The sequence below is a fragment of the Streptomyces violens genome, assembly GCF_000717745.1.
Classification (GTDB): Bacteria; Actinomycetota; Actinomycetes; order Streptomycetales; family Streptomycetaceae; genus Streptomyces; species Streptomyces violens.
Genome location: NZ_JOBH01000011.1, coordinates 1 through 57,671 on the forward strand (window position 1 = coordinate 1; position 57,671 = coordinate 57,671).

43 protein-coding genes, 1 tRNA gene, 1 rRNA gene and 1 pseudogene (1 of these 46 running past the window's edge) are annotated in these 57,671 nt (G+C 72.1%); 31 read left to right on the forward strand and 15 right to left on the reverse strand.

Annotated elements, in window-relative coordinates:
- The 3 genes from rrf to IF04_RS0122105 form a co-directional block, all read left to right on the forward strand.
- Positions 1–73: ribosomal RNA gene (gene rrf, locus IF04_RS40410) — 5S ribosomal RNA — on the forward strand; the annotation flags it as partial.
- A gap of 116 nt (positions 74–189) precedes the next feature.
- A complete protein-coding gene (locus IF04_RS0122100; protein ID WP_030260583.1) occupies positions 190–867 on the forward strand; it encodes a DegT/DnrJ/EryC1/StrS family aminotransferase in 678 nt (225 codons plus the stop codon).
- Between the two features lie 138 nt (positions 868–1,005).
- Positions 1,006–1,078: transfer RNA gene (locus IF04_RS0122105), tRNA-Thr, on the forward strand.
- A gap of 91 nt (positions 1,079–1,169) precedes the next feature.
- Here the strand turns inward: IF04_RS0122105 and IF04_RS0122110 are convergent.
- On the reverse strand, positions 1,170–3,845 hold the full coding sequence (locus IF04_RS0122110; protein WP_030260587.1) for a SpoIIE family protein phosphatase: 2,676 nt from the start codon (positions 3,843–3,845) through the stop codon (positions 1,170–1,172).
- A 253-nt stretch (positions 3,846–4,098) separates the two neighbouring features.
- Between IF04_RS0122110 and IF04_RS0122115 the strand changes: the two genes are divergently transcribed.
- From IF04_RS0122115 to IF04_RS35960, 10 genes are all read left to right on the forward strand, one after another.
- Positions 4,099–9,597, forward strand: a complete 5,499-nt coding sequence (locus IF04_RS0122115; protein WP_078600624.1) for a HAMP domain-containing protein — start codon at positions 4,099–4,101, stop codon at positions 9,595–9,597.
- Positions 9,598–9,850: 253 nt separating this feature from the next.
- Positions 9,851–10,534: a response regulator gene (locus tag IF04_RS0122120; RefSeq protein WP_030260593.1), complete on the forward strand. Its 684-nt coding sequence runs from the start codon at positions 9,851–9,853 to the stop codon at positions 10,532–10,534.
- Positions 10,535–10,725: 191 nt separating this feature from the next.
- Complete coding sequence (locus tag IF04_RS0122125; protein WP_037960356.1) at positions 10,726–13,491, forward strand: FtsK/SpoIIIE family DNA translocase; 2,766 nt, start codon at positions 10,726–10,728, stop codon at positions 13,489–13,491.
- 214 nt (positions 13,492–13,705) lie between these two features.
- Positions 13,706–14,509: a helix-turn-helix domain-containing protein gene (locus IF04_RS0122130; protein ID WP_030260601.1), complete on the forward strand. Its 804-nt coding sequence runs from the start codon at positions 13,706–13,708 to the stop codon at positions 14,507–14,509.
- Positions 14,510–14,659: 150 nt separating this feature from the next.
- Positions 14,660–16,156 carry a 30S ribosomal protein S12 methylthiotransferase RimO gene (gene rimO, locus IF04_RS0122135; RefSeq protein ID WP_030260604.1) on the forward strand — a complete coding sequence of 499 codons (1,497 nt, stop codon included), beginning with the start codon at positions 14,660–14,662 and terminating at the stop codon, positions 16,154–16,156.
- On the forward strand, positions 16,153–16,845 hold the full coding sequence (pgsA, locus tag IF04_RS0122140; protein WP_030260608.1) for a CDP-diacylglycerol--glycerol-3-phosphate 3-phosphatidyltransferase: 693 nt from the start codon (positions 16,153–16,155) through the stop codon (positions 16,843–16,845). The genes rimO and pgsA overlap by 4 nt, the downstream gene beginning before the upstream one ends.
- A 119-nt stretch (positions 16,846–16,964) precedes the next feature.
- The gene (locus IF04_RS0122145; RefSeq protein WP_030260612.1) at positions 16,965–17,453 is read left to right on the forward strand and encodes a CinA family protein; all 489 of its coding nucleotides are present in this window, start codon (positions 16,965–16,967) and stop codon (positions 17,451–17,453) included.
- A gap of 109 nt (positions 17,454–17,562) precedes the next feature.
- Positions 17,563–17,946: a helix-turn-helix domain-containing protein gene (locus tag IF04_RS0122150; RefSeq protein ID WP_030260616.1), complete on the forward strand. Its 384-nt coding sequence runs from the start codon at positions 17,563–17,565 to the stop codon at positions 17,944–17,946.
- Positions 17,947–18,135: 189 nt separating this feature from the next.
- Complete coding sequence (locus IF04_RS0122155; RefSeq protein WP_030260621.1) at positions 18,136–18,606, forward strand: Dps family protein; 471 nt, start codon at positions 18,136–18,138, stop codon at positions 18,604–18,606.
- A 238-nt stretch (positions 18,607–18,844) separates the two neighbouring features.
- Complete coding sequence (locus IF04_RS35960; protein ID WP_425428436.1) at positions 18,845–19,279, forward strand: hypothetical protein; 435 nt, start codon at positions 18,845–18,847, stop codon at positions 19,277–19,279.
- Positions 19,280–19,307: 28 nt separating this feature from the next.
- On the opposite strand, the gene IF04_RS0122165 is transcribed toward IF04_RS35960, so the two are convergent.
- Together IF04_RS0122165 and IF04_RS0122170 are read right to left on the reverse strand one after the other, a co-directional pair.
- Positions 19,308–20,114, reverse strand: coding sequence for a DNA-formamidopyrimidine glycosylase family protein (locus tag IF04_RS0122165; RefSeq protein WP_030260627.1), 807 nt, complete (start codon positions 20,112–20,114; stop codon positions 19,308–19,310).
- Positions 20,115–20,289: 175 nt separating this feature from the next.
- A complete protein-coding gene (locus IF04_RS0122170) occupies positions 20,290–24,993 on the reverse strand; it encodes an ATP-dependent helicase (RefSeq protein ID WP_030260630.1) in 4,704 nt (1,567 codons plus the stop codon).
- A gap of 101 nt (positions 24,994–25,094) precedes the next feature.
- Here IF04_RS0122170 and IF04_RS37680 point away from each other — a divergent pair.
- The 3 genes and pseudogenes from IF04_RS37680 to IF04_RS0122185 all read left to right on the forward strand — a co-directional run.
- Positions 25,095–25,994 (forward strand): annotated as a pseudogene (locus tag IF04_RS37680) (AraC family transcriptional regulator); the annotation flags it as partial.
- Between the two features lie 104 nt (positions 25,995–26,098).
- Entirely contained in the window at positions 26,099–26,839 is a 741-nt protein-coding gene (locus IF04_RS39330; RefSeq protein WP_051831481.1) for an AzlC family ABC transporter permease, read from the forward strand.
- A complete protein-coding gene (locus IF04_RS0122185) occupies positions 26,836–27,144 on the forward strand; it encodes an AzlD domain-containing protein (protein ID WP_030260635.1) in 309 nt (102 codons plus the stop codon). The genes IF04_RS39330 and IF04_RS0122185 overlap by 4 nt, the downstream gene beginning before the upstream one ends.
- Positions 27,145–27,191: 47 nt before the next feature.
- On the opposite strand, the gene IF04_RS0122190 is transcribed toward IF04_RS0122185, so the two are convergent.
- A complete protein-coding gene (locus IF04_RS0122190) occupies positions 27,192–28,529 on the reverse strand; it encodes an MFS transporter (RefSeq protein WP_157847694.1) in 1,338 nt (445 codons plus the stop codon).
- Positions 28,526–29,971, reverse strand: coding sequence for an alkyl sulfatase dimerization domain-containing protein (locus IF04_RS0122195; protein WP_051831458.1), 1,446 nt, complete (start codon positions 29,969–29,971; stop codon positions 28,526–28,528). Before IF04_RS0122195 ends, IF04_RS0122190 begins: the two co-directional genes overlap by 4 nt.
- Positions 29,972–30,171: 200 nt before the next feature.
- On the opposite strand from IF04_RS0122195, the gene IF04_RS0122200 reads away from it, so the two are divergent.
- Positions 30,172–31,422: a PucR family transcriptional regulator gene (locus IF04_RS0122200; RefSeq protein WP_063829509.1), complete on the forward strand. Its 1,251-nt coding sequence runs from the start codon at positions 30,172–30,174 to the stop codon at positions 31,420–31,422.
- Here the strand turns inward: IF04_RS0122200 and IF04_RS0122205 are convergent.
- Positions 31,401–32,324 (reverse strand): hypothetical protein, encoded by a 924-nt coding sequence (locus IF04_RS0122205; RefSeq protein ID WP_030260649.1) that lies wholly within the window; start codon positions 32,322–32,324, stop codon positions 31,401–31,403. The two genes, IF04_RS0122200 and IF04_RS0122205, sit on opposite strands and share 22 nt — an antisense overlap.
- 79 nt (positions 32,325–32,403) lie before the next feature.
- Between IF04_RS0122205 and IF04_RS0122210 the strand changes: the two genes are divergently transcribed.
- The 4 genes from IF04_RS0122210 (at position 32,404) to recX (ending at position 35,977) form a co-directional block, all read left to right on the forward strand.
- Positions 32,404–32,598: a DUF3046 domain-containing protein gene (locus IF04_RS0122210; RefSeq protein WP_030260651.1), complete on the forward strand. Its 195-nt coding sequence runs from the start codon at positions 32,404–32,406 to the stop codon at positions 32,596–32,598.
- 92 nt (positions 32,599–32,690) lie between these two features.
- Positions 32,691–34,001: an AI-2E family transporter gene (locus IF04_RS0122215; protein ID WP_078600630.1), complete on the forward strand. Its 1,311-nt coding sequence runs from the start codon at positions 32,691–32,693 to the stop codon at positions 33,999–34,001.
- 212 nt (positions 34,002–34,213) lie between these two features.
- Positions 34,214–35,335: a recombinase RecA gene (recA, locus tag IF04_RS0122220; RefSeq protein WP_030260658.1), complete on the forward strand. Its 1,122-nt coding sequence runs from the start codon at positions 34,214–34,216 to the stop codon at positions 35,333–35,335.
- A gap of 9 nt (positions 35,336–35,344) precedes the next feature.
- The gene (recX, locus tag IF04_RS0122225; RefSeq protein WP_030260660.1) at positions 35,345–35,977 is read left to right on the forward strand and encodes a recombination regulator RecX; all 633 of its coding nucleotides are present in this window, start codon (positions 35,345–35,347) and stop codon (positions 35,975–35,977) included.
- A 197-nt stretch (positions 35,978–36,174) separates the two neighbouring features.
- Here recX and IF04_RS0122230 read toward each other — a convergent pair whose 3' ends face one another.
- The 7 genes from IF04_RS0122230 to IF04_RS0122260 form a co-directional block, all read right to left on the reverse strand.
- Positions 36,175–36,558, reverse strand: a complete 384-nt coding sequence (locus IF04_RS0122230) for a rhodanese-like domain-containing protein (protein ID WP_030260661.1) — start codon at positions 36,556–36,558, stop codon at positions 36,175–36,177.
- The gene (locus IF04_RS0122235; RefSeq protein WP_037960316.1) at positions 36,555–37,136 is read right to left on the reverse strand and encodes a cupin domain-containing protein; all 582 of its coding nucleotides are present in this window, start codon (positions 37,134–37,136) and stop codon (positions 36,555–36,557) included. The genes IF04_RS0122230 and IF04_RS0122235 overlap by 4 nt, the downstream gene beginning before the upstream one ends.
- A 379-nt stretch (positions 37,137–37,515) precedes the next feature.
- Positions 37,516–39,480, reverse strand: coding sequence for an FAD-dependent monooxygenase (locus IF04_RS37685; RefSeq protein WP_037960319.1), 1,965 nt, complete (start codon positions 39,478–39,480; stop codon positions 37,516–37,518).
- 213 nt (positions 39,481–39,693) lie between these two features.
- On the reverse strand, positions 39,694–40,632 hold the full coding sequence (locus IF04_RS0122245) for an amino acid ABC transporter permease (protein ID WP_030260667.1): 939 nt from the start codon (positions 40,630–40,632) through the stop codon (positions 39,694–39,696).
- Positions 40,629–41,276: an amino acid ABC transporter permease gene (locus IF04_RS0122250; RefSeq protein ID WP_030260670.1), complete on the reverse strand. Its 648-nt coding sequence runs from the start codon at positions 41,274–41,276 to the stop codon at positions 40,629–40,631. The genes IF04_RS0122245 and IF04_RS0122250 overlap by 4 nt, the downstream gene beginning before the upstream one ends.
- 126 nt (positions 41,277–41,402) lie before the next feature.
- The gene (locus tag IF04_RS0122255; RefSeq protein ID WP_030260675.1) at positions 41,403–42,311 is read right to left on the reverse strand and encodes a glutamate ABC transporter substrate-binding protein; all 909 of its coding nucleotides are present in this window, start codon (positions 42,309–42,311) and stop codon (positions 41,403–41,405) included.
- Between the two features lie 55 nt (positions 42,312–42,366).
- Positions 42,367–43,152, reverse strand: coding sequence for an amino acid ABC transporter ATP-binding protein (locus IF04_RS0122260; RefSeq protein WP_030260678.1), 786 nt, complete (start codon positions 43,150–43,152; stop codon positions 42,367–42,369).
- 308 nt (positions 43,153–43,460) lie between these two features.
- Here IF04_RS0122260 and IF04_RS0122265 point away from each other — a divergent pair, with 308 nt between their 5' ends.
- The gene (locus IF04_RS0122265; protein WP_030260681.1) at positions 43,461–44,180 is read left to right on the forward strand and encodes a response regulator transcription factor; all 720 of its coding nucleotides are present in this window, start codon (positions 43,461–43,463) and stop codon (positions 44,178–44,180) included.
- Positions 44,181–44,195: 15 nt separating this feature from the next.
- The gene (locus IF04_RS0122270) at positions 44,196–45,626 is read left to right on the forward strand and encodes a HAMP domain-containing sensor histidine kinase (protein WP_030260682.1); all 1,431 of its coding nucleotides are present in this window, start codon (positions 44,196–44,198) and stop codon (positions 45,624–45,626) included.
- 28 nt (positions 45,627–45,654) lie between these two features.
- Here IF04_RS0122270 and IF04_RS0122275 read toward each other — a convergent pair whose 3' ends face one another.
- On the reverse strand, positions 45,655–46,650 hold the full coding sequence (locus IF04_RS0122275) for a TAXI family TRAP transporter solute-binding subunit (RefSeq protein WP_030260685.1): 996 nt from the start codon (positions 46,648–46,650) through the stop codon (positions 45,655–45,657).
- Between the two features lie 114 nt (positions 46,651–46,764).
- Here IF04_RS0122275 and IF04_RS0122280 point away from each other — a divergent pair, with 114 nt between their 5' ends.
- The 4 genes from IF04_RS0122280 to IF04_RS0122295 all read left to right on the forward strand — a co-directional run bounded on the left by IF04_RS0122280 (position 46,765) and on the right by IF04_RS0122295 (position 52,458).
- Positions 46,765–47,223 carry a MarR family winged helix-turn-helix transcriptional regulator gene (locus tag IF04_RS0122280; protein WP_030260688.1) on the forward strand — a complete coding sequence of 153 codons (459 nt, stop codon included), beginning with the start codon at positions 46,765–46,767 and terminating at the stop codon, positions 47,221–47,223.
- Entirely contained in the window at positions 47,220–50,063 is a 2,844-nt protein-coding gene (locus IF04_RS0122285) for an FUSC family protein (protein ID WP_030260692.1), read from the forward strand. The genes IF04_RS0122280 and IF04_RS0122285 overlap by 4 nt, the downstream gene beginning before the upstream one ends.
- A 93-nt stretch (positions 50,064–50,156) precedes the next feature.
- The gene (gene miaB, locus IF04_RS0122290) at positions 50,157–51,644 is read left to right on the forward strand and encodes a tRNA (N6-isopentenyl adenosine(37)-C2)-methylthiotransferase MiaB (protein ID WP_030260695.1); all 1,488 of its coding nucleotides are present in this window, start codon (positions 50,157–50,159) and stop codon (positions 51,642–51,644) included.
- A 94-nt stretch (positions 51,645–51,738) separates the two neighbouring features.
- Complete coding sequence (locus IF04_RS0122295) at positions 51,739–52,458, forward strand: class III extradiol dioxygenase subunit B-like domain-containing protein (protein WP_030260699.1); 720 nt, start codon at positions 51,739–51,741, stop codon at positions 52,456–52,458.
- A gap of 97 nt (positions 52,459–52,555) precedes the next feature.
- Here IF04_RS0122295 and IF04_RS0122300 read toward each other — a convergent pair whose 3' ends face one another.
- Positions 52,556–52,843, reverse strand: coding sequence for an antitoxin (locus tag IF04_RS0122300; protein WP_030260702.1), 288 nt, complete (start codon positions 52,841–52,843; stop codon positions 52,556–52,558).
- 172 nt (positions 52,844–53,015) lie between these two features.
- On the opposite strand from IF04_RS0122300, the gene miaA reads away from it, so the two are divergent.
- The 4 genes from miaA to IF04_RS0122320 form a co-directional block, all read left to right on the forward strand.
- A complete protein-coding gene (gene miaA, locus IF04_RS0122305; protein WP_030260704.1) occupies positions 53,016–53,966 on the forward strand; it encodes a tRNA (adenosine(37)-N6)-dimethylallyltransferase MiaA in 951 nt (316 codons plus the stop codon).
- 179 nt (positions 53,967–54,145) lie between these two features.
- Positions 54,146–54,811, forward strand: a complete 666-nt coding sequence (locus tag IF04_RS0122310; protein ID WP_245654468.1) for a hypothetical protein — start codon at positions 54,146–54,148, stop codon at positions 54,809–54,811.
- Between the two features lie 94 nt (positions 54,812–54,905).
- Complete coding sequence (gene dapF, locus IF04_RS0122315; RefSeq protein WP_030260708.1) at positions 54,906–55,796, forward strand: diaminopimelate epimerase; 891 nt, start codon at positions 54,906–54,908, stop codon at positions 55,794–55,796.
- 205 nt (positions 55,797–56,001) lie between these two features.
- A protein-coding gene (locus tag IF04_RS0122320) for a RelA/SpoT family protein (RefSeq protein WP_030260710.1) crosses the window boundary here: on the forward strand, positions 56,002–57,671 show its 5' portion. 655 nt of this gene lie beyond the right edge of the window; the window shows 1,670 of its 2,325 coding nt (coding positions 1–1,670); the start codon lies at positions 56,002–56,004; its stop codon lies beyond the right edge, outside the window.

Here is a 57,671-nt window from a genome sequence, read left to right on the forward strand (position 1 = left end):
CCCGGAAGCTAAGCCTTTCAGCGCCGATGGTACTGCAGGGGGGACCCTGTGGGAGAGTAGGACGCCGCCGAACAATTCTTCAGCTCCGGTCCCTGAACCTTCTGGTTCAGGGACCGGAGCTTTTTTGTTCGGCGATTGCAGTGCGGCGCGTCACCTGCCGTTCACGTTCGGCCGCCAGCATCCGGAGGCATGGGGACAAGTGGAACGCTTGAGTCGGCCGGCATCGGCATCGGCGACGAGGTCGTGGTGCCGGCGTTCGGCAACGCCGAGGTCACCGAGGCCGTCGTGCGCGCCGGAGCCGCACCGGTCTTCGCCGACATCGACCCGGACACCTACTGCATCGACCCGGCCGCCGTGGCCGACGTACTGACCTCCAGGACCGCCGCCGTCATCGCCGTGCACCGCTTCGGACAGCAGGCCGACATGGCCAGGCTGCAGGAGCTGGGAGCGCGCCACGGGCTGCTGGTGCATGGCGCCGAGGAGCCCGGCGCGGCGCCCGGCGGCGCCGAGCAGCGACGGGCGTACGCCACGTACTTCGACGGGCGTCTGCGGGGCGTCGTGACGCCCACGGAGCGGGCGCCGCACACGTACGAGCAGTACGTGGTCCGCGTCCCGGGCAACGGCCGGCCGGATCGCGACGCCTTCGCGCGCACGCTGCGGGCCAAGGGCGTGGCCTGCCGGGTGCCTGCGCCGATCCCGGTGTACCGGATGCCTGCTCACCGGCGGGACCTGCTGCTGCCGCAGACCGAGCGGGCGTGCGACGAGACGCTGGTGCTGCCCGTCGTGGGGCCGCTGACCCGCCGTGAATTGCAGCGGGTCGTGGGCGCGTGCAATGCACTCGGTGGGCTTCTTCAGCCGGCGTTCTGACCGGCGCCGGAGTAACCGGAGTAATGCGGGCGGGGATGCTGTCGGGTAATTCCGATTTACCGGGAGTGCGTGGCTGACCTGGCCGGCAGGTGGTTCGAACCACGGCTCGGAGTCAGGTATAGTTATTCCCGTCGACGCGCCCCAATAGCTCAGTCGGCAGAGCGTCTCCATGGTAAGGAGAAGGTCTACGGTTCGATTCCGTATTGGGGCTCTGAAGAAAAGGCCCCCGCCAACAGGCGGGGGCCTTTTGCATTGGGGCGAATAGTTGGGGCCCGGGGCGATTGCCCCGGGCCCGCGGCGTCTTATGGCGTCACGCTCTCGTGCACCGCCTCCGGCACCCGCATCGCCAGGATGGCCATGTCGTCCGAGGCGGGCTCCGCGGCGAAGCGCTCCACGGCGCGCAGGATGCGCGCGGCGACCGCGCCGGCCGTGAGGCCCGTACACGTCGTCAGGACGTCGGCGAGGCCGTCGTCTCCGAGCATCCGGGTCCCCTCGCGGCGCTCCGTGACGCCGTCGGTGACGCACAGGAGAACGTCGCCGGGGTCGAGGGTCACGGTCTGGGCGTACAGCTCCAGGTCCTCCATGACGCCCAGCAGCGGCTGCGGTTCGGCGGCCGGCTCGACCGTGCCGTCCTGGCGCAGCCGCAGGGGCAGCGGATGGCCCGCGCAGACGACCTTCAGTACGGCGCTGCCGTCGCGCTGGGGCCACAGTTCGCCGTAGAGGAGCGTGAGGAAGCGGCTGCGCGCTCCCTCGTCGAGGATCGCTGCGTTGAGGCGCTCCAGGACCGCGGGGCCGCCGAAGCCCTCGCGGGCGAGCAGCCGCAGCGCGTGCCGCGCGAGGCCCGTGACGGCCGCGGCCTCCGGGCCCGTACCGCAGACGTCGCCGATGGCGAAGCCGTACGCGCCGTCGCGGATGGGGAAGAGGTCGTAGAAGTCGCCGCCGACCTCGTTGCCCTCGCCCGCCGCGCGGTAGATGACCTCGACCTCGACGCCGGGGACGTCGGGCAGTTCGGGCGGCAACAGGCTGCGCTGGAGGGACTGGCTGATGGCCGTGCGCTCCGAGTACAGGCGCGCGTTGTCCAGGGCGAGCGCGGCCCTGCGGGAGAGGTCCTCGGCGAGTTCGAGGATCTCCTGGCGGAAGTGCTCCTCGGTGGGCTTGCCGAGGGTGAGCATGCCGATGACGCGGTTACGGGCGACGAGCGGCAGCACGACGGTCTCGCCGCCGACGGCCGAGGCGGTGGCCAGCGTGGCGCCGGGGCCGCTGGACGGGCGTGCGGAGGCGCCGAGTCCGAGGCTGCGCAACGAGGTCCGCAGGGCGGCGTCGTGGGCCGCGTCTCCCGGGGCGCTCCATACGCGGGCCCCGGGGGTGGGCACCGGCTCCGGCGGCGGGACCTTCTGCAGCAGGGTCTTGAGGCCGTCGATGCGGTCCTCGTCCTCGTGCAGTACGAAGGAGAGTTCGGGCTCGGACGCCTGGTCGGCGACGGTGTACACGGCGCACCAGGTGGCGAGCGTGGGGACCGTCATCTGGGCCATGAGGGCCAGCGTCTGATTGCGGTCCAGGGTGCCGGCGAGCAGGTCGGACGCCTCGACCAGGAAGGAGAGCGAGCCGCGGCGGAGCTTTTCCAGCTCGGTGAGGCGGGCGCGTTCGACGGCGAGTGCGATGCGGTCGGCGGCGAACTGGAGGCGCAGCGCTTCTTCGTTCGTATAGCGGCTGGGGGTCTCGGCGGCGACGCCGAGCGAGCCGGTGAGGCGGCCCTCGACCTTGAGCGGGACCGTGACGACCGAGCGCATGCCCGTACCGGAGAGCAGCGGGACGGCGCCCTGTACGGCCGTCAGGTCCTCGTGGACGGCCGGCATGCGGGCCGAGCCGTAGCGGCCGCTGCCGGCCTCCACAGGGACGCGTGCGAAGCGCTGGCGGGCGGAGGGCAGCCCCGTGGAGGCGCGGACCTCCAGCTCGGTCTCGTCGTCGGTGGCCAGGAGGAGGTACGCGGCGTCGCCGTCGAGCATGTCGCGGGCGCGTTCGACCGTGCGCTGCAGGAGTCCGTCGAGGTCGTCGGGGGCGGGGGAGCCGATGAAGACTTCGAAGGGGTCGGCGGGGCCGTGGCCCTCGGACTGCTGGGCGGAGGAGTCCGACGGGGTGCGGGGCGGGCTCGCGAGGACGGCGCGCTCGTGGTCGCGGACGAGGAGGCAGACCGTGGAGGGCTCGCCGTCGGCGTCGCGCACCCGTAGGTGCGAGGCGTACACGGGGACGACGCGGCCGTCGGCGCCCCTTATGCCGTAGCTGCCCTCCCAGCGGGAGAGCTGGAGGGCCTCGGCGATGCCGGTGCCCGTACCGGGGGTGTGCGGCCAGGCCGCGAAGTCGGTGAGGGGTTTGCCGATCACCTGTTCGGGCGCATAGGCGAAGAGTTCCTGCGCGTCCTCGTTCCATGAGCTGATGCAGCCGCCGCGGTCGATCTGGACGACGGCGACGCGGACCCGGTGCTCGGCGACGGGGAGGGAGTCCACCGGGAGCGCGGGGCCGGCGGACCGGGTGCCGGCGGGGCGCTCGGGCAGATCGAGCTGGAACCAGACGTGCTTCTGGGAGGGGGTGTACTCCACGCCCCAGCGGGTGGCCAGGGCGCCGCACAGCAGCAGTCCCCGGCCGCCCTCGCGGTCGGGGTGGGCGAGCGCCTGTCCGGAGCTCTGTACGGGCACCTCGCGCTCCGGGTAGCGGTCGGCGACCTCGATGCGGACGCCGGTGTCGGTGCGGAGGCAGAGCACGTCGGCGGCGGTGCCGGCGTGCACGACGGCGTTGGTGACCAGCTCACTGGTGAGGACGACGGCGTCGTCGATGATGTCGCCGTGGCCCCAGCCCTGGAGGGTGTCGCGCACGAAAGCCCGGGCCGTGGCGACCGAGCGCCCTACCGGCTCGAAGGTGGCAGCGGCCCGCGCGGTGATCACTGGTCTCCTCATGCGTGTGTCGGTGATCTGCTCCCCCATATTCGCGGCGCCCCTCCGAATGCCCGTCGTGCTCGCGCCACCGCACCGGCCGTGCGGGTGGACAGCCGGAGCCCAGGGTACTTACCTTCGACGCCCGCATGGATGCCGGTCACGTGTGTTTCCCGCCCCGGGCTCGCCACGGACGGTATGCGATGCTGCCGAACTGTTATGGCCTGGTTGGGCCATGGTGAAACACTGGGAAGGCTTCAAGAGAAGGCCCGGGTAGAACGGTCGACCCTGCGGGAGGGACACGGTGGAGTCTGGCGGAGCGGCGCGGGGTGCAAGCACGCGCGCGAAAGGCGGACGCTCCCGCAACAACGGGACGACAGAGGTGGACACGGCGGCACTGAACCGCCTGCTGTCCGCTCTCGTGTCGATGAGGGACGGGAACTTCCGCAAGCGGTTGACCGTCTCCGGCGACGGGATCATGGCGGAGGTGGCGGCCGTCTTCAACGAGGTCGCCGACCGCAATCTGCACCTCACGGGCGAGCTGGCCCGGGTGCGGAGGGTCGTGGGACGTGAGGGAAAGCTCACAGAGCGGCTCGAAGTGGGGGCCTGCGAGGGCTCCTGGGCGGCCGCGATCGACGCGTCCAACGCGCTCGTGGACGACCTCGTACGGCCGGTCTCCGAGGTGGGCCGGGTGCTCTCCGCGGTGTCCGAGGGCGACCTCGAGCAGCGCATGGACCTGCGGACGCGGTCCAGTGACGGGACGACGGCGCACCCGCTGCGGGGCGAGTTCCTGAAGGTCGGCCGCACGGTGAACGGGCTGGTGGACCAACTGTCGGCGTTCACCGACGAGGTGACCAGGGTCGCCAGTGAGGTCGGTACGGAGGGCAAGCTCGGCGGCCAGGCCCGGGTTCGCGGAATGTCCGGTTCGTGGAAGGACCTCACGGATTCGGTCAACACGATGGCCTCCCGGCTCACCGCGCAGGTGCGTGACATTGCTCTCGTCACGACCGCGGTGGCCAAGGGCGATCTCTCCAGAAAGGTCACCGTCCACGTCGCGGGCGAGATGCTGGAGCTGAAGAACACCGTCAACACGATGGTGGACCAGCTCTCGTCCTTCGCCTCCGAGGTCACGAGGGTGGCCAGGGAGGTCGGTACCGAGGGCGAGCTCGGCGGCCAGGCGCAGGTGCCGGGCGTCGCGGGCGTCTGGAAGGACCTGACCGATTCGGTCAACCTGATGGCCGGTAACCTCACGGCGCAGGTGCGCGGGATCGCGCAGGTGACGACGGCGGTCGCCAATGGCGACCTGTCCCAGAAGGTCACGGTGAGCGCGCGCGGCGAGGTCGCGCAGCTGGCCGACACGATCAACACGATGACCGAGACGCTGCGCACGTTCGCGGACGAAGTGACGCGGGTGGCGAACGAGGTCGGCGCCGAGGGCCAGCTCGGCGGTCAGGCACAGGTGCCGGGCGCGGCCGGTACGTGGAAGGACCTCACCGACTCGGTGAACAACGCGTTCCGCAACCTCACCGGTCAGGTGCGGGACATTGCGCAGGTCACGACGGCGGTGGCCAACGGTGATCTGTCGCAGAAGGTCACGGTCGACGTCTCCGGCGAGATGCTGGAGCTGAAGAACACCGTGAACACGATGGTGGACCAGCTGTCCGCATTTGGTGCCGAGGTCACGAGGGTGGCCCGGGAGATCGGTGTCGAGGGTGAGCTGGGCGGCCAGGCACAGGTGCCGGGCGCGGCCGGTACGTGGAAGGACCTCACCGACTCGGTGAACACGGCCTTCCGCAACCTCACCGGCCAGGTCCGCAACATCGCGCAGGTCACGACGGCGGTGGCCAACGGTGATCTGTCGCAGAAGGTCACCGTCGACGTCTCCGGCGAAATGCTCCAGCTGAAGAACACCGTGAACACCATGGTGGACCAGCTGTCCTCGTTCGCCGACCAGGTCACGCGGATGGCCAGGGACGTGGGTACGGAGGGCCGGCTGGGCGGCCAGGCCCAGGTGCCGGGCGTCAGCGGTACGTGGAAGGAACTGACCGACTCCGTCAACTTCATGGCGGGGAACCTCACGTCCCAGGTGCGGCAGATCGCGCAGGTGACGACGGCGGTCGCCCGTGGTGACCTCTCCCAGAAGATCGACGTCGACGCGCGCGGCGAGATCCTGGAGCTGAAGAACACCATCAACACGATGGTCGACCAGCTCTCGGCGTTCGCGGAGCAGGTGACGCGCGTCGCCCGTGAGGTGGGCACGGACGGCCGGCTGGGCGGCCAGGCGCAGGTGCCCGGCGTGGCCGGTGTGTGGCGCGACCTGACCGATTCGGTGAACGGTATGGCGGGCAACCTGACCGCTCAGGTCCGGAACATCGCACAGGTCGCGACCGCGGTGGCCCGCGGTGACCTCTCCCAGAAGATCGACGTGGATGCCCGCGGCGAGATCCTGGAGCTCAAGAACACCCTGAACACGATGGTGGACCAGCTGTCCTCCTTCGCCGAGCAGGTGACCCGGGTGGCCCGCGAGGTGGGCACGGAGGGCATCCTGGGCGGCCAGGCCGAGGTCCAGGGGGTGAGCGGCACCTGGAAGGACCTCACCCAGTCCGTGAACGGCATGGCGAACAACCTGACCTCTCAGGTGCGCAACATCGCCGAGGTGACGACCGCGGTGGCCCGCGGCGACCTGTCCAAGAAGATCACCGTCGACGCCAAGGGCGAGATCCTCGAACTGGTGACGACCGTGAACACCATGGTCGACCAGCTCTCCGACTTCGCCGAGCAGGTGACGCGGGTCGCCCGTGAGGTGGGTACGGAGGGCCAGCTGGGCGGCCAGGCCCGGGTGCGGGACGTCACCGGCATCTGGAAGGACCTCAGCGACAACGTCAACCTGATGGCCAACAACCTGACCAGCCAGGTGCGGAACATCTCCCAGGTCGCGACGGCGGTCGCCAACGGCGATCTGACCAAGAAGGTCACGGTCGAGGCGCGCGGCGAGGTCGCGACGCTGGCCGACACGGTGAACACGATGGTGACGACCCTGTCGTCGTTCGCCGACGAGGTGACGCGCGTCGCCCGTGAGGTGGGCACCGACGGCATCCTGGGCGGTCAGGCGCGGGTGCCGGGCGTCGCCGGTACGTGGAAGGACCTCACGGAGTCGGTGAACTCCATGGCGTCCAACCTGACCGGGCAGGTGCGGAACATCGCGATGGTCACGACGGCCATCGCGAAGGGTGATCTGACCAAGAAGATCGACATCGACGCCCGGGGCGAGATCCTGGAGCTGAAGACGACGATCAACACGATGGTCGACCAGCTGTCGTCCTTCGCCGAGCAGGTCACCCGGGTGGCCCGCGAGGTGGGTACGGAAGGCCAGTTGGGCGGTCAGGCGCAGGTGCGTGGCGTGGCCGGTACCTGGAAGGACCTGACCGAATCGGTGAACGAGATGGCGGGGAACCTCACCCGTCAGGTGCGCGCGATCGCCGCCGTCGCCGCGGCGGTGACCCTCGGCGACCACAACGTCCGCATCGACGTGGACGCGGCCGGCGAGATCCTGGAGCTCCAGGACAACGTCAACACGATGATCGCCACGCTCCGCGAGACCACGCTCGCCAACGAGGAGCAGGACTGGCTGAAGGGCAACCTCGCCCGGATCTCCGGTCTGATGCAGGGCCGCCGCGACCTCAAGGACGTCGCGAAGCTCATCATGAGCGAGCTGTCGCCCGCGGTCTCCGCGCAGCACGGCGCGTTCTTCCTCGCGACGTCGGCCGACGACAACCAGGAGATCGGCGCGGACGGCGGCGAGGCGGGCGAGTACGAACTCCGTCTGACGGGCTCGTACGGCTATTCGATGGGAGCAATGCCCTCCACCTTCCGGCCCGGTGAGACGCTCATCGGCACCGCGGCGGAGGAGAAACGCACCATCCTGGTGGAGAACGTGCCGGCGGGATACCTGAAGATCTCCTCCGGACTGGGCGAGGCGCCCCCGGCGAACGTGATCGTGCTCCCCGTGCTCTTCGAGGACAAGGTGCTGGGCGTCATCGAACTGGCGTCGTTCCAGCCGTTCACGCAGATCCAGAAGGACTTCCTCAGCCAGATCGCGGAAATGATCGCGACCAGCGTCAACACGATCTCGGTCAACACCAAGACCGAGATCCTGCTGAGCCAGTCCCAGGAGCTGACCGAGCAGCTCAAGGAGCGCTCGGCGGAGCTGGAGAGCCGGCAGCGCGCGCTGGAGCTGTCCAACTCCGAGCTGGAGGAGAAGGCGGAGCAGCTGCGCAAGCAGAACCGCGACATCGAGGTGAAGAACACCGAGATCGAGGAGGCGCGGCAGGTCCTGGAGGAGCGCGCCGAGCAGCTCGCGGTCTCGATGCGGTACAAGAGCGAGTTCCTCGCGAACATGTCGCACGAGCTGCGTACGCCGCTCAACTCCCTGCTGATTCTCGCCAAGTTGCTGGCCGACAACGCCGAGGGGAATCTCTCGCCGAAGCAGGTGGAGTTCGCCGAGACGATCCACGGCGCGGGCTCGGACCTGCTCCAGCTCATCAACGACATCCTGGACCTGTCGAAGGTCGAGGCGGGCAAGATGGACGTCAGCCCGACCCGGATCGCGCTGGTGCAACTGGTGGACTACGTCGAGGCCACGTTCCGGCCGCTGACCGCGGAGAAGGGCCTGGACTTCTCGGTACGGGTCTCCCCGGAGCTGCCCGCGACGCTGCACACCGATGAACAGCGCCTCCTTCAGGTGCTGCGCAACCTGCTCTCCAATGCGGTGAAGTTCACCGACTCCGGAGCGGTGGAGCTGGTCATCAGGCCGGCCGGCGCGGACGTCCCCATGGCCATCCGCGAGCAGCTCCTGGAGCACGGCGCGCTGCGCGACGCGGACGCCGACATGATCGCCTTCTCGGTGACGGACACCGGTATCGGCATCGCGTCCAGCAAGATGCGGGTGATCTTCGAGGCGTTCAAGCAGGCGGACGGCACGACGAGCCGGAAGTACGGCGGTACGGGCCTGGGCCTGTCCATCAGCCGTGAGATCGCGCGCCTTCTGGGCGGCGAGATCCACGCGGCCAGTGAGCCGGGCCGCGGCTCGACCTTCACGCTGTACCTCCCGTACAACCCGGGCGGGCTGCCGCCGCAGGGCTACCCGCAGCTCGTCGCGGGCGGCTTCGCGATGGACGCGGAGGCGCACGACGCGGAGATCGCCGAGCAGGAGGCGGCGGCGCACCGCGCTGCGGAGGAGGAGGCGACCACTCCGGACGCCGCGGTCTCGGGCCTCAACCGCCGTCGTCGGCGCGGCATTTCGGGTGCGGCGCCGCGGCCGGCGCTGCCCGGCGGGCCGACCGTCGCGCAGCCGCCGCAGTCCGCGGACGAACCGTGGCTGGGCAGCGGACAGGACCTGGTGGCGCCGTCCTCCGAGGGCGGTGGTTTCCACGGCGAGAAGGTGCTGATCGTCGACGACGACATCCGCAACGTCTTCGCGCTCACCAGCGTCCTGGAGCAGCACGGCCTGTCGGTGCTGTACGCGGAGAACGGCCGTGAGGGCATCGAGGTGCTGGAACAGCACGATGATGTGACAGTGGTGCTGATGGACATCATGATGCCGGAGATGGACGGTTACGCCACGACCGCGGCGATCCGCCGGATGCCGCAGTTCGCCGGCCTGCCGATCATCGCCCTGACCGCCAAGGCCATGAAGGGGGACCGGGAGAAGAGCATCGAGTCCGGGGCTTCGGACTATGTGACGAAGCCGGTGGACACCGACCATCTGCTCTCGGTGATGCAGCACTGGATGCGCGCGGAGTGACGGGGCGTGCACGGAGAGGCCGGATCTCCGCCCATATGCTGACTCCCTGTGGTCGTGCACGTGTGGGAGCACGGTATTCGGGGAACCTTCTGGTCTCCCGCTGCGTTTCTGCTACGTGCACGGTGACATAGCGGTGACAGGGTGTGGCGACAGGCGGGGTGCGGCTACCATGACCGGCACAAGTACGGGCGGCATGACAGAGCCGTCCCCTGGGGCGGCGTCCGGTGGAGTGCCGGGGCGAGGAGGACGGGCCATGGTGCAGAAGGCCAAGATCCTCCTGGTCGATGACCGGCCGGAGAATCTGCTGGCGCTGGAGGCGATCCTCTCCGCGCTCGATCAGACGCTGGTGCGGGCATCGTCCGGGGAGGAAGCGCTCAAGGCGCTGCTCACCGACGATTTCGCGGTGATTCTGCTCGATGTGCAGATGCCGGGGATGGACGGGTTCGAGACGGCGGCGCACATCAAGCGCCGCGAGCGGACGCGCGACATCCCGATCATCTTCCTCACGGCGATCAACCACGGCCCGCACCACACCTTCCGCGGATACGCGGCGGGCGCGGTCGACTACATCTCCAAGCCGTTCGACCCGTGGGTGCTGCGCGCCAAGGTCTCGGTCTTCGTCGAGCTGTACATGAAGAACGTCAAGCTGCGGGAGCAGGCGTCGCTGCTGCGGCTGCAGCTGGAGGGCGGTCAGCCGACCGGCGACGAGGAGGCCAAGGAGGCGGCGGGGCTGCTCGCCGAGCTCTCCGCGCGGCTGGCGGCCGTCGAGGAGCAGGCCGAGGCGCTGTCGAAACAGCTGGACGAGTCGGCGGACGCCGCCGCCGTGGCGACCGCCGCACACCTGGAGCGGAAGCTGACCGGACTGCGCCGCGCGCTGGACGCCCTGGAGCCGGGCGCGGGCAACAGCGACACGCCGTCCGTGCCGTCGCAGAACTGACGGCGCGGCGCCGGGTGTACGGCGCCGGCGCCGCCCCGCAGCGGAGCTGACCCGGCAGCAGCTTCCGGCGCTGTCCCGGGTGTTGGGTCCGTTGCGGGCCAACCGCCCATATGGCGCGTTGGTTACGACACGAACGGGTGAAGGCCCGAGCGCCCGTGTCACCCCGGGTCGTCGCCTGTAACCTCGTCACCATGGCCTCACGTACGTCCGGCAAGGGTTCCCAGAGCACGGCGGGCCCCTCGAAGCAGCGCGCCGGGCGCCCCGGGGGCGCCGCCAAGAAGACCGCGGCGAAGCCGCCCGCCGCCAAGAAGGCACCGGCGAAGAAGGCGCCGCCCAAGAAGGCAGCGGCCGCGAAGAAGGCCCCCGCGAAGAAGGCGGTGGCGAAGAAGCCCGCGCCGTCGCCGACCGGGGGTATCTACCGTGCGGTGCGCGCCCTCTGGCTGGGCCTCGCGCACACCGTCGGCTGGCTCTTCCGCGGCATGGGGCGCAGCGCGAAGAACCTCGACCCGGCCCACCGCAAGGACGGCCTCGCGCTGGCCCTGCTCGGCCTCGGCCTGGTGATCGCGGCGGGCACCTGGGCCAATCTGAACGGCCCGGTCGGTGACGTCGTCGAGCTGCTGGTGACCGGCGCGTTCGGCCGGCTGGACCTGCTCGTACCGATACTGGTCGGCGGCATCGCCGCCCGGGTCTTCTTCCGCCCCGAACAGCCGGAGGCGAACGGGCGGATCGTCATCGGACTGTCGGCGCTGGTGGTCGGCGTGCTCGGCCAGGTCGCGATCGCCTGCGGCTCGCCGGACCAGGACGATGTGGCGGGGGTGCGGGACGCCGGCGGCTATCTCGGCTGGGTCGTGTCCAAGCCGCTGCTCTTCATGGTCGGGCAGACCCTGTCCGTTGCGCTGCTGGCACTGGTGACCGTCTTCGGCCTGCTGGTGGTCACCGCGACCCCGGTCACCGCCATTCCGCGGCGGTTCCGCGCGCTCGGCATCCGGCTGGGCCTCCTGGAGACGTACGAACCGGACGCCGACGCCTTCGCCGACGAGCCGCGTGAGCAGTCCGCCCGCAGGGGCCGCCGGAGCCGCTCCGAGGACCTGGAGACGTCCCCGGAGGCCGCAGAGGAGGCCGCGCTCGCCAAGCGCCGCAAGTCGCGCCGTACGGCCGCTGAGCCGGCCGCCGAGTGGGAGCCCGCGCGGTCCAAGGACGCGGTGGACGTCGCCGCCGGATACGCCGCCAACCTGGACGGCGCGGTGCTGCACGGCATCCAGCCCTCGGCCCTGGTGGCCGACATCAGCAGCGGCATCAAGGGCGACCGTGGCGACCACGAGGACAGCGGCGCGGGCTTCCAGGGCTCGTCCGTACCGCCCGCGCGCGGCGCCGAGCCGCCCACCGCCCCCGAGCATTCCTCGTCGGTCCCCGACTTCACCAAGCGCGCGCCGGAGCCAGTCTCCGACCTGCCGCCGCGCGCCGAGCAGCTCCAGCTGGCCGGCGACATCACGTATGCGCTGCCCTCGCTGGACCTGATGGAGCGCGGCGGGCCCGGCAAGACCCGCAGCGCGGCCAACGACGCGGTGGTGGAGTCGCTGACCAAGGTCTTCCAGGAGTTCAAGGTCGACGCCGCGGTCACCGGCTTCACCCGCGGTCCGACGGTCACCCGGTACGAGATCGAGCTCGGCCCGGGCGTGAAGGTCGAGAAGATCACCGCGCTGGCGAAGAACATCGCGTACGCGGTGGCCAGCCCGGACGTGCGGATCATCAACCCGATCCCGGGCAAGTCCGCGGTCGGCATCGAGATCCCCAACAGCGACCGCGAGATGGTCAACCTCGGGGACGTGCTGCGCTCGGCGGCCGCGGTGGGCGACGACCACCCGATGGTGGTCGGGCTCGGCAAGGACGTCGAGGGCGGCTACGTCTCGGCGAACCTGGCGAAGATGCCACACGTCCTGGTCGCGGGCGCCACCGGCTCCGGCAAGTCCTCCTGCATCAACTGCCTGATCACCTCGATCATGGCCAGGGCCACGCCCGAGGACGTACGGATGGTGCTGATCGACCCCAAGCGGGTCGAGCTGACCGCGTACGAAGGCATCCCGCACCTGATCACGCCGATCATCACCAACCCCAAGCGGGCCGCCGAGGCGCTGCAGTGGGTGGTGCGCGAGATGGACCTCCGGTACGACGACCTCGCGGCCTACGGGTACCGGCACATCGACGACTTCAATGAGGCGGTGCGCAGCGGCAAGGCGCAGGCCCCCGAGGGCAGCGAGCGCGAGCTGTCGCCGTATCCGTATCTGCTGGTGATCGTGGACGAGCTGGCGGACCTGATGATGGTCGCGCCGCGGGACGTGGAGGACTCCATCGTCCGGATCACCCAGCTGGCGCGCGCGGCCGGCATCCACCTGGTGCTGGCGACGCAGCGCCCGTCGGTCGACGTGGTCACGGGCCTGATCAAGGCGAACGTGCCCTCGCGGCTCGCCTTCGCGACCTCCTCGCTGGCCGACAGCCGGGTCATCCTGGATCAGCCGGGCGCGGAGAAGCTCATCGGAAAGGGTGACAGCCTGTTCCTGCCCATGGGGGCGAGCAAGCCGACCCGTATGCAGGGCGCCTTCGTGCAGGAGGCGGAGGTCGCGGCGGTGGTCAAGCACTGCAAGGAGCAGATGGCCCCGGTCTTCCGCGACGACGTCACGGTCGGGCAGAGCAAGAAGAAGGAGATCGACGAGGACATCGGCGACGACCTGGACCTGCTGTGCCAGGCCGCCGAACTGGTCGTCTCCACGCAGTTCGGGTCCACGTCGATGCTGCAGCGCAAGCTGCGGGTGGGGTTCGCGAAGGCCGGGCGGCTGATGGACCTGATGGAGTCGCGGGACATCGTGGGGCCCAGTGAGGGTTCCAAGGCGCGCGATGTTCTGGTGAAGCCGGAGGATCTGGAAGGAGTGCTTGCCGTGATTCGGGGGGAGGCTCACTGACAAGTCACTCGAAAGAGATCGCAAGCAACCGTTTCTTCTGCCGATACGTCAAGTTGAAGGAAGAGACGGAACGACGCGCGACCGTCGGTCTCTCGGTGCGCACCGGGGGGCCTTCCGATGGCGTACAAAGTCCGCCCTCCCGCTTGCCCGACCCTTTCGGTACACCCCTAGACTGAACATCCAGCAGGTGGCTACACGCTCGAAAGGCGCCCCCGTGTCCATCGGCAACTCCCCTGAAGACGACCGGCCTTCCGTCGGTCGTGTCCTCCAGAAGGCCCGCGTCGACGCCGGACTGACCGTCGACGAGATCAGTACGACCACGCGGGTGCGCATCCCCATCGTGCACGCGATCGAGCAGGAAGATTTCTCGCGCTGCGGCGGGGACGTGTACGCCCGTGGTCACATTCGAACACTCGCACGTGCCGTGGGGCTGGATCCGGCCCCGTTGATCGCCCAGTTCGATGCCGAGCACGGCGGCCGGCCCGAGCCGACCCCGGCGGCACCGCTCTTCGAAGCGGAGCGGATGCGTCCCGAGCGACGGCGTCCGAACTGGACGGCCGCGATGGTCGCCGCGATCGTCGCGGTGATCGGTTTCGTCGGCTTCACGCTGTTCAGCGACGGCGGCAAGGGTCAGGAGGCATCCGTCGCCGACGGTCACGTCGGCGAGAGCCCGACCGTCAAGCCGTCCCCGACCAAGACCAAGCCCGCCGACCCCAAGCCCGACCCCTCCGACAGCGCCATCGCCGGCCTGCCGAAGGACAAGGTGACCATCAAGATCACCGCGCGTGACGGGCAGAGCTGGATCTCCGCCAAGGACGCCAACGGCAAGCTCCTGGAGGACGGCCTGCTCCAGAAGGGCCAGTCCAAGACCTTCACCGACAAGAAGCGGATCGATCTCGTCCTCGGTAACGCCGGAGCCGTACAGCTGTACGTCAACGGCAAGGAGGTCAAGGAGATCGGCGACAAGGGCTCCGTGGAGCGCCTGAGCTACACCCCCGGCGACCCGCAGGCCGGCTGAGCGCACGCCCGCCGGCTTCCGGGGAAACGCCGGGAAAAACGCCCGCCGCCCCTCCAGGAGAGGCGGCGGGCGGTCGCACGCCGGGGCGCCGGGCGGTGCGGGGAACCCTCCCAGACATGGGGACGTCCGGGACGAAGTAGGCTGGGCGCCATGCCCGAACGCCGTACCGTCGCCCTTGTCACTCTTGGCTGCGCCCGTAACGAGGTGGACTCGGAGGAGCTCGCAGGCCGCCTGGCAGCGGACGGCTGGGAGCTCGTCGAGGAAGCCGCCGAAGCCGATGTCGCCGTCGTCAACACCTGTGGTTTCGTCGAGGCCGCCAAGAAGGACTCCGTCGACGCCCTCCTGGAAGCCAACGATCTGAAGGACCACGGCCGCACCCAGGCCGTGGTGGCCGTGGGCTGCATGGCCGAGCGGTACGGCAAGGAGCTGGCCGAGGCGCTGCCCGAGGCCGACGGCGTGCTCGGGTTCGACGACTACACCGACATCTCCGGCCGCCTCCAGACCATCCTGAGCGGCGGCAACGTCGAGGCGCACGCCCCGCGCGACCGGCGCAAGCTGCTGCCGATCAGCCCCGCCGAGCGCCAGGGCGCCGGGGTCGCACTCCCCGGCCACGGTGACGCGCTCGCCTCTGCCCCCACGGATCTGCCCGAGGGCGTCGCGCCCGCCTCCGGGCCGCGCGCCCCGCTCCGCCGCCGCCTGGGGAACAACCCCGTGGCCTCGGTGAAGCTCGCCTCCGGCTGCGACCGCCGCTGCTCCTTCTGTGCCATCCCGTCCTTCCGCGGCTCCTTCATCTCGCGCCGCCCCTCGGACGTGCTGGGGGAGACCCGCTGGCTGGCCGAGCAGGGAGTGAAGGAGATCATGCTGGTCTCCGAGAACAACACCTCCTACGGCAAGGACCTCGGCGACATCCGTCTCCTGGAGACGCTGCTGCCGGAGCTGGCGGCCGTCGACGGCATCGAGCGCGTCCGGGTCAGCTACCTCCAGCCCGCCGAGATGCGGCCCGGGCTGATCGACGTCCTGACCGGCACCGACAAGGTTGCCCCGTACTTCGACCTGTCCTTCCAGCACTCCGCCCCCGGTGTGCTGCGCGCCATGCGCCGCTTCGGGGACACCGACCGCTTCCTGGACCTGCTGGCGACGATCCGTACGAAGGCGCCGCAGGCCGGTGCCCGCTCCAACTTCATCGTCGGCTTCCCCGGGGAGACCGAGGAGGACTTCGCCGAGCTGGAACGCTTCATCAGCGAGGCGAGACTCGACGCCATCGGCGTCTTCGGGTACTCCGACGAGGACGGCACCGAGGCGGCCGGCTACGAGAACAAGCTCGACCCCGACGTGGTGGCCGAGCGCCTGGCACACCTGTCCCGGCTGGCCGAGGAGCTGACCGCGCAGCGCGCCGAGGAGCGCCTGGGCGAGACCGTCTCCGTGCTGGTCGACCGGGTCGACGACGAGGACGGCGTGGTGGGCCGCGCGGCGCACCAGGCTCCGGAGACCGACGGCGTCACCCTCCTCACGACCGGCCAGGACCTGGCTCCAGGTCGTATGGTCGAAGCAAAGGTGGTGGCGACCGAGGGCGTGGACCTCGTGGCGGAGCCGCTGCCGCTCGGCGCCGAGCACGGTGCCGGGTGTCCCGAGGAGGCGGACAGATGACCGGAGTCCCGGCTTCCGCCGCAGGTGCTTCCGCCGCCGGCGGGGCCGCACGGCCGAAGACCGTCCGGCGGCAGGCCGGGCTGTGGAACATCGCCAACATCCTCACGATGCTGCGGCTGGTCCTGGTACCGGTCTTCGTGCTGCTCCTGATGCACGGCGACGGGTACGACCCGGCCTGGCGCGCGTTCGCCTGGGCGGCGTTCGCCATCGCCATGATCACCGATCTCTTCGACGGTCACCTGGCGCGCGCTTACGACCTGGTCACCGACTTCGGGAAGATCGCCGATCCGATAGCGGACAAGGCGATCATGGGCGCAGCGCTGATCTGCCTGTCGATCCTGGGCGACCTGCCCTGGTGGGTCACCGGAGTGATCCTCTTCCGGGAGCTCGGCATCACGCTGATGCGCTTCTGGGTGATCCGGCATGCGGTCATCCCGGCCAGCCGCGGCGGCAAGATGAAGACGCTCGCCCAGGGGACGGCGGTCGGGATGTACGTCCTCGTGCTCACCGGTCCCCTGGCCACGCTGCGCTGGTGGGTGATGGCGGTGGCCGTGGTGCTGACCGTCGTCACGGGCCTGGACTACGTGAAGCAGGCCGTCGTACTGCGCCGGGCCGGGCTGGCCAAGTCGCGGGAGGCCCTCCGGGCGCGGTCCGGTGGGGAGCCTTCCGGTCAGGGGTCGACGCGGTGAGTGGCGGTACGGAGGCTGCGCAAGGGGCCGGGGAAAGCTCTGAGGCGCGCGCTGACGCCCTCGCGGCGCCGGTCGCGCCTTCTGCTGCCTCCGGCGCCGAGGAGGGCGCTGGGCGGGCGCTGGCGACGTTGACGGAGCGCGGGCAGACGCTGGCCGTGGCCGAATCGCTGACCGGCGGCCTGGTCGCGGGCGTGCTCACCGCGATTCCCGGTGCCTCCCGGTGCTTCCGGGGCTCGGTCACGGCGTACGCGACCGAACTGAAGAGCCTCGTACTGGGTGTGGACGGCGCGCTTCTGGCCACCCGTGGTGCGGTGGACGCCGACGTCGCCCGGCAAATGGCACGGGGTGTACGACGCGTGCTCGGCGCCGACTGGGGTATTGCCACAACAGGAGTCGCCGGCCCCGACCCGCAGGACGGGCAGCCGGTCGGCACGGTCTACGTCGCGGTCAGCGGGCCCGGCGGTGAGGGAAAAGTGCGCCGGCTGACGTTGCACGGGGATCGCGACCGGATCCGCAGGGACAGCGTCACCGCAGTAGTGGATCTGCTGTTGAGCGAACTGACGGAAAATGCGCGGGCAAAGGATACGGAACATCACGGGGGTATCTGATGTTTACAGCCCTGAGTGAACACGAACTCGCTCCCGGCACGGCTGAGGCCCGAGGCGGTACGGTGGGGCGAGAAGGATCCGGATCCGAGGTCCGAGGAGGGAGCCAGCGATGATTCTGCTCCGTCGCCTGCTGGGTGACGTGCTGCGCCGACAGCGTCAGCGTCAAGGCCGCACCCTGCGCGAGGTCTCCTCCTCCGCCCGGGTGTCGCTCGGCTATTTGTCCGAGGTCGAGAGGGGGCAGAAGGAGGCTTCCTCCGAGCTGCTCTCGGCGATCTGCGATGCGCTGGACGTACGGATGTCCGAGCTCATGCGGGAGGTCAGCGACGAGCTGGCGCTCGCGGAGCTGGCCCGGTCCGCCGCCGCGAGCGAGCCGGTACCGACGCCGGTGCGCCCCACGTTCAACGCCGTGTCCGTCACTTCCCTGACGGGCGTTCCCGAAGAGCGCGTGACGATCAAGGCTCCCGCGGAGGCCGTGGACGTCGTAGCGGCCTGACCGCACGGTTTCGGGTAGAGACCGCTTGCAGGCATGAAGAAAACCCTGGTGGGCACTCGCCCGCCGGGGTTTTCGTGTTGCCGGAGGGCATCACGCAGACTCTCGTCCGAACTGCGACATTTCTTGTGGTGAGGCATCGTTTGTACGATGGCCAAAACGGACCATTCGCTTTGAAGCGGGAGGAAATGCATGCCTGTCGTCAACAGCACGCTGTCCGAGAGCGACCGCAAGACGGTCGGTGACGCGCTCCAGGGCGCGCTGGTGGACCTCGTCGACCTGTCGCTCCTCGCCAAGCAGGTCCACTGGAACGTCGTCGGCCCGCGCTTCCGGTCCGTCCATCTCCAGCTCGACGATGTCGTCGCCAGCGCACGCGGCCACGCCGACACGGTGGCCGAACGGGCCTCCGCGATCGGCGTGAACCCCGACGGCCGCGCGGAGACGGTCGCGAAGACGAGCGGAATCGGCGCCGTCGACGCCGGCTGGATCAAGGACAACGACGCGGTGGCCACCCTCGTACGGGCACTCGGCGCCGTCATCGAGCGGATGCGGGAACGCATCACCGCCACCGACGAGCCCGACCCCGTCACCCAGGACCTCCTGATCGGGCTCACCGCCGACCTGGAGAAGCACCACTGGATGTTCCAGGCCGAGGCGGCCTGATGGCGGCCTGACGGCGGCCTGGTAGGGCACTCCCCGGTGTCCCGATCGCTTCCGACCCGTACTGCCGGTGGCTGACTGCGGTCCGACAGCCGGTGACAGACTCCGGAGCCGGGTCGGACCGGTCGGGAACGATTCCGTCCGAGCGCGTGTCGTGCGTTGCGGAACGCGCCGTTCGTGCCCCGGTGCGCCCTCCCGCCGGAGGGCCATGGCCGACTACCGTCGACCGGAGGAGGCAGTCATGGCATGGCGCGGCTTCTTCTCCCGGCACCCGGTCCGGGGCGCCGGGCCGCCCGGGACACCGGGCCGCGGCAGGGTGGGGGCGCCGGGCCGCGGCACGGCGGGCGGGGCGGTGGTACTGCTCCGCCGGGTGCCGGGCCGCTGGACCGCCGCGGTGCTCCTCGGGGCGCTGTGGTGGTGGGCGGTGCTGCGACTGTTCTTCTGGCCCGAGGGAGCGGGGGTCGTGGAAGGTGCGATGGCCGCGGGCGGCTGGGGTCTGAGCCTGCTGCCGGTGCACTGCGTACCGCGTCGGACGCGCCGAGGTGGGGGGCGCGTCGGCGCGGCGGGCTGGCACACGCGCGGCGGCTGCGTGGGCGCCCCTAGCGACTCCGCTCTCACGGCGCGGTTCACGAAGGCTTGGCGGCACGGGCGGTGGGGTGGGTCGGGGCGGTCCTGAGGGGCGCCCGGGGCGGGTCCTGTCTGCGTCAGGGAGTCGCGGTCGCAGGGGGATCGGGCTGGCAGCGTGGGCACCAGTACGTGACGCGGGCCTGTGGCCCGGGGTCCTGGTCCGCGACGCGGATCGGCGTCTCGCAGCGCAGACAGGGGCGGCCGGTGCGGCCGTACACCCACAGACGGCGGTCCGGGCGCGCGCTGGGCGTGGTCGTACGGGCGAGCCGCCGCTTGTTCGCCTCCAGCAGCCGCTTCGCCAGCGAGACCGCCCGGTCGGGGCGCGGCAGCGCACCCACCGGCAGCCAGGGCGAAGCGCGCAGCAGGAAGCACAGCTCGCACTTGAAGACGTTCCCGATCCCGGCCAGGTTGCGCTGGTCCAGCAGCGCCTCGCCGAGCGCCCGGTCCGGGTCGGCCAGCAGCCGCCGCAGTGCCTCGTCCGGGTCCCAGTCCGGGCCGAGCAGGTCCGGGCCGAGGTGGCCGACGACGCTGTCCTCGTCGGCGGTGCGCAGCAGCTCCAGTACGGGGAGGCGGTAGCCCACGGCGGTGCGCTCCGCCGTGGCCAGCACGGCGCGGATCTGGTGGTCGGGGCCGCCGCGCCAGCGCTCGTCCGCGCCGTACACCCGCCAGGCACCGTCCATCCGCAGGTGCGAGTGGAGCGTGAAGCCGCCCTCGATGCGGGTCAGCAGGTGCTTGCCGCGCGGCAGTACCTCCAGGACGGAGCGCCCGGCCAGGTCGGTCGTGGCCAGCTTCGGTACGCGCAGGTCGGTACGGGTCAGCAGCCGCCCGGCCAGCGCCTCGTGCAGCTCCGCGGCGGCCCGCCAGACGGTGTCGCCTTCGGGCATGGCTCCATCATGCCGTGCGCGGCGCACCGGGGGCTGCGGGGCGCATTCTGTGGTGCGCGGCTTCACGTGCCCCGGTGTGGCCAGGCCCCCTTCGCCCGGTGCGGCCGTGGCCTCCGTGCGGCTCCTGCGCGGCGCCGCCCCGTGCGGCCGCCGCCTGTGCCGCCCGGTGGCGCGCTCATGTCCGCAGCCGCAGCCCCCTCGGGGTCGCGTGGAAGCCCGCGCCCTCCAGCTCTGCGGCCAGCGGCGAGGTGAGCGCCGACGAGCCGTTGATCCGCTCGACGGTGAGCGCGCCCACGAAGCCGTTCCGCACCGCGGCCGCGAGTGCCTCCAGGGCGAGCCGCACCCGTGTCCCGCCGCCGTCCTCCCCGGCCTGCCAGGCGAGCAGCGTCTTGCCGCCGCGCTCCATGTAGACCGCCAGCTCGCCGTCGACCACGACGACCAGCGAGCCCGCCTTGCGGCCCGGCTTGTGGGACGAGCCCTCCGGCGGCTCCGGCCAGGGCAGCGCGGCGCCGTACGCGTTGGCCGGATCCGCCGCAGCCAGTACGACGGCGCGCGGGGTGCCGCCGCGGGCCGGTCCGGCCGGCTGCCAGGAGCCGCCGGGCGCGGTCTCCTCGGCCGTACGGTCCCGGCTCGTACTGACCGCGCGCAGCCGGTCCACCGCGCCGTCCATCGCGAACTGCGCCGCACCCAGCCCTTCGACGACGTATCCGCGGCGGGCCTGGCCGGTCTCCTCGAAGGCGGACAGCACCCGGTACGCCGCGGAGAAGCCGCCCTCGACACCCTCGGCCGCCACCGCGCCCCGGGTGACGATGCCGTGCCGGTCCAGGAGCGTGTGGGCCAGCGCGTGCGCCCGGTGGGTGGGGTCCGGCTCCAGTACGGGCAGCAGTGACCAGCGTCCGGCCACTGTGGGCGGCCCGGAGCGGGACGCGGTGGGACGGCCGGTCCGGCCGGTGGCGGCGGTGAGGCTGCCGTACCGGCCGCGCGGGGTGGCCCGGCGGGCGCGGTGCGCGGTGGCCCCGGCCGTCCGGCCGGAGCCGAGCAGCGAGCGGAGCGGCGCGAGGGTGTCGTTGGTCAGCCGTCCGGACCAGGCCAGGTCCCAGACGGCGTCGGCCAGTTGGGGATCGGTGGCCTCCGGGTGTGTCGTGGCGCGCACCTGGTCGGCGAGCTGACGGAAGAACAGGCCGTACCCGGGCGCCAGGGCGTCCAGTACGGACTGGTGGAGCGGCGTCACCTCGAAGGGGTGCGGCTGCGGCAACAGGAGCGGCGCGGTGTCGGCCGGATACAGGGCGATCCAGCCGTCCTTCCCGGGCAGCGCGCCGGCGCCGGCCCACAGGACCTCGCCCGTGGAGGTCAGTTCGTCCAGCAGGGCGGGGGAGTAGCCCGACACCCGGGAGGGCAGAACGAGCCGCTCCAGGGCCGAGGCGGGCACCGGCGCGCCCTGCAACTGCTCGACGGCGCGCATCAGTCCGTCGATGCCGCGCAGCCCCTGGCCGCCGACGCTCTGCCACTGCGGCAGGAAGGCGGCCAGCGCGGGCGGCGGCACCGGCTCCAGCTCGTGCCGCAGCGCGGCCAGCGACCGCCGTCGCAGCCGCCGCAGCACCTGCGCGTCGCACCACTCCTGGTGCACACCGGAGGGCGCGAACTCGCCCTGGACGACCCGGCCGGCGCCCGCGAGGCGGTGCAGCGCCCCGTCGGTGACGGCTGTGCCCAGGCCGAAGCGGGCGGCGGCCTGCTCGGAGGTGAACGGGCCGTGCGTGCGCGCATACCGGGAGAGCAGGTCGCCGAGCGGGTCCTTGACCGGCTCCATGAAGGACTCCGGGACGCCCACGGGCAGCGCCGTACCGAGGGCGTCCCGCAGCCGTCCGGCGTCCTCGACCGCGGCCCAGTGCTCGGCGCCCGCCACCCGCACCCGGATGGCCCGCCGGGCCGCGCCCAGCTCCGCCGCCCACGCGGGATCGGCACCGCGCTCGGCCAGCTCGGCGTCGGTCAGCGGGCCGAGCAGCCGCAGCAGGTCGGCGACGCCCTCGGCGTCCTTGACCTTGCGGTCGTCCGTCAGCCACTGCAGCTCGCGCTCCAGGTCGGTGAGGACCTCCGGGTCCAGCAGCTCGCGCAGATCGGCCTGGCCCAGCAGCTCGGCGAGCAGCCGGGAGTCGAGCGAGAGGGCCGCGGCGCGGCGCTCGGCCAGGGGGGAGTCGCCCTCGTACAGGAACTGCGCCACGTACCCGAAGAGCAGCGACCGGGCGAACGGCGAGGGCTCCTGGGTGGTCACCTCCACGAGCCGGACGCGGCGCGACTCGATGTCCCCCATCAGCTCGGCCAGACCGGGAACGTCGAACACGTCCTGCAGGCACTCGCGGATGGCTTCGAGGACGATCGGGAAGGACCCGAACTCGCTCGCCACCTGGAGCAGTTGAGCGGCGCGCTGGCGCTGCTGCCACAGGGGCGTGCGCTTGCCCGGATTGCGCCGGGGCAGCAGCAGCGCGCGCGCTGCGCACTCCCGGAAGCGCGCGGCGAACAGCGCCGAGCCGCCCACCTGGTCGGTCACGACCTGGTCGACCTCGCCCTTGTCGAACACGACATCGGCGGCGCCCACCGGCGACTGGTCGGGGTCGAACTCCGCGCCCGCCGCGTCCGGGTCGGTGTCCAGCAGGTCCAGGCCCATCAGGTCGGCGTCCGGCAGCCGCAGGACGATGCCGTCGTCCGCGTGCATCACCTGCGCGTCCATGCCGTACCGCTCGGTCAGCCGGGCGCCCAGCGCCAGCGCCCAGGGGGCGTGCACCTGCGCGCCGAACGGCGAGTGCACCACCACCCGCCAGTCGCCCAGCTCGTCGCGGAAGCGCTCGACGACGATCGTGCGGTCGTCGGGGACGTGGCCGCACGCCTCGCGCTGCTCGGCGAGGTAACTCAGGACGTTGCCCGCGGCCCAGTCGTCCAGTCCGGCGGCGGACAGCCGGGCCCGGGCCGCCTCCGGCTCCAGCGCGCCGATCTCCCGGAGGTACGCGCCCAGCGCCCGGCCCAGCTCCAGGGGACGGCCGAGCTGGTCGCCCTTCCAGAAGGGCAGCCGGCCGGGCACCCCGGGGGCGGGCGAGACCAGCACCCGGTCCCGGGTGATGTCCTCGATGCGCCAGGAGGTCGTGCCGAGCGTGAAGACGTCGCCGACCCGCGACTCGTACACCATCTCCTCGTCCAGCTCCCCGACGCGGCCGCCGCCCTTCTTGGGGTCGGCGCCCGCCAGGAAGACCCCGAACAGGCCGCGGTCGGGGATCGTGCCGCCCGAGGTGACGGCGAGCCGCTGGGCACCGGGCCGGCCCGTGATGGTGTTCGCGACCCGGTCCCACACGATGCGCGGCCGCAGCTCCGCGAACGCGTCGGAGGGGTACCGGCCCGCCAGCATGTCCAGCACGCCGCTGTACGCAGACTCCGGGAGCGCGGCGAACGGTGCGGCCCGCCGCACCACCGCCAGCAGCTCCTCGACGTCCCAGGCGTCCATCGAGACCATCGCGACCAGCTGCTGGGCCAGTACGTCCAGCGGATTGGCCGGGACGCGCAGCGCCTCGATGGCGCCCTCGCGCATCCGCTCCGTGACCACCGCCGCCTGCACCAGGTCGCCGCGGTACTTCGGGAAGACCACGCCCGTGGACACCGCGCCCACCTGGTGGCCGGCGCGGCCCACCCGCTGCAGCCCGGACGCGACCGACGGCGGCGACTCCACCTGGACCACCAGGTCCACCGCGCCCATGTCGATGCCCAGCTCCAGGCTGGAGGTGGCCACCACGGCAGGCAGCCGGCCCGCCTTCAGGTCCTCCTCGACCTGGGCGCGCTGCTCCTTGGACACCGAGCCGTGGTGCGCCCTGGCCAGCACCGGAGGTGCGCCCTTGGCGCCGCCGGACTGGGCCATCAGTTCGGCGGGGGAGTGGTCCTCGGGCATCGGCTCGCCCGTGGCGCGCTCGTACGCGATCTCGTTCAGGCGGTTGCACAGACGCTCCGCCAGGCGCCGGGAGTTCGCGAAGACGATCGTTGAACGATGCGTCTGTACGAGGTCGGCGATGCGCTCCTCGACGTGCGGCCAGATGGACGGCTTGTCGCCGCCCGAGTCGCCGCCGTCCGGCCCGGTCTCCCGTACGGGCGAGCCGCCCAGCTCGCCGAGGTCCTCGACGGGCACCACCACCGAGAGGTCGAACTCCTTCCCCGAGGGCGGCTGCACGATCTCCACCCGGCGGCGCGGCGACAGATAGCGCGCGACCTCCTCCACGGGGCGGACCGTCGCCGAGAGGCCGATGCGGCGGGCCGGGCGGGGCAGCAGCTCGTCCAGGCGCTCCAGGGACAGCGCCAGGTGCGCGCCGCGCTTCGTCCCCGCGACGGCGTGCACCTCGTCCAGGATCACCGTCTCCACGCCCGCCAGGGCGTCCCGCGCCTGGGAGGTCAGCATCAGGAACAGCGACTCGGGGGTGGTGATCAGGATGTCCGGCGGCCGGTTCGCGATCGACCGGCGCTCGGCGGCGGGGGTGTCACCGGAGCGGATGCCCACCCGAATGTCGGGCTCCGGCAGGCTGAGCCGCACGGACTCCTGGCGGATGCCGGTCAGCGGGGAGCGCAGATTGCGCTCGACGTCGACCGCGAGGGCCTTGAGCGGGGAGACGTACAGCACCCGGCAGCGCTTCTTGGGCTCGGCGGGCGGCGGCGTGCTCGCGAGGGAGTCCAGAGAGGCGAGGAAGGCCGCGAGGGTCTTGCCGGAGCCGGTCGGCGCGACGACCAGCACGTCGGAGCCCTCGCCGATGGCCCGCCAGGCGCCGTCCTGGGCGGCCGTGGGCGCGTGGAAGGCCCCCGTGAACCAGCTTCTGGTCGCGGGGGAGAACGAATCGAGCGCGGTCCTCGCCATGACCCCATCGTGCCTCGGACCACTGACAACGGTCGGCGGGCGGCCCGTCCGGACCGTGGACGCGCAGGTCAGCGGCGCCGCGCCGGGCGCAGAATGGGTGCATGGGAAGCAGCGGGGGCGGCCCGGCGGAGGGCCGGGGGAGCGGGCGCGGACGCGGACGCGCGGCCGGCGAGTGGGCGCGGCACTGGCGGTACGCGGAGCTGCCCGGCCTGGATCTGCTCCGCGCCCGGTACGTGCGCCACGCCTTCCCGCGGCACAGCCACGAGGGTTTCGTACTGGGCGCGGTGTCGGGCGGGATCGAAGAGGTCGGGCTGCCGGACGGGACCGTACGGGCCGGCCACGGGAGCGTCGTCATGATCAACCCGGAGGTGCCGCACACCGCGCGGGCGGGAACCGACGACGGCTGGACGTACTCCACGCTCTACCCGTCCGCGGGCCTCATCGCCGAGATCGCCGCGGAGACCAGCACGCTCCGGGGAACGCCCGGCTTCACCGAGTCGGCCGTCGAGGATCCGTACACCTCGCGGCTCATCCAGGAGGTGCACCGGGCGGCGGAGGCAGGCAACGCGCTGGCCGCCGACAGCATGCTGCGGATCGCCGTTTCCCGGCTGCTGCGCCGATACGGAGGGCCGCTGCCGGCCCGTGCACCCCGTGCGGCGGGCGCGGCCGGGGCGGCCCGGGTACGGGAGATCCTGGAGGAACGGCTGACGGACCCGCCGTCCTTGGACCAGCTCGCCGCGCAGCTGGGCACCAGCCCCTTCGCGCTGCTGCGCGCCTTCAAGAGGGCCTACGGCATGCCGCCGCACGCCTGGCTCACCGATGCGCGGGTGCGCCGTGCCCGGCGCCTCCTGGAGGGCGGCACCACGCCCGCCGAGGCGGCGGTGGCCGTCGGCTTCACGGATCAGCCCCATCTGAACCGGCACTTCACGAGGATCGTCGGCGTACCGCCGGGCGCGTACCGGCGCGAGCGCGAGGGCCCGTGGCGGCCGCCCCGGGGCGGAGCGCGGACGACTCGTGGCGCGCAAGAACGTACAAGACCGCGGGGCAGCGTCTGCCTAGCGTGGAGCGCGTGGCAGAACAGATCGAACAGACCGTACCGCCCGGGATACCGGGCGCCGCGGCGGGTACGCCCCTGGACGGCCCGCCGCGCAAGCCCGACACCGCCGTCATCAGGGACGCGCTCGGCGTCGGCGTCGCCGTCGGCCTCTCCGGCTTCGCCTTCGGAGTCACCTCGGCGGGCGCGGGCCTCAGCGTCCTGCAGAGCTGCCTGCTCAGCCTCCTCGTGTTCACCGGCGCCTCGCAGTTCGCGCTGGTCGGCGCGCTGGGCGCGGGCGGCAACCCGTTGGCCGCCGCGGCCGGTGCCTTCTTCCTGGGCGCCCGCAACGCCTTCTACGGGCTGCGGCTCTCCGGGCTGCTCGGCTACCGGGCCCTGATGAAGCCGCTCGCCGCCCACTGGATCATCGACGAGACGTCCGCCGTCACGCTCGCCCAGCCCGACCGGCGCAGCGCCCGCCTCGGCTTCACCGTCACCGGACTGTCGCTCTACGTCCTGTGGAACCTCACCACGCTGGCCGGCGCGCTGGGCGCCGAAGCGCTCGGCGACACGGCTGCCTGGGGCCTGGACGCGGCCGGGCCCGCCGTCTTTCTGGCGCTGCTCGCCCCCATGTTGAAGACCACCGCGGAGCGTGCCGTGGCGGGCCTGGCCGTCGTCCTGATGCTGGTCACCCTGCCGGTGCTGCCCGCCGGCGTGCCGGTCCTGGTCTCCGCGCTGGCAGCCCCCGCCGTACTGCTGGTCCAGGGCGCCCGCTCCCGTAGGACAGCACGCGCACAGGAGGAGAGCCGGTGAACACCTGGATCGCGATCGGCGTCACTGCCGTCGGCTGCTACCTGCTCAAGTACGCGGGCCTGCTGGTGCCCGCCGGCGTTCTGGAGCGCCCCCTTGTGAAGCGGCTCGCCGCGCTGCTTCCGGTGGCCCTGCTGGCCGCCCTCACCGCGCAGCAGACCCTCAGTGAAGGCCCCCACCTCCTTCTGGACGCGAGGGTGGCCGGTGTCGGTGCGGCAGCGCTCGCCCTCGTACTGCGCGCGCCGTTCCTCTTGGTGGTCGCGGCCGCCGTGGTGGTCACGGCAGGCGTACGGGCGCTCGGCGGCTGAACGGGCGAGGGCGGGCGCACCCCGGTACGCCCGCCCTCGCCGGGGCGCTACTCCGTGCTCAGCCGGCGCGCGTCCCGTTCCGGGCGCAGGAAGAGCGTGACCACCACCCCGGCCGCCGTGACCAGCCCGGCCATCAGTACGTACGCCCCGAAGTACCCGGAGGCGACGGTCGTGCCCGCGTCCACGATGCGCCCCATGACGAGCGGTGCCAGCACGCCCGCCAGGGCGAACACACACGTCAGCGCGCCCAGGGTGACGCCGCGCCGGTCGGCGGGAGAGATCCGGGAGACGGCGGTCGCCGCGACCGTGAGGATGATGTCCGTGACGGCCATCGGCCCGAGCAGCAGGACGATCTTCAGCCACAGCACGTCCGTCGCGGCGAACCCCACCATGGCCACGCCCGCCAGGATCATCACCAGGCCGGTCTGCACGCCGGAGGACCAGGCGAGGCGCGGCGGCAGCCCGGCCTTCGCCCGCTTGACCGACCGCTGGACGAGCGCCCCGTGGGCCAGCATCGCTCCCCCCTTGGACAGCGCGGACAGCATGATCAACAGGCTCGCGCCGCGCAACGAGAGCCCGCCCACCTCCTGGAAGTAGTCCGCCGACCAGGTCAGCCCGGCCGACAGCGTCCAGTACGCGGCGAACGAACCCAGCGCCGCCGCCAGCCAGGTCCCCGACAGCAGCAGCTTCCGGTACGGGGTCCCGGGCGCAGCCCCTGCTGCCGCGGAAACGGGCCCCGGTGTGCGCCGCCTGCCCACCGGAGGCGCCAGCGGTCCCTCCTTCCCGTACCGCAGCCACACCGCCGCCCAGAGGAGCCCGACGAGACCGACGACCCCGAAGGCCCACCGCCAGCCCCAGTGGTCGATGACCACGCCCAGGGTGGGCGCCGCGATGGCCACCCCGGCCGCCGCACCGGCCAGCAGCACCGCGGTCGGCAGCGTGCGGTCCTTCTGCTCGAACCAGCCGTACAGGTGGTGCAGCGCCACCGGGGACGCCGGTCCCTCCGCCGCGCCCAACAGGACGCGCGTGACCACCAGCACTCCGAAGCCGGCAGCGCCGATCAGCATCGGCAGCTGGGCCGCCGACCACAGGAGCGCCATGCCCAGCAGCAGTACGGACGTGCGCACGGTGCGGGTGAGGAACGACCCGGCCAGCGCCGCCAGGCTGAAGAGCGCGAAGAACGCCGAGGACGCCGTGCCGAACTGCTCCCGGGTGAGGCCGAGATCGTGCATCACCGGGTTCGCGGCCAGGCCCATGACCGTCTTGTCGGCGAAGTTCACCAGCATGAAGGCCAGCAGCAGCCACGTGGTGCGCCAGGCCGGGCCCCGTGAGGCGGCGGCCGCGCCCGGTAGGACCGCCGGCGCGGATTCGGCGGCCGACGTCACCGAACGGCCTCCGGCGCCGTCCCGCTGTCCGCCGCTGAGCCGCACGCGCAGCCGTCCTCGTCCGCCACGACGCCGACCGAGATGGCGCCGGCCGCCCGCCGACGGCCCCCCTCGCTGCGCGTCAGCTCCGTGGTGAGGTCGGACCCCTCGACGACGGCCGCCGACTCCGCAGCGGCCCACCGGAAGACGCCCTGGGCCATCGTGGAGGACTCGGCGGCCGCCCGCTTCGCGTACACCTCCGCGCGGACCCGGGCCACCTCGCGGTCCTGCGGCGCCGCCAGCGCCGCGGTCTCGGCCAGATGGGCGGCCAGCCGCAGCTCCCCGCGGCCCAGCAGGTCTGCCGCCCGGCGCGCCAGTACGACGGCGCCACCCGCCGCCTCCGCCAGTTCGGCGGCCAGCTCCGCTTCGGGCGCGGGCTTGAGGTGCGCCGGGTTCTGGTCGTACCAGCCGCCCCACAGCCGCCACAGGTTGCGGACCACGAACTCCGGCTCGTCGTACGCGGGATGGAGGTACGGCTTCGCCAGCAGCTCGGCCGGGACCTTGACGCCGTGCAGCACCTCGTCCAGACGCAGCCCGGCGTTCATCAGCTCGCGCGTCTGGGTGCAGAGCGACTCCAGCAGCTCGGCGCTGTCCCCGAGGGCCTGCGCGATCCGGGGCGCGCCGACGATCGGTACGCCGTGCCCCGGGAGCAGCACCTCGGCACCCAGCTCCGCCATCGCGCGCAGCGCACGCGCCCAGTCCTCCGGGTAGCGCTGCACCTTCTGGGGATTGCCGGCGTTCGGCGAGTTCCAGATGAACAGGTCACCCGTGCACAGCGTCTTCAGCTCCGGAATCCACACGTAGGTGGCGTCGTCCGTCTCGCCGCGCGCATGGAAGAGCTCGAACGTCAGGTCCCCGTAGCGCAGCGTGAGCCGGTCCCGGTAGGTGGTGTCCGGGTAGCGGTAACGGGTCGGCCAGTTGAGCGCCGGCACCCCGAACTGCCGCCGGTTGATCCAGGAGTTGTAGCCGGCCGTCTCCGTGTAGCGGTCGAAGCGCGCGGCCACCGCCTCATGGGCGACCACCTCGGGAGCGGCCACGCCCCGCGCCCGCGCGTCCTCGTCGAACGGGCCGACCCCGAAGACGTGGTCCACGTGCCCGTGCGTGTAGACGATGCTGCGCACTTCTTTGCGCGGCGCGCTGTCCGTCGCCGCGCCGAACGCCGTCACCGCCGTGTGCAGCTGCCCGGCCGTGCGGATGTCCCCGGAATCCACCAGCACCAGCCCGTCCGACCCGGTGTCGAAGACCGCCACGTTGGCGAACGCGGGCAGGAACCCGGTCCGCTCGCCGATGCGCGCCAGAGTGTCCCCCGTGTACGCCCCGGAGAGGTGGGCGAGCAGGGTGTCCTGCCCCTGCCAGACACGGTCCACATAGGCGAGATAGTCGTCGAGGCTGTGCTGCGTCATAGAAAACGGCTCCTTACGAGGGTCGGATGCCGGCCGGTACGCCGCGGCCATTCGCGGCCGGGTCACCGAGTCTCGGCCGCGTACAGGCCGGACGACATCCGGCGCCGTCACATCGCCCCAACGCCAGTACTGTGACGCGTCACAACCCCGCCGCCCCTCCGGGTGCGGCGCGGTGCCGCACCCGGAGGAAGGAGGCGCGCGTGCCGCTGTCCGACGCCGCCCGTGACCTGGCCCTGCGCTGCGAGACGCGGGTCAACGAACTGGCCCGCGAGATGTCCGGCGACGTGTTCGACCACATCCCCGGGTACGCCGAACTGCCCGACGACATGAAGGACGTCGAGATCGCCGCCACCGTGCGGCACGGACTGCGCCTCTTCATGCGGCGGGCACGCGGCGGGGACGGCCGCCACGGCGACCACGCGCTCTTCAGACAGCGCGCAGCGCAGCGCGCGGAGGAGGGCCTGCCGCTGCACCTGTTGCTGCGCACCCACACGCTGGGCACCTACGCCCTCTGGAGGACGCTGCGCGACGAGGCCCGCCCCGGTGAGGAGGCCGCCCTCGCCGAACTGGCCGACTTCCTCCTCCGCAACCAGGACAGCGTCATCGGGGCGGTCGCCGAGACCTACCTCGACGAACGCGCCGCGCTGGACGCCGAACGGCGCGAGGAACGGCGCACACTCGCGCGTGCCCTGATCGACGGCGCGCCCGCCGCCGACCGGGACGCGCTGGCGGAACTGGGCCTGGACGGCCCCGTCACGGTCCTCGCGCTGCGCCTCCCGCCGGCCGACGGCCCCGCCCCCGCACCGATCGCGGTCCGCCGCGGTCTGCGGCGCCTGCAAACCGCCCTGGAACGCGAATTCGGCACCGACGTACTCCTCAGCCTGGACGCCGCGGGCGGCCATGCGCTCGTACCGGGCGCACCGGAACCCGCCGACGGCCTCGCCCGGCGCCTGGCCCGCGCGTACGGCGGCCCGGTGCGCTGTGCCGCTGCGCGGTCCGAGAGCCCCGGAGGCGTCCCGTACGCCGCCCGTACCGCCTCCGAGGTGATCCGCATCGCGCACGCCTCCGGACGGCCCCCGGAGCTCCACCGGCTCGCCGACGTCCTGCTCGAGTACCACCTCTCGCGCCGCGACGAGAGCAGCCCGATGATCGCCGCCCTCCTCGACCCGCTCGACGGCCGCCCCGAACTGACCGACACCCTGCGCGCCCACCTGGAGACGCGCCAGGACCGCCGCGCGACCGCGCGGGCACTCGGGCTGCACCCGAACACCGTCGACAACCGCCTCGCCCGGATCGCCGAACTCACCGGCATCGACCTGGCCTCCCCACGGGGCACCACCCTGGCCCTGTGCGCGCTGCTCCTCAGAGACAGCACGCCGGAACCGCCTTCAGAGACGGCGCGCCCCGGCCGCTCGCCCTCGGGGCCGGGTCATCCGATGTCGCGCCCGTAGGCGCGCAGCGTCAGCAGCGCCTTGAGGGTCACCATCGGGCGGCACTCCAAGGTGGTGCCCGGCGCCCACGCCCGCCAGTTGATGGGCCAGCCGCCGTCCTCCTCCTGAAGGGCAGCGAGGTGGTCAAGAGCCCGGTCCATCTCCGCGTCCGTGAACCAGCCGCGCGCCGGGGACGCCGGCGTGGGCGCGTAGTCGTACGCGAAGTGGTGCTCACCGGGCGCGTACCCCTCCGCCACCGGGATCTCGTGCGCCCGCTCCGGCTCCACGACGACCAGCCCCTGCTCGCGTACGAGCCGGCCCAGACGCGCGGCGGCGGCAGCGGCGCGTGCCCGGTCCGGCACGCCCTCCAGGAACCCCAGCGCGGCCTCCGCGCCGTACGGGTGCGTCTTCTCCATGGACTCCACCGCCTGCCAGCAGTAGTCCGTCGCCCGGAACAGCCAGGCGTGCCACACCTCGTTCCGGTGCAGCAGCCCGACCACCGGACCGGTCGCCAGCAGATCGCTCGGCGGATCGTCCACCACCGGGATCCAGGGCGCCGCGGGATAGCCGCGCAACGAAGGGTGCAGGGCGGGCAGGGCACCTTCGGGGGTGGAGATGTCCGTCAGATAGCGGCACACCTGTTCCACCCGGCGGCCCTCGCAGCGCCCGATGGCGTCCAGTACCCCGAGTGCGTGCGCGGTGTGCAGCGGCTGGCTCACGGGGCCGCGCAGGTCCGGCTCCAGGGCGTGCCCGTACCCGTTGTCGTCGTTGCGGTACGCGTCGAGCGCGGTCTCGACGGCGTCCGCGCTGCCGCCCAGGAAGTGATGTTCGAAGCGGCGCTGTTCCAGGACCCGCGCGGTGAGCCAGATGAAGCGCTCGGCGCGCGCCAGAGGGGTCGTCGGTGGGTTTGCGGTTCCGTCCATGGCCCGACGGTAGGGCGGAACCCGCGGCCGGTCAGCGGCTCGCGCACGGCTGCACTCTCAGGGGCGGGATACTGGGGCCATGCGGTTGACGGACTTCTGGCAGCGGATGGCGGATCATTTCGGCGCGGCGTACGCCGACTCCTTCGCGCGCGACTACGTGATGTCCGAGCTGGGCGGCCGGACCGTCCACGAGGCGCTCGACGCGGGCTGGAGTGCCAAGGAGGTCTGGCGCGTGGTCTGCGCCGTCATGGACGTGCCGTACGAGAAGCGCTGACCGCACCGCACCACCCGGATCCGCGTCCGCGACGATCCGACGTGAGGTGGGTCAGGGCCCGCGTTGTCCGACCCGTACGCGAGACTTGAGCCGTGTCCGCGACTCCGAAGCCCACCGGCCCCGACGACCAACGACCGAACGCTCCGCGCCCCGCTGCGCAGATGCCGCGCTGGCTGCCGCGCGCCATGGTGCTGGCACTCGCCCTGCTGGCCTGTTTCCAGCTGGCGAGCTGGGCGTTCCACCAGCTCATCTCGCTGCTGCTGAACATCCTCATCGCGTTCTTCCTGGCGCTGGCCGTCGAGCCGGCGGTCGACTGGATGGCGGCGCGCGGCATGCGGCGCGGCGCCGCCACCGGGCTGGTCTTCCTCGCCATCCTGGTCGTCGGAGTGGGCTTCGTGACGCTGCTCGGCTCCATGCTGGCGGGACAGATCGCCACCATGGTCGGCGAGTTCCCGCAGTACCTCGACTCCGTGATCAGCTGGACGAACGAGACCTTCCACACCCACCTCTCGCGTGTGGAGGTGCAGAACAACCTGCTGAAGTCCGACTGGCTGCAGCGGTACGTCCAGGACAGCGCCAACAACGTCCTCGCCGTCTCCGCGACCGTCCTGGGCTCGCTGTTCAACCTCCTCACCGTGGCGCTGTTCTCGTTCTACTTCGCGGCCGACGGACCCCGGCTGCGCCGCGCGCTGTGCTCCGTACTGCCGCCCACCCGGCAGGCCGAGGTGCTGCGCGCCTGGGAGCTCGCGGTCGCCAAGACCGGCGGTTATCTGTACTCCCGCGGCCTGATGGCGCTGATCTCCGGCATCGCGCACTACGTCCTGCTGGAGATCCTCGGCGTGCCGTACGCGCCCGCGCTGGCCATGTGGGTCGGCCTGGTCTCGCAGTTCATCCCGACGATCGGCACGTACCTCGCGGGTGCGCTGCCGATGCTGATCGCCTTCACGGTGAACCCCTGGTACGCGGTCTGGGTGCTCGGTTTCGTGGTCGTCTACCAGCAGCTGGAGAACTACCTCCTGCAGCCGCGGATCACCGCGCGGACCGTGGACATCCACCCGGCGGTCGCCTTCGGGTCGGTCATCGCGGGCACGGCGCTGCTGGGCGCGGTCGGCGCGCTGATCTCCATTCCCGCGACGGCGACGCTGCAGGGCTTCCTCGGCGCGTACGTCAAGCGGTACGAGGTCACGGACGACCCGCGGGTGCTGGGCCGCGGCCGCCGTAGACGGGGCGCCTCCCTCCTGGCAAAGGTGCGGCACATCCTCCACGCGGAGCAGACGAAGGCGCCGCTGGACGAACGCCGGCGGTCCGAGGAAGACGACCGGCCGGGAGAGCAGGGCCGGGGAGCGGACGGGGAGCCCGGCACCGACCGGCGCCGGAAGGACGACGGGCCCGCCGACGACTGAGCGGTTCCGGGGCCCGGCCCGGGGCTCGGGCGCGGCGTGGTGCGCTTGACACCAAAATCGAACATCCATTCTTATGAGGGCTACGGCCCCTATTTTCTGGGGGTTCCCTGGAAGTTATCCACAGGTCGAGGCCGGGTCCGGGCGCATTGTCAGTGGCAGGCGTTAGCGTCATGGACGTGAAGCGATCGACTCAAGCGAACCGGGTGGAACCCATGGCAGGCACTGACCGCGAGAAGGCGCTGGACGCCGCACTCGCACAGATTGAACGGCAATTCGGCAAGGGCGCAGTAATGCGCATGGGGGACCGGCCGAACGAGCCCATCGAGGTCATCCCGACGGGGTCGACCGCGCTCGACGTGGCCCTCGGCGTCGGCGGCATCCCGCGCGGCCGCGTGGTCGAGGTCTACGGCCCGGAGTCCTCCGGTAAGACGACCCTGACCCTGCACGCCGTGGCGAACGCGCAGAAGGCCGGCGGCCAGGTGGCCTTCGTGGACGCCGAGCACGCCCTCGACCCCGAGTACGCCAAGAAGCTCGGCGTAGACACCGACGCCCTGATCCTCTCCCAGCCCGACAACGGCGAGCAGGCCCTGGAGATCGTCGACATGCTGGTGCGCTCCGGCGCGCTGGACCTCATCGTGATCGACTCCGTCGCCGCTCTGGTGCCGCGGGCCGAGATCGAGGGTGAGATGGGCGACTCGCACGTCGGCCTCCAGGCCCGCCTGATGAGCCAGGCGCTCCGGAAGATCACCAGCGCGCTCAACCAGTCGAAGACCACCGCGATCTTCATCAACCAGCTCCGCGAGAAGATCGGCGTGATGTTCGGCTCGCCGGAGACCACGACCGGTGGCCGCGCCCTGAAGTTCTACGCCTCGGTGCGCATCGACATCCGCCGTATCGAGACCCTCAAGGACGGCACGGACGCGGTCGGCAACCGCACCCGCTGCAAGGTCGTGAAGAACAAGGTCGCCCCGCCCTTCAAGCAGGCGGAGTTCGACATCCTCTACGGCCAGGGCATCAGCCGCGAGGGCGGCCTGATCGACATGGGCGTGGAGCACGGCTTCATCCGCAAGTCCGGCGCCTGGTACACGTACGAGGGCGACCAGCTCGGCCAGGGCAAGGAGAACGCCCGCAACTTCCTCAAGGACAACCCCGACCTGGCCAACGAGGTCGAGAAGAAGATCAAGGAGAAGCTGGGCATCGGTGTGAAGCCCGAGGACCTGCCGGCGGAGCCAGGCGGGGACGCGGCCGGCACGCCGGCGGAGCCCGCCAAGGCCGTCCCGGCCCCCGCGGCCAAGGGCGCCAAGGCAGCCAAGACCGCAGCGGCCAAGAGCTAGTACTCCGCCGTGACCCGCCGAACGCACTGGCCCGACAGCGGCGAGCACGACGCCGCGCCCGTCGCCGATGGCGGCAGCCCGGACAGCGGTGGCCCGGCCTCGTCGAGGGCCGGGGACGGGCCTCCGCGCACACCCGAGGAGCAGGCGCGGGCGATATGCCTGCGTCTGCTCACCGGAAACCCACGCACGAAGAAGCAGCTCGCGGATGCCCTGCAGAAGCGGGGCATCCCCGATGAGGCGGCAGAAGAGGTGCTCTCCCGCTTCGAGGAGGTCGGGCTGATCAACGACGCGGCGTTCGCCGGGGCGTGGGTGGAGTCCCGGCACCACAGCCGCGGCCTCGCCCGTCGCGCGCTCGCCCGGGAGCTGCGCACGAAGGGCGTGGAGTCGTCGCTGATCGACGAGGCCGTCGGGCAGCTCGCCCCGGAACAGGAGGAGCAGACCGCCCGCGAACTGGTCGACCGAAAGCTCCGGTCCACGCGGGGGCTGGACCGCGACAAGCGCCTGCGCCGCCTCGCGGGCATGCTCGCCCGCAAGGGCTACCCGGAGGGCCTCGCCCTCCGTGTCGTCCGCACGGCCCTCGAGGCGGAAGCGGCAGAGGACGAGGACGCGGACGCGGGGGCTGCGGATTTCCTCGATGAGTAGGTGTCGGGGGGCTGAGCGCTGAGCTTGGGGGTTGGGGGTTGGGGCTGAGCTTGGAGGTTGAGCCTGGAGCTTGAGGTTGAGCCTGGAGCCTTGAGGCTGAGCGAGTACGGGGGATGGGGAGGGGTGTGGGCGGGGGGGGGGGAGGGCCCCCGGGGAGAGGGGCTGAGGAAAGGCCCCCAACCCGAGGAGGCCCCCGGTCAAGTAGGTGGACTCACCGGCAGGCCGGCGGCCCGCCAGGCCTGGAAACCGCCGGTGAGGTCCGTCGCGCGGTGCAGGCCGAGTCGGCGGAGGGAGACGGCGGCGAGGCTGGAGGCGTATCCCTCGTTGCAGATCACGACGGTACGGAGGTCGTGGCTCGTGGCCTCGGGCGCGCGGTGGTCTCCCGTCGGGTCGAGCCGCCACTCCAGCTCGTTGCGTTCCACGATCAGCGCGCCCGGGATCGTACCGTCCCGCTCGCGCAGGGTCGCGTAACGGATGTCCACCAGCAGCCCGCCGTCCCGCTGGATGGCCGCGGCCTCGTGGGGCTCCACTCGGTCCAGCTCCGCGCGGGCCTGCGCCAGGAGGTCGTCGATCGCGCTCATGCCCACTCCTCCGGACGCTCGATCTCCTCGAGCCGCAGTACGGCGCCGCTGCGGCTGTAGCGCCGCATCAGGGGGAGCGGCGGGTAGTAGGCGTGTACGGACACGGCGTGGGTGGTCGGCGAGGCGTTGAACACCTCGTGCACGTGGTGGGGGCCGAAGGCCCGGCCGCGGCCGTCGCTGAGCCGTCGTTCGCGGTCCACGTCCTCCGCGAGTTCGAGCGTCTTCCAGCCCTCGGTGGGCAGCCGGACGGCGAGGGACCGTTCGGTCAGCTCGCCTGCCGCGGCGGCGAAGGCGCCCCGCGAACCTCCGTGATCATGCCAGCCGGTGCCCGTTCCGGGCGGCCAGCCGATGAGCCACGCCTCGCTGCCGCCCGGGCCGTCCAGCCGGATCCAGGTACGGCCCTCGGGGTCGAGGGGGAGTGAGGCGATCAGGTCGGCGTCGGCGGCGGTGCGGCGGACGAAGTCGAGCAGGTCGGAGGCGCTGGGGCCCCAATCGTCGCTGGGGCCCCGGTCGTCGCCGGGTCCCCGGTCGGGGCCTGCGGCAGCTTGCGGGAAGGGCGAGGTACGTACGTCGGGCACGAGGACCGTCCTGTAGGTCGCGAGGGAGCGCGCGGCGGGCGGCACGCACCGCGGTACGAACCGGTGGGCGCGCCGGATATGCGCGTACGCCGCACAGCACGGCCCCGTACGGACGTCGTGGGGCGCGTGCCTCGAAGACGGACGTGCGCCGGTATGCCGGTACGCCGCGCGAAGGGCAACTGTGATGCGGGACCGGAAACAGAGATCCAGAGATCCAGAAGTCCTGAAGTCCAGAGAGTTCAGGCGGGATCAGAGACCGGTCAGCAGGACGGGCGACACACGCAGCCCGCGTAGCGGACCAGGTCCAGATGGACCCTCCGCCAGAAGTGCGAGTCGGTGCCTGTCACGCTCGTACTGAAGCACGGGGGTCGGGCAACGGTCAATCGCGAGACAGGCCCGATGGCGACGCCGGCGTGCCCGGAGTCTCCCCCTCGCCCCCGCACAGCGCCCGCGCACACGCCTGGAGTTCGGCGGGGCGGACGCCGGCGAGGGCGGTGATGAGGTGGCCGTCGGGGCGGATGAGGAGGACGTTGTGGGCGGCGGCGCCCGGGTAGTACTCCGCGACCAGGATCTCCGCGGTCAGCGGCAGCGCCGCCACCGCGTCGGCCAGCTGCGGCATCAGGCCCGCCGACATCCAGTGCCGGCGGTCCCACACCCCCGTGCCCGGCGCGACGAGGACGACCAGCAGGCCGTGCCCCAGCCGGTCCCGCAGCCGTACGGCCGAGCCGTCGGGCGCCGTCACCGCGACGTCCGCGACCGGCCCGCCCTGCTCGGTACCCACCCGGACCCCGCCGGCCGGCGGAGTGGCGGGCGCCAGCGGCGACCGGTCGTACACCGGAGGCGCGCCCAGCGGCCCGCGCCCCAGGTGCCCGTCCGTCAGCAGCGACGTCCGCCCGCGCCCGGCCGCCGTGACCACGCCCCGCAGCCGCCCCCGGGCGCCGCCGTCGCGCAGCAACGGCAATGCCTGGTCCGCGGCGCGCAGGCGGGCGGCGACGGAGCTCCTGCGCTCCGCCTGGTAACTGTCCAGCAGCGTGTCGGAGGCGCCGTGGTGCCAGGCGAGCGCCAGCTTCCATGCGAGGTTCTCGACGTCCCGCAGCCCCTCGTCCAGGCCCTGTGTGCCCAGCGCGCCGAGCAGGTGCGCGGCGTCCCCGGCGAGGAACGCCCGCCCGGAGCGCCAGCGCCGCGCGAGCCGGTGGTGGACGGTGTGGACCCCGGTGTCGAGCAGCTCGTAGGGCGGCACGAGCGAACCGGCCCCCTGGCCGTCCTCGCCGTCGCCCCAGCGGCTCCCGGGCCCGGCCCCCTCGCCCGCTCCGGCGCCGGTCCCTCCCACGCCCGCCCGGCCCGTATCCGTACCGGCCGTCCACCCCGCCAGCGTGTCCCGGATGCGTGTCACGAGTGCGTCCGGAGTGACCAGGTCGCGGCCCGGTGGCAGCAGCCAGTCCAGCCGCCAGACGCCGTCCGGGAGGGGGCGGGCCGTCACCTCTCCGGCCGGTCCGCCGATGATGCCGGCTCGGCCCGTTCCGGCGGCGCCGCGGCGCGGGGGTGCGCGGTGCAGCAGGGCCTCGCCGGGCCAGGGGAGTTCGGTGCGCAGGGCGGCGACGGCGTGCCGTTCGACGGCGGTACGGCCGGGGAAGCGGATGTCCAGCAGCTTGCGTACGGTCGACCGCGGGCCGTCGCAGCCGATGACGTAACTCCCTCGCCACCATGTGCCGTTCGGGCCGCGGGTGTGTACGCCGACGCCGTCGTGGTCCTGGGTCAGCTCGTCGACGCGGCTGTCGGTGACGACCTGTACGAGCGGTTCGTGGTCGAGGACGGTGCGGAGGGCGCGGGCGAGGGCGTGTTGGGGCACGTGTATGGGTGACAGGAAGGTGTGCGTGCCGTCGTCGTGCGCCGCGCCGTCCAGCGCACGCGCCGTGATCGCCTTTCCGCGCGCGGCCGCCGTACCCCCGCCGGGCCCCGCGCTGCCGCTCTCCGCGCCGCCCGCCCCACCACCGTGGCCCCAGTCATCGTCATCGGCCCAGTCGCCCCCACCGGCCCGTTCGTCCGCCTGTGCCGGGATTCCCCCGACCCCCGGAACCGTGAATTCCACCCGGTCCAGCAGCCGCCGGCGCTGCATCGTGCGCCAGGCCGCCCAGCGGGTGCCCTCGGCGCCCAGGGTCTCGCCGCAGCCCAGCCGGGTGAGGAAGGCGGCGGTGTCGGGCCGCAGTACGGCGGTACGGGCGAGCCGGACCTCGTCGCGGCCGTCGGTCTCGTCCAGCACGATGCAGGGGACGCCGAGGCGTGCGAGGGCGACGGCGAGGGAGAGGCCGACCGGGCCGGCCCCGGCCACGATCACCGGGTCCACGAAGCCCCTCCCCGGACCCGGAGGTACTTACGGGACGTACAGGAACTGGCAGTTGGGGCCCGGTGCGCGATCACACAGCGTATGCAACCTAGTGCGGGCGTGCCGCGTCAAGTGACAGAGGCAGCGGCACCGGCGCCGCTGCCTCTGTATAAATGTCGGCCCGTCAGGTCCTTGCCGCTGGACGGCAGTAGGCGAACCAGGCGTTCTGCCGGCCTATTCCTTCGTCTTGTCCACCGGCCCCGGCGTGGTCGCCCCGTCGATGGGGGCCATCGCGTCGCCCGCCGTCAGCGCCTGCCCCGCCTCCGCGACCGCGATCCCGGTCTTGGCGCGGCGGCCGCGGCGCTCGATCCAGGTGGCGAGCGAGGAGAGCGCGAGGCACATGGCGACGTAGATGACGCCGCCGGCCACGATCAGGGGAAGGTAGGTGTCCTGCTCGTTGATGGTGGTGTTCTGTGCCATCAGGCGCAGTGTGTACAGCAGCTCTTCGTAGGTGATGACGAAGCCGAGCGAGGTGTCCTTCAGCGTCACCACGAGCTGGCTGATGATCGTCGGCAGCATCGCCCGGATCGCCTGCGGCATCAGGATCGTGGTCATGACCTGGGTCTTGCGCATGCCGATCGCGTACGCGGCCTCGCGCTGGCCCTTCGATACGGAGTTGATGCCCGCGCGCAGGACCTCGGCCTGCACCGAGCCGTTGTAGACGGTCAGACCGATGACCAGGGCCCAGAACTGGGTGCCCTCACCGGTGAACCCCAGCTCGGACTGGTAGCTGAGGAAGAGCACCCACAGGGCGTAAATGGTGATCAGGAGCGGGATGGCGCGGAAGAGCTCGATGAAGCCGGTGGCCAGCCAGCGGATCGGCTTGTGGTCGGAGAGGCGGCCGACGGCGAGCAGGACGCCGAGCACAAGCGACAGGACCGCGGCCACCGCGAAGACCTGGAGGGTGGTCAGGACACCGTTGAGGATGTTGGTGCGTACGTTCGCGTAGTTGAGGATGTCCCACAGCTCGGGGTTGAGCTGTCCCTTGGCGTCCAGGCGGAGCACGGCGAAGACGAGCAGCGCGAGGATGGCGAGCGAGCCGCCGACGGCGTAGAGGCGATTGCGCACCTTGGCCTTGGGCCCGGGAGCGTCGTAGAGAACACTGGCGGTCATCGGGCCACCTCCAGGCGGCGCTCCAGCAGCCGGAAGATGCCACTGATGGTGAAGGTGATCACGAGGTAGGCGAGGGCGATCCACAGGAAGATCCACCCGATCGCGAAGCCCTTGTCGCTCAGCAGCTTCGAGACGTTGAACAGCTCGGTGTTGCTGAACGCGCCGGCGATCGCGGAGTTCTTCGTCAGCGCGATGAAGATGCTGCTCAGCGGCGGGATGACGGTGCGGGTGGCCTGCGGCAGGACGATCATGCGCAGGGTCTGCATGAAGGTCATGCCGATGCTGCGGGCCGCTTCGGCCTGGCCCAGCGGCACGGTGCTGATGCCCGAGCGCACCGCCTCGCACACGAAGGACGAGGTGTAGAAGCCCAGCGCGAGAGTGGCGAGTACGAAGGGGCTGACGCCGGGGAAGAGGATCAGCGGTACGACGAAGAACGCGACCAGGAACAGCAGCGTCAGCGGCGTGTTGCGCAGGAGGGTCACCCAGGCGGTGCCGAATGCCCGCAGCGGCGGTACGGGGGAGACGCGGAAGCCGGCTATGAGGACACCCAGAATGAGCGCGAGCGCCGCGCTGGCCGCGGTGAGCGCGAGGGTCCCCAGGAAGCCGTCGCGGAACTCTGGTAGGTGATCGAGGAGTACGTTCATGGGGTCTCCGCGGTTGCGGTCAGAAGGAGGCGGCGGACGGGCGCGCGGGACCGCGCCCCGTACACCCACCGCGGCGGGCGTACGGGGCGGTCGGCGAGGCGGTTGACGCAGGAAGCGCGGGGCGCGTCAGTAACGGGGCAGCGGCGTCTTCGGCTCTTCGTACGCGGAGCCGGACTTGCCCAGCGTGCCTTCGTACGCCTTCTTGTAGTCGCCGTTCTTGATGTGCGCTTCGACGGCCTTCGAGATGGCCTCGCGCAGCGCCTTGTCGTTCTTGTTCATGCCGATGCCGTAGGGCTCCTCGGTGAACGGCTTGCCGACGACCTTCAGCTTGCTCGGGCGCTCGGCGGCGTAGCCCTTGAGAATCGCGTCGTCGGTGGTGACCGCGTCGACCTGTCCGTCCAGCAGCGACTTGACGCAGTCGGAGTACTTGCCGAGCTCGGTGGTCTCGGCGCCGTACTTCGCCTTCTTGATCTCCTGCAGCGGAGTGGAGCCGACGATCGAGCAGACCTTCTTGCCCTTGACCTTGTCCGGTCCGGTGATCGCCTTCTCGTCCTTGCGGACGAGGAGGTCGGCGCCGGCGGTCATGTACGGGCCGGCGAAGCCGACCTGCTTCTTGCGCTCGTCGTTGATCGTGTACGTACCGACGTAGTAGTCGACCTGGCCCTTGGAGATCGAGGTCTCGCGGACGTTGGAGTCGACCGTCTTGAACTCGACCTGCTTGGGGGAGAAGCCGAGGTCGGCGGCGACCATCTTGGCGATCTCGATGTCGAAGCCCGTGCGCTTGCCGTCGGAGTCCTGGAAGCCGAGGAACGGCTGGTCCGCCTTCGCGCCGATGATGATCTTGCCCCGCTGCTGCGCCTTCTTCAGCGTCGGCGAGTCGATCTTCACGTCCTTGGCGACCTTGTAGTCGCCGCTGAAGACCTTCTCGCTCTTGGGCTTGTCACCGGCCGATCCGGACTTGCCGCCGCACGCCGTCGCCGTCGCGGCCAACGCGAGCACCACAGTGGCCGCAGTGGCCGTCTTACGCATCCTCATGGTGAAGTTCCTTCGGTTCAGCAGGTGTGGGCAGTCATCGTGGGCCGCTGCGGGCTCAGTGGTGCAGGATCTTGGAAAGAAAGTCCTTGGCACGGTCGCTGCGCGGGTTGTTGAAGAACTGCGTCGGCTCGGCCTCTTCGACGATCTTGCCGTCCGCCATGAAGACGACGCGGTTCGCCGCCGAGCGCGCGAAACCCATCTCGTGCGTGACGACGACCATGGTCATGCCGTCCCGGGCGAGCTGCTGCATGACCTCCAGCACCTCGTTGATCATCTCCGGGTCCAGCGCCGAGGTGGGCTCGTCGAAGAGCATCACCTTCGGGTCCATCGCCAGCGCCCGGGCGATCGCCACGCGCTGCTGCTGACCGCCGGAGAGCTGCGCGGGGTACTTGTCCGCCTGGCTGCCCACACCGACCCGGTCCAGCAGCGCACGGGCCTTCTGCTCGGCCGCCTTCTTGTCCGACTTGCGGACCTTCAGCTGGCCCAGCGTCACGTTCTCCAGCACGGTCTTGTGCGCGAAGAGGTTGAAGGACTGGAAGACCATGCCGACGTCGGCCCGCAGCCGCGCCAGCTCCCGGCCCTCCTGGGGCAGCGGCTTGCCGTCGATGGTGATGCTTCCGGAGTCGACGGTCTCCAGGCGGTTGATCGTGCGGCACAGCGTCGACTTTCCGGACCCGGACGGACCGATCACGACGACGACCTCGCCGCGCTTGATCGTCAGATCGATGTCCTGGAGCACGTGCAGCGCGCCGAAATGCTTGTTGACCCCTGTCAGCACGACCAGATCGTCCACCGCCGGGGCGGGGCCCCCGGGGTCCTTGGTCACCGATACTTCGCTCATCGGCGGGTAGCTCCGTCCTCCTCGGTTGAGAGGACAGTAGTGACGCACTGCGATCAGCGTCAGTACATCTGAGCGGAAATTGAGCATAACGATCCGGCTGCAAAGCGACACTCTGGGTGAACGGGGCGCGGGGTGCGTGGACGCGCCCGGCGGCCGGTTTGCGGAGGGCAACGGTCCATTCCGTACGGGCCGGTACCGGCTGGGTAACAGATGTCCGTTCCGGACCGGCTGCCCCTTGACGGGTCCGCCGTCGATCGCGGTAGATGCCCTGATGGCCTGCGACGCGAGCGGTGAGAGGGGGAGGGCCGATGCGGCTGCTGCTGGTGGAGGACGACAACCATGTCGCCGCGGCGCTCTCCGCGGTGCTCGCCAAGCACGGCTTCGAGGTGGTGCACGCCCGGAGCGGTGAGGAGGCGCTGCACGCGCTCGTACCGGACGCGGCGGAGCCGTTCGCGGTGGTACTGCTCGACCTGGGCCTGCCCGACCAGGACGGATTCGAGGTCTGCGGCCGGATACGGAAGCTCACGAGCACTCCGGTGATCATGGTGACCGCGCGCTCCGACGTCCGCTCGCGCATCCACGGTCTGAACCTCGGCGCGGACGACTACGTGGTCAAGCCTTACGACACCGGGGAACTGCTGGCCCGTATCCACGCGGTGAGCCGGCGCACCGTGCACGGCCCCGGGGAGCAGCCGGCCGAGGACGGGGGCGGCGAGCACCTGCTGCGCATCGGTGCCGTCACCATCGAACTGGCCACCCGCCAGGTCTCGGTCAACGGGGGCGCCGTTCCGCTGACCCGTAAGGAGTTCGACCTGCTCGCCCTTCTTGCGCAGCGCCCCGGAGTGGTCTTCCGCAGGGAGCAGATCATCAGCGAGGTGTGGCGGACGAGCTGGGAGGGCACCGGACGCACTCTGGAGGTGCACATCGCCTCGCTCCGTTCCAAGCTGCGCATGCCCGCGCTGATCGAGACGGTGCGCGGCGTCGGTTACCGGCTCGTGGCGCCCGCCCCCGCGCCCCCGGCCTCCTGACGGCCGTACAGCACCGTGCGCACCCGCCTCCTCCCGCTCCTCATCGTGCTGCTGGCCGGTGTGCTGCTTGCGCTCGGCTTCCCGCTGGCCGGCAGCCAGGCGGCGGGCGAGCAGCAGCGGGTGGTGGTGGACCGGATCGACGACGCGGCGCGCTTCGCCTCACTGGCGCAGTTCGTGACCGCCCGGCCCGGCGCCGACGGCCGGGCCCCCGCCGAGGACGAACGGTTGAGCACCCTCCGTACGGAGCTCCAGCGGTACCACGATCTCTACGGCATCCGTGCCGGTGTCTTCTACCGCGATCGCACCCCCATGGCTGCCGCGCCCGCGCACTGGCGGATACCGAGTGAGGGGGAGGGGCGGCAGGCTTTCGATGAGGCGCTCGCCGGGCGGCGCAGCCACGACCCGCACCAGGCGTGGCCCTGGGACGACCGCCGGCTGCCGGTCGCCTCGCCGGTCATCCGGGACGGCGACGTCGTCGCGGTGGTCTTCACCGACTCGCCCACGAAGCAGCTGCGTTCGCGGATTCTGCACGGCTGGCTGTGGCTGGTGGCGGGGGAGGCGCTGGCCATGCTGGTCGCGGTCGGCGCCGCGTTCCGGCTCACGGGGTGGGTGCTGCTGCCCGTACGGACACTGGACGCGGCCACCCACGACATCGCCACCGGGCGGATGAAGTCCCGGGTGGTCGCCGGTTCCGGGCCGCCGGAACTCCGCAGGCTGGCCCGGTCGTTCAACGAGATGGCGGACAACGTCGAGGACGTGCTGGAGCAGCAGCGCGCCTTCGTCGCCGACGCCTCCCACCAGCTCCGCAACCCGCTCTCCGCCCTCCTCCTCCGCATCGAACTGCTCGCGCTCGAACTCCCCGAGGACAACGAGGAGATCGCCTCCGTCCGTACGGAGGGCAAGCGCCTGGCCCGGGTCCTGGACGGCCTGCTGGACCTGGCGCTGGCCGAGCACACACCCGCCGACCTCCAGCTCACCGATGTCGCCGCGCTCGCCGCCGAACGGGCCGGCGCCTGGCGCCCGCTTGCCGACGACAAGGGCGTGACGCTGCGGTACGACGGGCACGGCGCGGTCACGGGCTGGGCCGATCCGGTGGCGCTGTCCAGCGCCCTGGATGCGGTCGTCGACAACGCCCTGAAGTTCACCCCGGCCGGCGAGGAGGTCACGGTCGCCGCGGTCCCCGAAGGCGAGTGGGTCCGGATCACGGTCGCCGACCACGGCCCCGGCCTCACGGACGAGGAACTGGAACGGATCGGTGACCGCTTCTGGCGCAGCGGCCGCCACCAGAACGTCTCCGGGTCCGGTCTGGGCCTGTCCATCACGCGCGCCATGCTCGCCGCGGGCGGCGCGGAGATCTCCTACGCCCCGAACGCGCCACGCGGCCTGTGCGCCACTGTCACCGTCCCGCGCGACCGCCCGCACCAGGACGTGCCGGCCGCCCCCTGACGACCCCGTGAGAGGCCTTCACGGGCCCCTACGGCTTCGCCGAGACGTAGTACCGCCGTGCGCCCTCATGCAGCGGCAGCGGGTCGGTGAAGACGGCGGTGCGCAGGTCGACCTTCTGGGCGTCGTGCACCTCGCGGCCGATGCGGTCCCGGCTGTCTATCACCGTCCGCGTCATGGCCCTGGTCAGGTCCGGGTCCTCGCGGTCGGTGGTCACCAGCAGGTTCGCCACCGCGATGGTCTTCACGGCCCGGTCGTCCTGCGCCTTCGGATACGCGTCCGCCGGCATCACGGCGGCCCGGTAGTAGCGGCTGCCCCTGCCCTGCGCGTGCAGCGGTTTCACCAGGTCGCCGAGTTGTACCAGCCGTACGGGGAAGCGGTCGGCCAGCCGTTTCACGGCCGTGGTGGGCAGTCCGCCGGACCAGAAGAACGCGTCGAGCTTCCCGCTCTCCAGCAGCCGCGGCATCGTGTCGATGCCGACCCGCTCCGCGTGGATGTCCCGGTCGAAGTCCAGCTTCGCCGCGCGCATCAGCCGGCGGGTGATCAGCTGTACTCCGGAGCCGTCGGCGCCGACACCGACCCGCAGCCCCTTCAGGTCGCGCGTCGAGCGGACCTTGGAGTTCTTCGGGACGATCAGCTGCATGTAGTCGTCGTAGAGGCGTGCGCACGCGCGCAGCCCGGTGGCGCCCCGCCCGCGCGCCTCCTGGTACGTGGCGACCGCGTCGGCCGCCGCGATGGTGAACTCGGCGCGCCCGGAGACGAGTTTGCGGATGTTGTCGACGGAGCCCTCGCTGCGGGACAGGGTGACGTCGAGGTCCGGGAGGTCGTGCGCGAGGTCCTGCTTCAGCAGCTCCCCGTAGCGCGCGTACACCCCGGTCGGCACCCCAGTGGCCAGCGTCACCCGCCCGCCCGGCGCCTGCGGCCCGCCCGGCAGCAGGCACCACAGCAGCAGCCCGGCGACGGCCGCCGCCGCGACCGCCATCTGCAGCGCCCGGCGGCCGCAGGGCAGGGGAAGGCTGTGGACCATGGCCGGAATCCTGCCAGCCGCGGCCCCCGAAGGGGAGGGGCCAATGGCGACTGTCCCCAGGCGGTGCGCAGCACCCGGTGACGAGGATGCATACCTCTGTTATATAATTGCTATATGCATTCATCGTCGACGTCCGACGAACAGCGCATCGAGAACGCCGCTCGCGGGCTCCTCCGGGGCATCGGCAGGCTCTCCCAGGCACTTTTCCGGCTCGGTGAATTCGGCCTGCCGCGTACGCACGTCTCGCTCCTGGACGCCCTGGAGGGCGGCCCCCTGCGGGTCACCGGACTCGCCGCGCGCACCGGCATCGCGCAGCCCCGGGTCACCGTGGTCCTGCAGGAACTGGAGGAGCGCGGACTCGTCCAGCGCGAGCGCAGCGCCCACGACCGGCGCTGCATCGAGACCTCGCTGACGCCCGCAGGCCGGGAGCTGCTGGAGCACGCGCGGCAGCGGATGGCCGCGGCGCTTCTCGAAGGGCTGCGCTCGAACGTCGACGAACCGGAGCGCGCCGTGGGCGCCGCCCGGGATGCCGTAAGGACCCTGCTGCACGCCATCGAACCGGAGGTCAGTTGACCACGCCAGCCACCGAAACCCCGGACATCACCGACGGCCGTACCGGCCGCGATCCGGCCCGCGACAGCGCCGTGGCACCCCGGCGCGTCGGCGGGCCGAGACGCTGGTGGGACTGGGTGCTCGCCGCCGACCCCGGACTCGGCCAGCTGCAGGCCGGGTGGCGGACGCTGGTCGCCATGGTCACCGGGCTCGCGACCGGTTACGGGATGTCCGTGGCGCTCGGCCTGCCCGCCATGCTGGGCATGATGGCCGGCGGCATGATGGGCCTGATGAGCGCGTTCGCCGTCGCCGAGAACACCTGGCAGCGGCTGGCCAAGGCCATCGTGTGGATGCCGTTCCCGTTCTCCGCCGCGCTGCCGCTCGCCGCCTGGCTGCACCAGTACCGCGTGCTCGAACTCACCATCATGGTGGCCGCGCTCGCGGTGACGTTCTTCCTCGCCCGGTTCGGCACCCTCGCGCTGCTGGGCGGCATGCTGCTCTTCAACGCCTTCATGGTCGGCATGATGGCGAACGTCCCGCTGAACCTCTGTGGCGAGATGTTCCTCGTCTCCCTGGTCTCCGCCGTCGCCGTCCTGCTGACCCGCCTCGCGCTGTGCTACCCGATGCCGCGCGAGGACCTCCTTCGTACGCAGCGCGCCTTCGTCGTCGAGGCCCGCCGGGTCGCCGACGCCGCCACCGACGCGCTGGACCCCGACGCCGACCACGAGGTCGCCGTCAAGCGGATGCGCCGCAGCCTGCGCCGGCTGAACGTCACCACCGTCACCATCGACGGCCGCCTCGCCCAGCCCGAGGTCGCCGCCGACCCCGACACCGCCGAGCTGCTCCACCGCCACCTCTTCGACGCCGAGCTGGCCCTGAAGGGCATCGGCCAGTGCGTCCAGCAGCTCACCCGCCTCCAGGCACCGGCGCACCTCCGGGAGGCCATGGTCGTCGGCCTGGTCATCACCCGGGACACCCCGCTGGGCAGGGCCGACGCGCTGCGCCCGGCAGCGCAGCTCATCCAGCAGCAGGCCACCGCCGTACTGGAGGCCGCCGATGCGGGCTCCGAAGAAGCCGAGGCCGCCGCGCTGGCCCGCCGGGTCGGCCACCTCCTGGACTCGCTCGCCGACTCCCTCGCCCACTGGCTCGACCTCGGCTGGAACGCGCCGACCGCGCGCGCCAAGGTGCCCTTCCAGCCCACCGTCGCGCTGGAGCAGAACCGCCCGGCCGGCACCGGAGCGGTCGCCCGCCGGGTCATCGCCGCCCAGAGCGAGAAGGGCTGGCGGCGGGCGGTCCCGTACCTGCGCGCACCCGTGCACGCCGGGCTCGCGGCCGCCATCGTGTGCCCCATCACCGATGCCATCAACCCGCAGCGCTTCTACTGGGGCCTGGTCGGCGTGATGATCACGCTGTTCGGCACCAACACCACCCACGAGAGGCTGCGCAAGCTCGGCCACCGTATGGCGGGCACCATCGTCGGCGCCGTTATCGGCGTCGTACTGCTCCGCCTGATCGGCCCCGGGCACATCTACTGGACGCTCGCCGTCATCGTGGCCGGACTGACCGTCGGCTCCTGGGGCATGCAGCGCCAGTACGCCTACTGGGTCGCCGGGCTGGTCACCGCCCTGGTCCAGCTCTACGGCCTGTCCACCCCGTACACGGGCATGGAGAAGCTCCTCAGCGAGCGGCTGCTCGACAACGGGCTCGGCATCGTCATCGCCACCGCCTGCGCCGCGCTGATCTTCCCGGTCTCCAGCCGCAAGATCGCCCAGGAGGCCGAGCGCGGCTACGTCTCGGCACTGGAACACCTGCTCTCTCAGGTCGCCGAGCGCTGGCAGGACCCCGCTGCCCCGGTGCGGCTGCGCGGCGCCGCCCGTGGTGTGGACGCGGCGCTGTACCAGGTGCGCGGCGTGGCCCGGCCGCTGGTCCGGATGCCCATCGGCGTCCGCGGCCGCGGCGCCGAGAACCGCCTCGCGCTGCTCACCGCCGCCACCGGCCACGCCCGCTCCCTCGCCGCGGCCGCCGACATCGACATCGACCTCGCTCCGGAACTGGGCCGGCGCGTCGAGCGGATCACCACCACCTTCGTGGAGTCCCTGCACGCCCTCGACCGGCGCTTCGCCACGGGGGAGCCCGGCGGCACTTGGGTACGCGTCAGCCCGCTCATCCGGGAACTCGAGGAGGTGCTGCGCGCACCGGCCGGGCCCCGCGCCGACCGCCTCCACCTGGCGCTGCGGGAGCTGGCCGCACTGGACGAGGCGCTGGCCGGTTACGCCGAGGACCGCGGCCTGACCGTCACGACCGCGACCGCGGAACCGGAGCCGGCCACGGCGCCCGCCCCGGCCCCGAAGCGCGGCGCGGCACCGAAGGACGGCATGTCCACGCTGGACCGCCGCACCCAGGCAGCCCTGGCCGCCTGGCTGGCGCACACCCGGCACGATGGCGAGCCGGGCGCGAAGCAGGTCCCGGTGGCCTCCGGGACCACGGCGAGTGCCGCGGCGCCGCAGCAGGCCGCCACGGTCGCTCAGTCGCCCGCTGCCGCGCCCCGCGGCCGTACGGCGCCCTCCGCCGCCCGTGCCGCCTCCTCGGGCCGCACATGCACCGTCAGCGGCTCCCTGCACTGCCCGGACCACCCCGGCGGCTGCGAGGCGTGGATCACGGTCGTCAGCGACCGCGGCAAGCGCCGTGCCGGCGTCCGCGCGGTGGGCGGCCGGTACCGCATCACGGGCCTGGAGCCCGGCGGCTACACCGTGATCGCCTCCGGCTCGGCGCACGCCCCGACGGCGCGTTTCCTGGCGGTGGACCCCTCCCGGGGCGACGTCCACCACGACATCGAGCTGAAGCCCGCCCAGCGCCCCTGACCCGCTGAGCCCGCCCCTTGTCCGTCCGCCCCCTCCGGGATGCCCCCGGTGGGGGCGGACGGCCTTCGGGAGCACGTACCCTGGTCGATTGAGATGAGTGCGAAGACATACGAGGTGCGCACCCACGGGTGCCAGATGAACGTCCATGACTCCGAGCGGCTGTCCGGCCTGCTGGAGGACGCCGGGTACGTGCCAGCGCCCGAGGGCGCCGACGGCGCGGACGTCGTCGTCTTCAACACCTGCGCGGTGCGCGAGAACGCCGACAACAAGCTCTACGGCAACCTCGGCCAGCTCGCCCCGAAGAAGGCCGCGCGGCCCGGTATGCAGATCGCCGTCGGCGGCTGTCTGGCACAGAAGGACCGCGACACCATCGTCAAGAAGGCGCCCTGGGTGGACGTCGTCTTCGGCACGCACAACATCGGCAAGCTGCCGGTCCTCCTGGAGCGCGCCCGCGTCCAGGAGGAGGCGCAGGTCGAGATCGCGGAGTCGCTGGAGGCGTTCCCCTCCACGCTGCCCACCCGCCGCGAGAGCGCGTACGCGGCCTGGGTCTCCATCTCCGTCGGCTGCAACAACACCTGCACCTTCTGCATCGTCCCCGCGCTGCGCGGCAAGGAGAAGGACCGCCGGCCGGGCGACATCCTCGCCGAGATCGAGACCCTGGTCTCCGAGGGCGTCTCCGAGATCACCCTGCTCGGCCAGAACGTCAACGCCTACGGCTCCGACATCGGCGACCGCGAGGCGTTCTCCAAGCTGCTGCGCGCCTGCGGGAAGATCGAGGGCCTGGAGCGGGTCCGCTTCACCTCCCCGCACCCCCGCGACTTCACCGACGACGTGATCGCCGCCATGGCCGAGACGCCGAACGTCATGCCGCAGCTCCACATGCCGCTGCAGTCCGGCTCGGACACCGTCCTGAAGGCCATGCGCCGCTCCTACCGCCAGGAGCGCTTCCTCGGGATCATCGAGAAGGTCCGCGCGGCCATGCCGGACGCGGCCATCTCCACCGACATCATCGTGGGCTTCCCCGGCGAGACCGAGGAGGACTTCGAGCAGACGCTGCACACCGTGCGCGAGTCCCGCTTCGCGCAGGCGTTCACGTTCCAGTACTCCAAGCGCCCCGGCACTCCGGCCGCGACCATGGAGGGGCAGATCCCCAAGGAGGTCGTCCAGGCCCGCTACGAGCGGCTGGTCGCCCTCCAGGAGGAGATCTCCTGGGAGGAGAACAAGAAGCAGGTCGGCCGCACCGTCGAGGTCATGGTCGCCGAGGGCGAGGGCCGCAAGGACGGCGCCACGCACCGCCTCTCGGGGCGCGCGCCCGACAACCGCCTCGTGCACTTCACCAAGCCGGCCACCGAGGTGCGCCCCGGCGACATGGTGACGGTCGAGATCACGTACGCGGCCCCGCACCACCTGCTCGCCGAGGGCGAGGCCGTCGCGGTCCGCCGCACCCGCTCCGGCGACGCCTGGGAGCGCCGCAACGCCGCTCCGGCGCAGCCCGCCGGGGTCATGCTCGGCCTGCCGACGGTCGGCGCTCCTGCGCCCGTTCCGGCGGAGCCGGCGGGCGGCTGCTGCCCGACCTCCTGAGCACCCGCCCCGGCCCCGTTCCCGCACCGGTCACGCGTGCCGGGTACGGGGCCGCGGACCGGCGCCCCACAGTGGCGGGGATACGCTGCGGACCATGCTCGTAGCTGCTGCTCTGTGTCCCTGTCCGCCGCTGCTCGTCCCCGAGGTCGCCGGCGGCGCCGCGGCCGAACTGGACGGCCTGCGGGCCGCCTGTACGGACGCGGTCGGCGTGCTCGCGGCCGCGCGCGCCGACCGGCTGGTCGTCGTCGGCCCCGCCGAGCCCGAAGGCCGCGGGGCGTTCAAGGAGGGGACCCCGGGATCCTTCGCCGGGTTCGGCGTGGACCTCTCCGTACGACTCGGCGCACCGGACGGCGAAGGCGCCGCGGAGGGCAGGCAGCTGCCGCCCTCCTTGGCGCTCGGAGCGTGGCTCCTGGAGCGCGCGGACTGGCGCGGCGTTCCCGTGACCGCCCTCGGGGTGGGCGAACCGCTCGAACCGGAGAAGTGCCTGGGCGCCGGACGTCAGCTCGCGGCGTCGGCCGAGCGCGTGGCCCTGCTGGTGATGGGCGACGGCAGCGCCTGCCGTACGGTCAAGGCGCCCGGCTACTTCGACGAGCGCGCCGAGGCGTTCGACGCGGAGCTGGCCCGCATGCTCGGCGGCGCGGACGCCGCCGCACTGGGGGCGCTGGACGAGGAGCCCGCGCAGTCGCTCAAGGTCTCCGGCCGCGCCTGCTGGCAGGTCCTGGCCGGGGCCGCGGAAGGGGCTGGGCTGGGCGGCGAGCTGCTCCACGAGGAGGCGCCGTACGGGGTCGGGTACTTCGTGGCCGCCTGGTCCTGACCGGCCCGTCACGGGCCTCACAGGTGCGACACCGGCACACGACGATGGCCGGGGACCACTCGGATCCCCGGCCACCGGTCTGTGGGCCCCGCCCGTCTCACATCGGGTCGCCCGGCCGCCTCTCCGTGCCCGGGCCCTCGGCGGTCCCGCCGTCGGTGCCGCGGGTGTGCTTGCCCTGGTGCTCCGACATCCGGCGCAGGGCTTCCTTCGCCTTGGTCGTGCCGGTGCCGATCTGGCCGCTGTACTTGCCCTTCGTCCGGGTGTCGGCTGCCCTCCCGGCCTTGTCCAGACCCCGATCGATCTTGTCCTCGTGCTGGTGCGCGAAGTCACCGGCCTTGTCCTTGAGGAGGCCGGCCTTGGCCTTGAGATTGTCCAGCAGGCCCATGAGCCACCTTCCTTGGTCGGAGGACGCTTAGTCCCAAAAGCGCCCATACCTGCCCTTTACCCTACTCTTGCGGGCCAAACCCCGCCTGCGCCCGCGCTGCGCGAGGCCCTCCGGAGAGCGGGCCGGACGGCGCTCGTTCGAAACCGCCCGCGCGGTTTGACAGACTGGCGCGGTGAACAACGCAGTTCCCGCACCGCGGGTCATCGCCGTCGTCGGCCCCACCGCGGCCGGCAAGTCCGACCTGGGCGTCGCCCTCGCCCAGCGCTTCGGCGGCGAGGTCGTCAACGCCGACTCCATGCAGCTCTACCGGGGCATGGACATCGGTACCGCCAAGCTCACCCAGGAGGAGCGGGGCGGCGTACCGCACCACCTCCTGGACATCTGGGACGTCGCCCAGGCGGCGAGCGTCGCGGAGTACCAGCGGCTGGCCCGCGCCGAGATCGACCGGCTGCTCGCCCAGGGGCGCACCGCCGTCCTGGTGGGCGGCTCCGGCCTCTACGTGCGCGGCGCGCTGGACAACCTGGAGTTCCCCGGGACCGACCCCGAGGTGCGCGCCCGGCTGGAGGCCGAGCTGGAACAGGAGGGCAGCGGCGTACTGCACGCCCGGCTGGCGGCCGCCGACCCCGAGGCGGCGCGCGCGATCCTGCCGAGCAACGGGCGCCGCGTCGTCCGCGCCCTGGAGGTCATCGAGATCACCGGGCGCCCCTTCACGGCGAACCTGCCCGGCCCCGGTGATCAGCGCGAGGTCTACGCCGACACCGTGCAGATCGGCGTCGACGTGGCCCGCCCCGAACTGGACGAGCGGATCGCCGTACGAGTGGACCGCATGTGGGAGGCGGGGCTCGTAGCGGAGGTACGCGCGCTCGAGGCACAGGGCCTGCGCGAGGGGCGTACGGCGTCCCGCGCCCTCGGGTACCAGCAGGTGCTGGCGTACCTCGCGGGGGAGTGCACCGAGGACGAGGCGCGGGCCGAGACCGTACGCGCCACCAAACGCTTCGCGCGCCGCCAGGACTCGTGGTTCCGGCGGGACCCGCGGGTCCACTGGCTCAGCGGTGCCGCCGAGGTCCGGGGGGAACTTCCGGAGCGCGCGCTGGCGTTGCTCGAACGACCGGTCACAGCCTGATCACGTCCTGGCATCGGGACGCTCCGGCCGCCATCGGGCCCCCTGAGGGCGTGTCATTATCGACCATCGACCGAGCCGTGGCGTCTGGAACTGGGAGGGCATTGGCGATGGAGGCCCGCCCTCGCAGCCGAGCGCAGCAGCCGGAAGCACCGCGCGAACAGCGCGCCGGAGGGGAACCGATGACCGGTCAGGGACCGGGCCGGGCGCCGGCGCTCGACGACGCCGGACCGGCCGCCGGTGCCGGACTGCCGCGGGACGACAGGGCCGCCGCCGAGGGCCGCCCCGCCGAGGACGCCCCGCTCCCGGACGAGGACCTGTTCCCGGACGACGACCTGCTCACCGGTGAGGAGCGCCCGGGGGACGACGATCGGCTGACGGCCCCCGACGGCCGGCTGACGGACGACGACGGACCGGCGGGCGACGCGGGCCTGGAGGACGCGACCGCGCTGGACGGTTCCGACGGGCCGGACGCGCAGCCGGAGGACGACCGCCCGGCCGAGGACGCCGCGTCCTTCCGGGAGCTGCGGCCGCCGCGCCGCCTCCGACTGTGGCAGCTCGCCCCCATCGTGGGGCTGGCCGCCGTCGGCTCACTGATGTTCGCCTTTCCGCTGGCGTTCGAATTCGGCGGGGACGGCGGCGCCGTGTTCGCGATGCTTGGGCTGCTGCTGTGCTGCTGCGCGGCCGGCTGGGGCATGATGGCCGCCCGCCGGGTCGGCCACACCTGGCCGGGCCTGGCGGCCCGCGGTTCGGGCCGGCGCACGGACTGGCGGGTGGTGGCCGTGTACGTCGCGGTCGTCCTCGTGCTCGCGGCCCTCGCGATCTGGCGCGTGGCCCGGCTGCGCTGAGCGGCCCGCCCCGCCTCCGTACGCGGCGTCTCCGCCTCCGTACGCGGCGCGCCCGGATGCGGCCGCTGTCGGTGGTGGCCCGTACGATTCAAGGGTGAGCAACGAGCGCATTGCCTTCCTCAAGGGCCACGGCACCGAGAACGACTTCTTGATCGTCCCCGACCCGGACGGGCGGCTGGAGCTGCCCGCGTCCCTGGTCGCGCGGCTCTGCGACCGCCGGGCCGGCATCGGCGGCGACGGCGTGCTGCACGTCGTACGGTCCGCGGCGCATCCCGAGGCGCGTGCCATGGCCGACGAGGCCGAGTGGTTCATGGACTACCGCAACGGCGACGGCTCGATCGCCGAGATGTGCGGCAACGGCGTCCGGGTGTTCGCGCGCTATCTCGAGCACGCCGGGCTGGCCGAGCCCGGCGATCTGGCCATCGCCACCCGGGCGGGCGTGCGCCGTGTGCACCTGGCCAAGGACGCCGCGGGCCCCGGGACGGGCGAGGTCACCGTCACCATGGGCCGCGCCGAGCTCCCCGAGGAGCAGGTCACGGTCACGGTCGGCGGCCGCAGCTGGCCCGCGCGCAACGTGAACATGGGCAATCCGCACGCCGTCGCCTTCGTCGAGGACCTCGACCACGCCGGGGACCTGCTCAGCGCTCCGCCGTTCAGCCCCGCCGCCGTGTACCCGGGCGGAGTCAACGTCGAGTTCGTCGTCGACCGCGGCCCGCGCCATGTCGCGATGCGGGTCCACGAGCGCGGCTCCGGCGAGACCCGATCCTGCGGCACGGGCGCCTGCGCGGTCGCCGTCGCCGCCGCGCGCCGAGACGGCGACGACCCCGCGATCACGGGCAGCCCCGTCGCGTACACCGTCGACGTCCCCGGCGGCCAGCTCGTGATCACCGAGCTGCCGGACGGCACGGTCGAGATGACGGGTCCCGCGGTGATCGTCGCCGAGGGCACGATCGACCCCGCCTGGCTGGCCGCGGCCACCGCCTGAGAACGGCTCCGGGGCCGTCCGGGAACGGCCCTCGTACGGTAACGGGGTACCGCCGAAGATTCGCTCGAATGGGTGATCCGTTTCACTCTGGGCGAGAGGCGGTGAGCGGTGCGTGATGGGCTCGGTAGCATCAAGCACCGGCCCGGACACCGCCGTCACCGCCTGATCGCGTCCGGCCGCCGGTCGATGCTGCCGGAGGTGCCCCATGAGCGCAGAGGCCACTGAACCCAGCGGTGCGCCCGCAGAGCTTCACCCGGCAGGGGTGCCGGCCCGCAAACGCGGCCGCCCCCGTCTGGAGCTGAGAGGTCTGCGCCGGTTCAGCCGCGCGGCGCTGCTGGGACCCATGCCGCGCGACGGCCTGCCCGACGCCCTGGAGCACGTCGCCAAGGTCCACCGCGCCCACCACCCGGACGCCGACCTGGCGGTCCTCAGCAAGGCGTACGTGCTCGCCGAGTCCTCGCACCGGGGGCAGATGCGCAAGAGCGGCGAGCCGTACATCACGCACCCCCTCGCCGTGACGCTGATCCTCGCCGAACTGGGCGCGGAGACCACCTCGTTGACCGCCTCTCTGCTCCACGACACGGTCGAGGACACGGAGGTGACGCTCGATCAGGTGGGCGCGGAGTTCGGCGAGGAGGTGCGCTTCCTGGTCGACGGCGTCACCAAGCTGGAGAAGGTCGACTACGGCGCGGCGGCCGAGCCGGAGACCTTCCGCAAGATGCTGCTGGCCACGGGCAACGACGTCCGGGTGATGACGATCAAGCTCGCCGACCGGCTGCACAACATGCGCACCCTCGGTGTGATGCGCCCCGAGAAGCAGGCCCGGATCGCCAAGGTCACCCGCGATGTGCTGATCCCGCTCGCCGAGCGCCTTGGTATCCAGGCGCTCAAGACCGAGCTGGAGGACCTGGTCTTCGCGATCCTGCACCCGGAGGAGTACGCCGCCACCCGCACCCTCGTGCGGCAGCACGCCGAGCGCCCCGACCCGCTCGCGGCCGTCGCCGAGCGGATGCGCGCGGTCCTGCACGACGCGGGCATCGACGCCGAAGTCCTCGTCCGGCCGCGGCACTTCGTCTCGGTGCACCGGGTGCGGATAGGGCGCGGCGAGCTGACCGGCGCGGACCTGGGGCGGCTGCTGGTGCTGGTCACCGAGGACGCGGACTGTTACGCCGTACTGGGCGAGCTGCACACGTGCTTCACGCCGGTCGTCTCGGAGTTCAAGGACTTCATCGCGGCGCCCAAGTTCAACCTGTACCAGTCGCTGCACACCGCGGTGACGAGCGAGCACGGCGAGATTGCCGAAACGCTTATCCGCACCCACCGGATGCACCGGGTGGCCGAGGCCGGGGTGATCGCGCTCGGCAACCCGCACGTCCCCGCCGAGGGCGGCCCGTACGGCCCGTCGGAGGCCGCCGATGCGCCCGACGGGGAGCGGGTGGACCCGACCCGCCCCGGCTGGCTCTCACGGCTCTTGGAGTGGCAGCGGGTCGCCCCCGACCCGGACACGTTCTGGACCTCGCTCCGGGACGACCTGGCCGAGGACCGGGAGATCACGGTCTTCCGCGCGGACGGCGGCTTCGGCGGGGGAGTGGAGGCGGCGCGCGAGACGGCGGCGGATTCCTCGGGCGACCGCGGCGCGATCCGGCTGCCGGCGGGCGCGAGCTGCGTGGACGCCGCGTACGCACTCCATGGAGCGGGGGCGCACTGTTGCATCGGCGCGCGCGTGAACGGCCGCCTGGCGACCCTCTCGACGATCCTCCTCGACGGTGACAGCCTGCACCTCCTCATGGCCCCGGACTCCGCGGCGGGCCCGTCCCCGCAGTGGCTGGAGTACGCGCGTACGCCCGCGGCCCGCCTCGCCATCTCCCGCTGGCT

What these genes read in the sequence shown, in the direction of transcription:
- IF04_RS0122245 (WP_030260667.1), bottom strand. Translation starts at nt 40,632, where the DNA reads ATGACCGCCAGTGTTCTCTACGACGCTCCCGGGCCCAAGGCCAAGGTG.
- IF04_RS0122205 (WP_030260649.1), bottom strand. Translation starts at nt 32,324, where the DNA reads ATGGACGGAACCGCAAACCCACCGACGACCCCTCTGGCGCGCGCCGAG.
- IF04_RS0122195 (WP_051831458.1), bottom strand. Translation starts at nt 29,971, where the DNA reads ATGACGCAGCACAGCCTCGACGACTATCTCGCCTATGTGGACCGTGTC.
- rimO (WP_030260604.1), top strand. Translation starts at nt 14,660, where the DNA reads ATGCCCGAACGCCGTACCGTCGCCCTTGTCACTCTTGGCTGCGCCCGT.
- IF04_RS0122295 (WP_030260699.1), top strand. Translation starts at nt 51,739, where the DNA reads ATGCTCGTAGCTGCTGCTCTGTGTCCCTGTCCGCCGCTGCTCGTCCCC.
- IF04_RS0122170 (WP_030260630.1), bottom strand. Translation starts at nt 24,993, where the DNA reads ATGGCGAGGACCGCGCTCGATTCGTTCTCCCCCGCGACCAGAAGCTGG.
- IF04_RS0122260 (WP_030260678.1), bottom strand. Translation starts at nt 43,152, where the DNA reads ATGAGCGAAGTATCGGTGACCAAGGACCCCGGGGGCCCCGCCCCGGCG.
- miaB (WP_030260695.1), top strand. Translation starts at nt 50,157, where the DNA reads ATGAGTGCGAAGACATACGAGGTGCGCACCCACGGGTGCCAGATGAAC.
- IF04_RS0122110 (WP_030260587.1), bottom strand. Translation starts at nt 3,845, where the DNA reads ATGGGGGAGCAGATCACCGACACACGCATGAGGAGACCAGTGATCACC.
- IF04_RS0122300 (WP_030260702.1), bottom strand. Translation starts at nt 52,843, where the DNA reads ATGGGCCTGCTGGACAATCTCAAGGCCAAGGCCGGCCTCCTCAAGGAC.
- pgsA (WP_030260608.1), top strand. Translation starts at nt 16,153, where the DNA reads ATGACCGGAGTCCCGGCTTCCGCCGCAGGTGCTTCCGCCGCCGGCGGG.
- IF04_RS0122250 (WP_030260670.1), bottom strand. Translation starts at nt 41,276, where the DNA reads ATGAACGTACTCCTCGATCACCTACCAGAGTTCCGCGACGGCTTCCTG.
- IF04_RS0122155 (WP_030260621.1), top strand. Translation starts at nt 18,136, where the DNA reads ATGCCTGTCGTCAACAGCACGCTGTCCGAGAGCGACCGCAAGACGGTC.
- recA (WP_030260658.1), top strand. Translation starts at nt 34,214, where the DNA reads ATGGCAGGCACTGACCGCGAGAAGGCGCTGGACGCCGCACTCGCACAG.
- IF04_RS35960 (WP_425428436.1), top strand. Translation starts at nt 18,845, where the DNA reads ATGGCATGGCGCGGCTTCTTCTCCCGGCACCCGGTCCGGGGCGCCGGG.
- IF04_RS0122255 (WP_030260675.1), bottom strand. Translation starts at nt 42,311, where the DNA reads ATGAGGATGCGTAAGACGGCCACTGCGGCCACTGTGGTGCTCGCGTTG.
- IF04_RS0122310 (WP_245654468.1), top strand. Translation starts at nt 54,146, where the DNA reads ATGACCGGTCAGGGACCGGGCCGGGCGCCGGCGCTCGACGACGCCGGA.
- IF04_RS0122100 (WP_030260583.1), top strand. Translation starts at nt 190, where the DNA reads ATGGGGACAAGTGGAACGCTTGAGTCGGCCGGCATCGGCATCGGCGAC.
- IF04_RS0122120 (WP_030260593.1), top strand. Translation starts at nt 9,851, where the DNA reads ATGGTGCAGAAGGCCAAGATCCTCCTGGTCGATGACCGGCCGGAGAAT.
- IF04_RS0122280 (WP_030260688.1), top strand. Translation starts at nt 46,765, where the DNA reads ATGCATTCATCGTCGACGTCCGACGAACAGCGCATCGAGAACGCCGCT.
- IF04_RS0122210 (WP_030260651.1), top strand. Translation starts at nt 32,404, where the DNA reads ATGCGGTTGACGGACTTCTGGCAGCGGATGGCGGATCATTTCGGCGCG.
- IF04_RS0122230 (WP_030260661.1), bottom strand. Translation starts at nt 36,558, where the DNA reads ATGAGCGCGATCGACGACCTCCTGGCGCAGGCCCGCGCGGAGCTGGAC.
- IF04_RS0122265 (WP_030260681.1), top strand. Translation starts at nt 43,461, where the DNA reads ATGCGGCTGCTGCTGGTGGAGGACGACAACCATGTCGCCGCGGCGCTC.
- IF04_RS0122125 (WP_037960356.1), top strand. Translation starts at nt 10,726, where the DNA reads ATGGCCTCACGTACGTCCGGCAAGGGTTCCCAGAGCACGGCGGGCCCC.
- IF04_RS0122165 (WP_030260627.1), bottom strand. Translation starts at nt 20,114, where the DNA reads ATGCCCGAAGGCGACACCGTCTGGCGGGCCGCCGCGGAGCTGCACGAG.
- IF04_RS0122150 (WP_030260616.1), top strand. Translation starts at nt 17,563, where the DNA reads ATGATTCTGCTCCGTCGCCTGCTGGGTGACGTGCTGCGCCGACAGCGT.
- IF04_RS0122275 (WP_030260685.1), bottom strand. Translation starts at nt 46,650, where the DNA reads ATGGTCCACAGCCTTCCCCTGCCCTGCGGCCGCCGGGCGCTGCAGATG.